We start from the raw sequence: 57,671 nt of genomic DNA, 5'->3' as shown, positions 1-57,671 counted from the left end.
TTTCGGAACTCCTGTATTAAATATATCATTACAACGAACTGACAAATTGATTTTATTTTTCGCAAAACTCCATTTCATCCCAATCGTAAGATCATAACACATTCCAATATCAAATGTTCCTTGTATAACCGGCGTTTGCACATTCCCTATTAATTCAAAAGATAGTTTCCGACTCACTTTGAATGTATTATCCAACACAGCATTAAATACCCACTTCTTTCGATCAAAAGGAATATCAAAAAAATTATCACAACGTTGACGCATTTGCATAGTTGTAAGAGTAAGATGAGAATCCAGCCAATTTCCAGATTCGAATGGAAGTATTACATTCATACCCCATAATCTCATATAATTCCAATTAGTATTTTTGTAAATCAATACAAGACGTTTTGTCGATTGATAAGCTGTTTGTGTAAAATAATCCGAAGAGTGTACGAAAAACATGCCGAATATATATTTTTGTTTCAAAACATAATTTCCATTCAAACTATAAGTCGTCATAGGCTTTAGTCCCGGAGTTCCATGCAATTCGGTATATCCGTTCAAATGGTTAACGGAAGATTGCATATTCCAATAACTCGGATAAGTTTTATTGGTAGATAGGGATAATTGAAACATATGTCTCAAACTTTTAGAATATGAAAATGAAGCTTGAGGGTATATAGCCCATTTATGATAATTACTTATCGTATAATACTCTCCCGTAGCAGAAACAGAAAATGAAGCTCCGGTCTTACTTTTCTTATTCATCGATACATAAAAATTCGTTGTTGTTTCTTTCAAATCAGAGCTCGTATTTTGAGTATAAATATCTCCCACGACCTGATTGTAAATTTGAAAATCCTTATCTCTAACAAATTGAAAAGAAGCACCATAACCAAATTTCCAATCTCTTGCTAACCGATGCTTTTGATCTGCATAAATAGAATACCGATCAACTCCTTGTCCGCTTTTCATGTCAAAGTAACCTCGTTCCCCATTCTGAAAATTCGCTCTCAAATTCTGATTATTGTCAGAATGATAATAAGTATAGTCACCTCCCATATCAAGGCCAAATTCTGATTTATATCGCACCGTCACATTATGCATCCTCGTATTTATATATTTATCTACATTCCCAGTTTGATAATTTCCGGTTGTCAAACTATTATTATGTCGGAAAGGGACATAATTGCCTGTATATGATACACTGACATGACTTTCCTCACTAAAATCATACTCAAACGCAGTTCTTAAATTATGATTCCAATATTTACTACGAAGTTGTTCATTCTGCTCAATATTATATATCTGCCCTAATAAAGTATGCTTAGAATAGAGATCCATATATTCCATACTTTTGTTATTACTCGCACTATACATCACATCTAAAATCGCTTTAGATATAGATAAACGAAAATTTCCATTCATTCCACCGCTATTGAAATATTGATTTTTATAATCACCACAAATTTCTCCCTGAAAAAAATAATCATCAGAACGTTTCATGACTACATTTAACACTGCTCCTTTTACATGATACTCGGGAGGAGCACTATACATTACCTCGACTTTTTTTACACGATTCACCGGAGTATTACGTAAAAAAGTCTCTATCTGCCCAACATCCATTGTTGAGGGTTTTCCATTTAAGATTACAGTCAGTTTTTCAGTTCCGGCCAATGTTAATACACCTCTGCTCTCCTGTATTCCCGGAAGTTTTACTAATGCTTCATAGGCATTATTAGCCATTCTATTCCCCGGAAAAACAGATAAATCATACTCCAAACGTCCATTCTCAACTCTTACAAAAGGACGTCTCGACTTTATTACAATTTCATCTAAAACATAATCTTTCGGAACAAGTCGAATAGTATCCACAATCATCCCTTTATTTAGTGCCCGTTTTGTTTGGTACGAAAAATGCTGTATTACCAAACAATACTCTTTCGCATAATTATTTAAAATAAATACTCCATTTGTATCCGACACCGACGTTCCTATATAAACAGAATCTGCCGTTTGCAAAAGAATAGTCGCCCCCTCTATCGGTTGTTGCGTACCATCATCCACCAATGTTCCAATAATCGACTGTGCTTCAATCACCCTAATAAAAGCAAATACAAATAATAAAAATACAGTTAACCTTCTGACCATTATTTATATCAACATTGCACTTAAATCATAATAAATAAACATGAAAAACAAAGTTATAAGAATGTTTTAAAATTAAAGAGGTATAAAATATATACTACTTAGAAAAAAATTATTATTTTTCTAAGTAAATTTTCAAAATGATAAAAATACGGTATAATTATCAACATTCAGGATATCATCCTTATTTTTTCAATTTCCACAAACATATAAGCAAAATAACTGTTTTAATATATAAACACATAAGAATTATGAAAATATTATATCTAACTATCGCATTATTCCTTGGCGGATTTTCATCTGCTCTCGCCTGTACAGGAATTTCTTTTTTTGCTAAAGACGGTGGATACGTACAAGCTCGAACCATCGAATGGGGTGACAGCTTTCTTCCAAGTGAATATGTAATTATACCCCGTAATCTAAATCAGACATCATATACTCCAACGGGCATAAACGGATTAAAATTTAAATCCAAATATGGCGTAGTCGGACTTGCAATCATTCAAAAGGAATTTATTGCCGAAGGTCTAAATGAAGCCGGTTTATCAGCCGGTCTATTTTATTTTCCTCATTACGGAAAGTATCCAGAATATGACCAGAAACAAAACAGCCGAACATTATCCGATTTACAATTCGTCTCATGGATATTATCCAATTTTTCGACTATCGATGAAGTAAAAAAAGCCATTGAACAAGTACGGATCGTTTCTTTAGATAAAGAGGGAGCATCTTCGACTGTACATTGGCGTATAGGAGAAGCTTCCGGCAGACAAGTCGTGCTTGAATTTGAAAACGGAAAACCTTGTTTTTACGAAAACCAAGTGGGTGTATTGACAAACTCTCCTGATTTCAAATGGCAGGTTACCAATCTGAATAATTACGTCAACCTTTTCCCGGGTAATGCTCCTGTTCAAAAGATCGGAAATGTCACGATATTTCCGTTCGGTGCAGGATCAGGTTTTTTAGGTCTTCCCGGAGACATCACTCCCCCTTCTCGTTTCATCAGAATAGCTTTTTACAAAGCTACAGCTCCCCAGCAAAATACATCAGACGAAACGATACTACAATGTTTTCACATCCTTAATAACTTCGATATCCCTATCGGTGTTGAATTTGCACCAGGAAAAGCTCCGGACATTCCCAGTGCAACACAATGGACTTCCGCTATCGACCTGACACAAAAGAAAGTATATTACAAAACCGCTTACAATAACAATATTCGCTGTATTGATCTTAAAGATATAAATTTCAATACAATATCTTACCAATCGCACCCATTAGATCAAACCCTTAAACAACCCATTGAAAATCTACGATTCAAATAAATCTCAATTATAAAGTAATAAGAAAGCGGATATATTAACAACATATTCGCTTTCTTATTACCCTCTCAACAATTGAACCAGTCCTTTTAAAGGACTATTTTTCCAATAATACTGAAAACCAATTTTTTGAATTTATATGACACAATTATTAGAACAGATTTACATATAATAATTTTTAAATATATCTCGAATTTGGCTATATTTAAAACCTGATTTCAAAAACACCGAATATATCATGGAAGTAAATATAGAAGACAGTTGGAAAAGACGACTACAACCGGAATTCGACAAACCATATTTCTATAATCTGACAAATTTTGTAAAAGAAGAATATTCCAAACATACTATTTATCCCCCGGGAAAATTTATCTTTCACGCATTTAACACCTGCCCTTTCGACAAAGTAAAGGTAGTCATCATCGGCCAAGATCCATATCATGAACCGGGACAATATTACGGGCTCTGTTTTTCCGTACTTGACGGAGTTCCGTTTCCTCCATCTCTTCTTAATATATTCAAAGAAATCGAGAACGATTTAGGCAAACCCATGCCTAAATCTGGACGTTTAGAGCGGTGGGCTAATCAAGGAGTATTACTCATTAATGCGATTCTAACAGTCAGAGCTCATCAGGCCGGATCACACAAAGGAAAAGGCTGGGAAGAATTTACCGATGCAGTCATCAAAACACTAAACGACGAAAAAGAAAATATCGTTTTTATGCTTTGGGGCTCTTACGCACAGAAAAAAGGAGCATTTATCGACCGTAACCGACACTGTGTCCTAACGGCTGCACATCCCTCTCCTTTATCTGCAGATCGAGGATTTTTCGGATGTAAACATTTTAGTAAGGCCAATAAATATTTTAAAAGTAAAGGAATATCTGAAATCGAATGGTAATTTTCCATATCTAACCTTATTAAACAAAAGGATATGGACAAATGTTATTATATCAATAAATTCTATCGATATATGAAAAAAGCTTACAGATTTATCATACCTATTCTGACTTGTTTCCTAATTGGATTCATAGCCGGACGCATTCAGGAAAATTCTATTTTAAATTGGTATCCTTATTTAAATAAACCGAGCCTGACTCCTCCTAATGTAGCCTTTCCGATTGCATGGACTATACTTTATTTATGCATGGGTATCTCCATAGGTCTTATACTCAATTCTGCTCACTCCGGACAAAAATCTTTAATACGACTCTTTATCCTACAATTAATCTTTAATTTTACATGGAGCATTTTTTTCTTCTATATGCAAAATCCTTTACTCGGATTAATAAATATTATTCTACTCGAATTTTTAATAATTGTGTACAGTGTAAAAAGTTACGGAATAAATAAAATCAGCTCTGTTTTATTCATTCCGTATATACTATGGGTAGCTTATGCAACTTATCTGAATCTTTATATCTTGGTGTATAATTAAAACCGGACATTAAAATCCGGTTTTAACTTCATTCTGTAGCTCAGATCCACTCCGAAAATCACGAATATTCTGCAATGTCGTGTTTGCAATATTTGCCATCGCCTCTTGAGTAAAGAAAGCTTGATGAGAAGTCACGATAACATTATTAAATGAAAGTAGTCGGGCAAGCACATCATCATCAATAATATAATCCGAACGATCCATATAGAAATAATTACTCTCTTCTTCATATACATCCAATGCGGCAGAGCCAATAATTTTTTCTTTCAACCCATCTATCAAATCATTCGTATCGATCAAACGACCTCGCCCAGTATTAATAACCATAACTCCCTTTTTCATCTTAGATATGGCATTCTTATCAATCATGTGATCAGTTTCCGGAGTAAGAGGACAATGCAATGAGATTATATCCGAATCAGCATACAGCTCATCCAACGAAGTATAGGTCATTCCTACCTCATCAGCAAACTTTTTGTCCGGATATAAATCATACCCCAAAACATTCATACCGAATCCTCTTAAAATACGGATCAAAATTCTGGCTATTTTTCCTGTACCGATAATCCCGGCAGTCTTATTATACATATCGAAGCCCATTAATCCGTGCAAAGAAAAATTACCGTCACGCGTACGCCATGAAGCCCGATGTATTTTTCGGTTCAAGGTAAGCATCAAAGCCAATGTATATTCAGCTACGGCATGAGGAGAATAGGCCGGAACTCTCACAACCTTCATTCCATATTCCCGAGCAGCTTTCAAATCAACATTATTATATCCGGCACATCGCAAAGCTAACAATTTAGTTCCATTCTCAGATAAAGCTTTGATTACTTCAGCATCAGCATTGTCATTTACAAAAATACAAACGACATCGACACCTTTCGCCAATACCAAATTATCCCGATTAAGGTTTCCTTTATAATATTTAATTTCGAATCCGAAATCTTTATTTGCCGCATCAAATGATGCTATATCATAGGGTTTTGCCCCGAAAAAAACGATTGATGACATAAAATATACTATATAAAAGGTTCATTACAGCTTTCTATTTGTAAAGATAGAAACTATTTCCAAAGCACCTTTTTATATCCTACTAAATTATGCAAACAGATATATTAACTCTTGTCAAGTTGTGTCAGAGCAAATGTATATGCTCCTAATGCAATAGCTTTACTAGTCCCTAAGGATGACACAAGTATCCCTGTTTTCTTAACTTTGCGATATGGAATATATCTATCCGAATCAGGAACTTTTATAAGTTCATCTTCATCCGATAAAAAAGAATCGAATTCTCGCTTGTTCGAAAGATCAAAAATATCCATTTGTAAAACAGGAAAACTATCTCCGGAAAAAGAGAAAAGATTTCCTCGCAACTCCTCCAACAAAGATGGCATAAAATACTTTGCCGCCCCTGTAATTCCTCCTCCCAAAACGACAATTCCGTCCACTATATTCAAAGCTCCGGCAATAGTCATTCCTGCAACTTTGCCAAATTCCTGAAAACTTTTCACTGCGGCATTTTTATTACCACCCATCTTTCCATCCGCTATTTCAAAAATATCTTTTGGAGTCAAATCTGAACTCTCTAATCCGGCAAACCGCTCATACACTCGTTTTACAGCACGAACACTGACACTCTCTTCCGCTATCATATTCGGATAATAACCATTACGAACAAGCCATACATCACCACCGCAACCGTTATCTCCCGGTAACAAGACCTTATCTATCACAACTCCTGCTCCAAACCCCGTACCGAAAGTAATACCTAATAAATTTTTATAACGCCGGTTACTCCCCACAGACTCCAAACAACTATTTACATAAGGCAATGCTCCAGCAAGTGCTTCTCCATATGCAAACAAGTTTCCATCGTTGTTAATATACACCGGTATACAAAACTTTTCTTCAAGAAAAGCTTTTATGGCTACACCACCCCTGAAAGAAGGGAAATTCGGCAAATCTCCGATTACTCCATTTTCATAATCTGCAGGACCGGGAAAAGCAAAACTGATTGCAACCGGATCTTGAGGCAACAAAGAGCATACTTTTCGGAAACCGCCTAACAGACTGTTCAAGCATGACTTCAGGTCATAACTACAAGACGAAACAGAAAAAGGTTCTATTATTTCCTCACCGGCCTGTATCGCCGAAAAAACAAAATTCGTTCCTCCGGCATCCAATGTCATTACTATTCTATTATCATTTACATATCCCATACTGTTTCATTTAAGCATTTAACCGAACAAAAGCTTTTATAGTAGCACAACGTTTTCCCGAAGCTGTACCATAAGGCGTTATCGTGTATGTTCCGACCGAATCCGGGACAATGACCGTTTCTGCATAATGAAGCACAAACGGTTCAAATCGTTCATCAGGACTCTCTATAATAACCTCATCTCCTTCCACCAAATTCAAAACGTTGACACTATTCCTTGTATAATGTGTTACCGTTCTTTCAAACCAATGCCGACGGGTTTCAATAAATTCATTTGGATGCAGTCCGGTCTTTTCCTCTATCCATCCGTCACCCTCCGCAACAACCTCCACACAATTCACCAGATATTTCAAAGCATATTCCGTGTCTCTTTTCCAATTTATTACATGACTACCATGTTCCACATTTATCGGCCGAGGTTTACCATCCAAACCTAACCGTTTCCAATCCCACAGTTTAAAAGTAAATATACTCGGGGTAGAACTTATCTCCAAAACCATTGCTCCAGCTCCGGAACAATGTACTGTCCCTCCCGGTATCAAAAAATGATCGTGTTTGAATGCCGGAAAACAATTGACATAGGGTTGCGGATCAAAAATCGTTTCTCCAGATTGGGCGCTTCTTAAATCAGCTAACATGCTTTCTTTATCGACATTCGTTTTTACTCCTAAAAAAACAGATGCCCCCTCTTCGGCATCAAGCAAATAATAGCTTTCATCCTGAGTATAAGGAATATTAAATCTATCCCGTATATATTGAGTTGTCGGATGCACTTGTAAACTGAGATTCCCCCCACCTATAGTATCTAAGAAATCAAACCGTATCGGAAAATCCTGTCCGAAACGAGCTTCAACCGGTTCTCCAAGCAATTCGGCGGTTTTCAAATAAACTAAATTCACCGAAGGCATTTCAAAATCGACACCATTTACTCGCAACATCAAGCTATTCTCTTCCGGGACACAATCGAAACACCAACCGAAATTATCGGCATTTTTATCTAAATCACAAACATCCTTCATCCACCGACCTCCCCAAGGGGCCGGATCAAAAAACGGAACAACTCTGAAAGGTCCCTCAATCGTCTTGGCAAGTCCCCGCATAAAAGTATCTTTACTTATCATCTTAGGAGTCAGTGGAATATTCATATCCAACCAATAGCAGACTTTCTCATATATACTTTTTTTAAGAGTATCACACACCTGCCAATCACAAAAATACCCACGCTTGTATTGCCGGGCTGGTGATTCGTTTCGGACATCCACACCTAACGCTTTTATTTCATGACGACGAAAACGCTGTTGCAACTCCCAACGTGCAATATCTCCATATACCAACAAATCTGCATCAGGGCAAACCCAAGAAGCTCCACTCCCCAGAATAATTTTTATGCCTTTTTCAGAAGAAATTCGTTTACGGAAAGATGAAACTTTTTCATGATCAAAAAAATCGGAAATATTTAATCTTGTTCTATATCCGAACAATTCGTCATCAGTCACATACGGATAAGTCATATCGCGAACTTCATTTTCCGGTTTCATCAGACATTCCGTATTTATACACAAATCAGGATGCAGATTTACCAAACATTCATACAACTTATCCAAGGAAACTCCGACATAACAATCCACAACTAATATAAAATCTTTTTTTACAATTTCACGCTGCAATTGCGAAATTATATCCTCTATTCCTACCCATATCTCTCCCGTTATATTTGTTACCGGGAATTTATCATAATTTGATTTTCTCATAATAAATAAATTCAGTTCACATTTAATGGCCTTACCTGCAAATTATCAAAACATACTTTATTCCAATCAGATCCTACTCCAAAAAAACCTTTTACATAATTACGATCAGCCGGGATATCGGCCAATATACAATTATTGACTATAGCTCTGACTTCAGAGATTCCACATTCCAAAACAAAATGATTCCATGCAGAAGAATCAATTTCTACAACCCCCTCTTTTATGACTTTTTGATTTATCGATAATTTCCACTCCCCACTATGTGTTATCTCTAACCCAATGCCGTGCGGAGCTGTATTGCTTTCGAACCATGACACTACTCCGAAAATCCGAGCACACCCTTGCTCTCCGATTCTAAAATCGGCAGACACTACATAATTACTACCATTCGACGATCCGGCCTGCGTATAAGGCTCCGGATCGTTCTTTCCCCAAGGATCCCAACAAATCAACGAATCTGTAATCTGTTGTTGCAATACCCGGTTGCCATCCGGCAACTTCACAACCTCAAAAGCTCCTCCCTGATCGGATAACCAGCGCGGAGTAACATAACTTCTCTCATACGATTCAAAATCCTCCGTATAATATGCAGGAAATTCCGACTTTGCAGGAATAGGATGAATTGACTTTCCTTTCTTTTGCCCTACCGTATTTGTCAATGAATAAATAGCATCCGGTGCAAGGTTCAAAATTAAGCGTCCGTCCTTGACAGGGACAGATGTCTGCCGGATAAACTGATCTTTTTCATCGCTTTTCCATAAACAAAATTCTGTTAAACCAATAAGAGAAACATCCAAAACAAGAGTATCCGATCTATTTCCTGTTACAATGATCATGCTATACAACTCTTTTCTCGGATGCTTTAAAGTAACATAGGACAATCCCGTACCAGTTTCACCACAAGCATCATCTAAATAACGCCATCCCGGATCAGCAAACTGCGTCGTATGAGCTATCGCCCAAATAGCCGGACGCACATCATAATAACCGCACCATGGCATACAGGCTTCCATAGCTCCTACTCCATTCCAACTCACATTCGGGAAATATGCATTCACAGGACACCATATCAATGTTTTGACCGCACGACTCCGAATATAGTTTCGATTCGTATTCTGTGCAAAAATATGAGCATCTTCCCAATTTCCCGACAAAATAGATGCTTCACTTTCCCAAACAGGCATATCTAATAATTTCACGTCCTGTGTAGCATCGACATTCAAATAATGATATCCCAGGATATCTATATTTTCTTTCAGAATCGAATCATTCAACAACTCTCTCGCATAACTCCACGGCTCATGATGTTTAGGTGAAGAACAATACATATCATTACCGACTATCTTTACTTTTTCCAACCTATTTTTAACTAAAACCGGACGTAAAATATTTACGGCATAATTACGGGATAAATCAGGTATATGTTTTTCATTCCACAATCCGCAATAAGCTATATCGATATTATGATAACGCTTCATTCCCTTTATATACGACGCCAAATACTCTGCATTATCTTTAGAATAAAAACCTTCGTCAAACCAACCCGGAGCTCCCCACTGCAATATATCGAAAAACATATTTCGGTTTCTTTTCAAAGCCTCTCGTGCCAACCACCATTCATACCCCCTCTCAAAATAAAGTCGAATCGGGTTCATCATCTCCTGTCGAGTACGAGCATGAGAGGGCTCTGTTCCGCAAGTAGAATTTACATCTCCTCCCAACTCAAATTTAAAATGTTGCAATGAAGCTCCGAAATAAGGTTTAAACAAAAAATCCAATATATCAGACCTATACGGTTCGGGATAATCGATAAGCAATCGAGATGAAGCCCCAGCACTTACAGCACCAATACCTTCAAATTTCAATCCGGGACTTCTTCCGTCTATCCGGATTACAGTCCGAGCAGATATTCCGGAAATTCCGATAATGAACAATAACAAAAATAAATATCGCTTCATCTCTCTGTAACCATTCTATAAATTTCAGTACCCGCCAGCAAAAAAGCTCCTGTACCATATACTTCTGTCATATCTGCCGATACTCTTTGAGGATCAGATCCGATGGCTTGTACCCAACCTAATTTCCCATCCGGATGCACCGCCCGCACAAGAGCATTCCACCCTTTTTCCATCACAGGAAGAAATTTCTTTTCAGACAAATATCCACGACGAAGCCCCCAAGCCAAACTATATACAAAAAAAGCCGTAGAACTTGTTTCTGGCATTCGATATGTTTCTGTATCAAGCATACTGGCATGCCAATACCCCTCATCATCTTGTAAACCGGCAACTCGTTTCATAAGTTGTCGGTATAAAGTTATATATTTTAATCGTGTCGGATAATTTTCAGGTAACTGATCTATAATTACAGCTAAAGCTCCTGCCACCCAGCCGTTGCCTCGTCCCCAAAAAACCGGAGCGCCATTCTTTTCCCGCATCGACAAATAGCGAGTATCTCTATAAAAAAGGTTTTCCTCTCGGTCATACAAAAGTTCTACCGTTTTCCAAAACTCCTTTTCCATAAAGTTCCAATACCGCATATCTCCAGTGATCTTTCCCATCCGAGCATACACGGTAGGAGCCATAAACAAAGCATCGCACCAGCACCAGCGATCATGGGAATGAGGTGCTTCATAAATAAGTTCAGCTTCCGAAGGATGATTCATGACCCACTCCAAACGAGCTTCCGTCGGTTGAAGCATCACCGGATCTTTATATTTTTCATACAATTGACAATAAAGCTGCGATACACAAATATCATCGGCAAAATACATACCCTTTGCCGGATGCCACCGTTCTTTTGCGGCAATTTTCTTCAACCATTCAAAATAAGAATCGTCTTTCCACAATGAAGCCCATTCCGCCATTCCGATATACATTACTCCGTTAGTCCACATTACAGGAGTATGTGTCCATTTATCCAAATGACGAGGATAATCCGCTATTTGCCAATCGGCAACACGCTTCATTACACTCATCAATGAATCAGGAGAAATTTCCGTATTTCCGGCTTTCATATACCCTACAAAAAAGATGCAGAATAATAAGCATACATATCTCAGTCTCATAACTCAATTATATTTCATTTCAATATTTTATTTCCTTATAATCCGGATTATATACAGGCATTTTTGCTCCAGATGAACACAACCATTCTCGTAACTCTTTCTGTAAAGACAAAGCTCTCTCCTTTTGTATTTCCGCCAGATTTTCTTTCTCAGAAATATCTCTTTCAAGATTATATAATTCTATATGATTATCCTCATAAAACCATATTAACTTATAATCTCCTTTACGTATAGCTCCTGCCGGAGAATCGCCTTTACCTCCATAATGCGGATAATGAAAATAAATAGCTCCCCGGTCAAAGATCGTATCCCCTTTCAATAAAGGTACAAGACTTACTCCATCTTTATGCTGGTAAGGTTTCAAAGTCGCTCCGGTAAGCTCCAGTATAGTAGGATAAAAATCCGTAGAAGAAACAGGAGTCCTACAAATCCCAGTCGAACCTTTCATATAAGGAGACTTAATAATATAGGGAACTCGTACCCCTCCTTCATACAACCAGCCTTTCCCTCCACGCAACGGGAAATTACAAGTCGGAGAACCTTCAGCAGTAGATAAACCACCATTGTCAGAAACTAAACAAACGACCGTATTATCATATAAGCCCTCTTCTTTTAAATAATCTAACACTTTCCCCACATTTTCATCCATACTCCATATCAATGCAGCATATTCGGCATCACTCTGTATCGTACGTTCTTTCCAATGCCAAGCTCTATATGGAGTATTCTGTATCCAATCTTTATTTGTCGTAAAAGGTGAGATCGTATCCAAACCCATTTCTCGAGCCTTCTTCTCGAAATATTTCGTAACCTCAGGTTTCGCCTCTATCGGAGTATGCACCGCATAAAACGACAAGAAAAGAAAGAAAGGTGATTTTCCTGCCGAATCTATAAGTTTCAAACATTCATCTCCTAAACGATCCGTAAGGTACTCTCCGTCCGGACCGTCCGATAACATCGGATTATGATAGGGAGAGAAATATGCTCCCCGTCCTCCTTTTTTCCGGACATCCCCGTTAGCTTTTCCCATTAACCATCCTCCGATATTCACATCAAAACCTTGATATTGGGGATAGAACAAAGAATCTTCCGCACAATGCCATTTCCCGACATAAAATGTTTTATATCCTTGTTCCTTCAATGCTTCTCCGATAGTAACTTCCTCAAGCGGCATATTCAAGGGCATCTCAGGAGACAACATTTTATATTTGCTCAATTTCTGTTTATCCAGGCCATATTGATAACCCGGAATCCAATCGGTGATCCCCGTTCGTGCGGGATTCTTGCCTGTCATTATACTTATCCTTGCAGGAGAACTTACCGGAGCTGCGGCATATCCGTCCGTAAAAATCACTCCGTCTGCAGCAAGTTTGTCGATATTGGGAGTTTCATAAAAACGGCTTCCATTATACCCGACATCTGCCCATCCATAATCATCTACAACTATGAACACGACATTGGAACGAGTCTGGGCTTGTACCGGAAGCGAGAAAGAAAACAATCCCGCCACCGGAAATAACGTCGAAAAAGTAACCGGATATTTCATAAAACCAGATTTTTAAAGCAAGCTTTTCCAATTCCCGCTACAATAAGCAACAACCAATTTTTGTTGCAAATCTTTATCTCCTATGCGAAGACCGTAATTCATCAAATCTTGAAACAGATAATATTGTAGCCAATATCCGCGATGATATTTTTCCCGCAACGAAAGTGCCTCTATCCACCATGCATACCAAGAGGTATTCAAGCCGTATTTGTGCGCTACACGCACTGCTGTTTGTGCACGGTCCCATATTCCATCCGATATACGTTTCATCATTTTAGTATAATCTCTGTATGTAAACGACGAAACATCGATCAACTTAGCGCTATCATCAATCCCTAAAGCTTCCAAATCAAATACTGTCTCGAACTTTCCATCACCATCCATATCGTATTCTACGTAGTCCAAGAAACCGTTTCCGTCTTTATCCGTATATTTCACTGTTGCAAACTTTTTAGGATTTTTATTGATCCAAAGACGATCCCAACCCTGATAGTATTCAGTATTCTGATCTACACGCCAACACCCCCATTCAGCTCCATATAAATGTAAACGACCATCTAAAGGACTAATATATAAATTACCTTTTCCCGAACAGTCCATATCCCATTCCCCTCGGTCTCCGGCCGCATCAGCCTGTGTATTATGGTCTAATCCTCCATTTCCCGCCCCTACCTTGAAAGGATCACGGGCTTCATAAAACTCAACACGCTCCCAACGATGACAATCATCATCTTCATCATAAACGAAATGAGCGCTTTCCCATTTTCCTCTATTGAAAATCAGATCGAATGCATTTTTATGATCAGGATAAATCAATTCATCCATTTGACGCCAACGCGGATCCATAAAAAATTTATCAGCTTCGGGCAAACCTCTCATATTCTTAAATACATGAACCTGATCCATATAATCAAATCCGCCTCCTCGAAGACCTAAAGTAAAATCGAAATCGAAATCATTTCCCGGAGCATTATCATTATCCAAATCTACAGAAATGGACACCCAATCGATTACTCCTTCCAACTGCATATTTACATAATCATTCCAAGACGCTTTCTCATCCTTAGTACTCGGGGAATCCAACAAACGAACGGCAATCTCCGAAAGGCCATCTTTATCCGGATCATAAAACAAAAAGGGATTCTCCCAATTAAGTCTTAAATCCCCCATATTATAGGTAGCCACATGCATTTTGGTAAATGCAGATTGTCCGCTATAATCCGTATAGAACGCTGCTCGTCCGCTTTTATTCCAGCTTTTTATTTGATAAGTATTCCAATCAATATAATTAAAAATATTGTCTTTATCCGTATCTAACAAAATCATCACATGCCCATTCGGCCATACTTCCGTAGCATGCACGGCCGGATAATCCATCACAATCTGCAGATCGGCTTTTCCATCATTATCGCTATCAACCCAATCGATTACCAAATCTCCGTCACCGCCATATATGCCATCTTTATTTCGGTCTATCAACAAACAGTCATTATCCATATCGCCTTCGATGTCCGTCCATTTCATATCTCGGTCATCATCGATCCAAAGAATAGGAACACTATCACCTGTCATAGAATAGATAGCTTCCGGCTTCCCGTCACCATTCAAATCCTCCAGTTTCGGTTTAAAACCGGGAGGAGGTAACGGCATCCGAAACGATGCTATACAAGACTCTTTCACACTCTTTATTTGAGCATACGACACTCCGTTTATTCCCCCAAAGAACAAACCTATGCTCATTACAATACAAGCACTTAACCTATTCATAACATAAAATACTTATTTCATTTCGGCCACTAAAGTCACTAACGATCGAGCAGGGATAACGACCTTATTTTCAACGTTACCTTTATATGATAAATCACATTCTTCGGAAGTAATATACTGTTTATATTTTACAGAAGCTGCACTCTTATTTTCTTTGAACTGAATATTCACAATATCTTCATCCTGAGCGAAATTGATAAAAACCAAAACCATTTTACCAGAAATCGGATCTTTATAAGCAGACACCATCAACGACCGTACCGATTCTTCATCCGAAACGCCTTGCAAATTCGCAGAAATTCTCTGCATACCGGGACGGATAAATAAACTATAATTTCCTAAAGCCCACATTAGTTTTGACGTTCTATACACCCCGTCATATTTACAAGATTCTATCAATGGATTATCAGACGAATTAGCTCCTTGAGGAGATTTTCCGTCATCGATATAAATCAGACCGTCTTTGTAATCCCATTCCGAAAAAGCAGTCCAAAACTGCCAAGAAGCTGCATTCGCATAAACCAAATCGCTATGAATAACACGCGCTACATATAATGCCGTATTCATCCCTATATCTCGTTTTCCACCACCATACGGATTATCATCATTTTTCTCCATAGGGCAATATTCGGTTTGCCAATAAGCTGTACCGGGTAAATCCGTTTTTATTTTACGATCCAATCGTTTTCTCCAACTGATTAATGAATCCAACGACCATGTTGACCAATAGGAATGTCCCGAAACAATAGGGGCAACATTTTGCAATCCGAATATGCTATATTTTCCGTCAGTAGAAAATATTTCTTCTATTTGATTACTCCTCAACGGATTATCTTTCACCGATTCATATAAATAATTAATACAGCCGGCTTCTCCAAAAACTATGCGAGTATTCTTGTTTATTTTTTTTAATTCCTTATCCAAACACCGGATTAAACGATTGCATTCTTCATTAGTCATTTGCATACCCTCTTGACTTGCATGAATCCAGTTCCATTGAGGTTCATTGATAGGGCTCAGGTAATCGAATCCCAATTTTTCACAAACGACAGCCATAAAATGAGCATAATCGACATACTTATCAGACTTCAGATTAGCATAAGGCGTTGGCTCACTGGCCCGCGCCATCCCGTTTTTCGACATAAATACAGGTGCTGAAATAGAAAAGCCTAATGTATACGGAACTTTTCTTTCTCGGGCAGCTTGTAAAAACCACCTCTGACCTTCCTGTTTCGACCAGTCCCAGTGTCCCAAAGAATCTAAAAAACATTCAGTTCTGCGCCACTCCGATGCGACCCCACCTCTTTCTCCGACTTCATGGCTTCCCGAACCTATATTAAAACGCCAAAGCGTTAATCCTATTCCACGAGGATTTCCCTTTTCGTCAAAATCGGTACTGAACAGGTAATCGGCAATGGCATTTCTTTTTTCCAACGGCCAGTTTTTCCCGATATATTGGGTACGCCAACAGTCGGAAGCTCCGAAACTATGAATCATCTGATGTACTTCATCAGGAAAAACGATAACCGTATTCTCTTTTGAATATACAAACATAAACAAACTGCAAAGAAGAATAAATAACAACGATTTTTTCATACTACCTACATTTTAATACTCCGTAACTAAATACCCTGTCGGTCTGAAAATTTTCACATCGGGACGAGATAAAGGATCTAATCCGTTAATCTCGAAAGTATATTGTTCTCCCGGTTTCAGATCGGGTAACTCCAATTTTTTCACGCCTGTAACGGTCTTCCAACACACTGTATAATTTTTTAAAGTATAAGAAGGCAAATCATCTTTTACCCTTAAAACTACCTGAGCCTCTTCTCCAGAAGCTCGTATATGTAAATTTTCTACATATATAGGGGCAGCCAATCCTTTATATACTTGAAAAGAAGGCTTTTTGTCAAACCACATCGATGACAAACCGTGCACTCGTGACTTATATCGTCCAAAACCGGCTTCACCGACATGTGTACGATAATCGTTCAATGAAAAATAAATCACCCCGATAATAAACCTGTTTTTAGCCCACTGGTCATAATGATAAGCCATTTCTACAACACGACGTGCATCCGCTCCCACAAAACGCGGTTCGCACAATCCATGTTCCGTAATCAACAGAGGACGTCCTTTTAAAGCACGATTGTTAATCAACGCCAATTTATCGGGTGTCTCCTCTCTATTCTTACCATGCCAAGTCCCGGTGTAATCGTTCCATGTAGGAATATCGCCTAAAAGAGACTCGTCATTCTCAAGGCGATCAAATATTTCATTTGAAACTACTGTTACAAACCGTCCTGAATCATACTCTTTAGCATGCCGAATCAATCTCCTGTAAATATCTTTATCCGTATTATAAAATACTTCATTACTTACTCCCCACGAAATGATCGACGGATGATTAAAATCTCTTTCTATCATTTCGTCTATCTGTGACTTCGCCAAATTCTCCAATTCCGGAGTCAGATTCCCCGGAGCCTGCCACCAAGGAATTTCTTCCTGAGCCAATATTCCCTTTTCGTCCAACAAATCGAAATAGCGTTTATCATATTGCCAATGACAACGGGTAAGGACACAATTCAATTCTTTTATTTGTTCCACAGCCTTTTCCATAACCCACAACGGTTCTGCCATACCGAACTCAGGATAACTGCCCGGCATATATTCTATTCCCGGAAGTCGAACAGATTCGTTATTCAAAAGAAGCGTATCTCCCTTAATCTCGACTTTTCGTATTCCGAAACGTGTTGTATATGAATCCGATACTTTACCCTTCTGTACACTTTTTATTTCCAACGTATATAAATGAGGAGTATCGAAGTGCCACAATTTAACATTATCCAATCCGAATTTTAATCGAGATATGCCGTCTTTCATATCGACATCAAACATTTTTTCAAAAATGGTATTCCCCGATTTCCATTCTTTGATAATTACATCATAAGAAAGCTTCTTTATTTCCGGATTCCAACTTCTCACCTCTATATCCATATCTGCGGAACTATTACTAAAATCTATATCATAACGAACAAACGCAGAACGAACTGCCGGTTTTTCCAAAGCTAAAAGTTTTACCGGTCGAATAATCCCCCCATCATTCGGCCAATCGAATTTAGCTTTATAAGGCAGAGCATGTTCAGAAAAAGAATTATCGACAGACACTGTTATTCGATTTTCTTTCCCATATTTTAGTAAACGAGATATGTCAAAAGAAAATTCCGTAAATCCCGATCCCGAATGTGTACCCGCTTGTTTTCCATTAACCCAAACAACAACATCCCGATATACCGCATCAAAACAAAGACGGACATGTTTACCCTTCCAATTCTCCGGGACAATCGTTCGCTTTTCATACCAGGCCTTTCCGAATATACGTTCCGTTTTATCTTCTACATTCCACGTATGAGGAACGGTTACATCTCGCCCGAATTCAAAACCTTCCGTCCAAGAATCATAAGATTTATAATCTCGCTCTAATGCAAATTTCCATACTCCGCAAAGAGACATTTCATCACGAGCAAAAAGACTTCCCGATATAAAAAATAAAAAGCTAAAAAAGACGATACAATATTTTATAATTATATTTTTCATACTTTCTATTTTAAATTCCAAATTGTTTGTATATTCATTTTCTCACCTTTTACTCTGATAATTAAAGGATAGCAAGGTTGTGTCTCTTGTCGTTCAGTGTGTTTTTTCGTTATAACTCCGGGATTAGTGGGGGGTATCCCGGGTGCTACCCCGGTATAAAGTTCTATTTCATCACAGCCAGGCTCGATTCGTATCTCTGCATCAGACGTCTGTATAGTAAATTTTCCTCGGACAATACACCGTTTCATATTCTGGATTTTTTCATATACAGGAGCATCTGTTATGGCTATTTCTTTCCCTACCCAAGGAAGATCCAAAGGTTCTGTAAACAACAATACATAATCATAAACATGAGATCTCGACGACTCGCAAACAAAATTATCCGACAACCGATTTTTTTTAAGAGTCACACAGCGTCTCATCTTTACACCATTATACGCACTATCCACTTCTGCTTCAATTGTACCTCCGGATGAAGACGGTAAAAAACGAATCAATTTCCCTGTAACCGGAGCTTGATCTTTACCGTCGACCGTAACCGTATTATGCGCTAAAGATTTTCGATACCAAGTTGTAAAATCGGGTACACCATAAGCCGACGTTCCCAAATCGGGTAAAATTTCACGTTTCCCGTTGTGAATAGATATGGATAGCTTATCCGGATGCCCGTGCCCACCACCATACGGTCCATATTTTAAAACGACTGTTTTATCCTGATATCTTAAAACACCGACTCCGAGATCTTTAAAATAGGTACTCTTTCCATACTCGGGTTTTCCTTTTTGCACCATCGATACCGGATTGAATAAAGCCTCAGCGGAAGTTCGGCTGACAAAACCATAACAACGTTCCAATATATTGCGGAATAACGGATTATGAGACCTTGCATAAGCCAATTCATACAATTTAGTCTGCGCCAAAAGCGATTCTCCGTACCAACCGTCATTATGCGCCGGAAAAGAAAGATCAGCATACACTCCCCGTGCAGGAGAAGCCAACATATCCAACAACTTACGATCATACAAATTTATATTCCGGCAACGCAATGCTTCGGCAGATAACAACATAGCTCTTAAAGGGTAATAATGGTATGTCGGAGAACCTTCATTCCACCAACCGTCATCGTGCACATGCCTTTCCATTAAGGCATGATATCCGCATTGTTTGTCATTCAGTGCAATATCGACTATTCTATCATCTTCCAAAGCAACTCCTAAAGCAATCAGTCCGCTATTATGCCATACCTGCCAATTTCCTCCACCTCGACGTTTAAGCAACAATTCGGCACAAGGTCTCAAATAGCCGGTTTCTATTTTTTTTACTTCACCGGAAGACATTATCCCCTTTGCAACTGAATAAGCCCGGGCAGCATCGCTCGCCCAAACCGACTCATCAAGACTTTGTCCGAATAACTTACCGCTATTCAAGCCGGTTGCCACACGATTCGTATTATGTTCGAAATAAGTAGGATATTTATATGCATAATCAAGCAACATGTCACGGATATAAGTTGCATAGACCGTATCTTTCGTCGCCAAATACAAATAAGTACAATTCTCCAAATATTGCAGATTCTCCGCATGTACCTTATTTATCCATGCCCAATCATAACGCTTGTTCTCTTTCCAATATTTCTCACATGCAGAACAATAATGCTCATTCGGTTTATCCCATTCGAAACTAAAAGAAAGGTTATGTATCGGACAAAAATAATCATGGAGATGGCCTCCCTCCAACAAAGGAACTTCCATTTTATGGGAACGACGTTCATTTACTTTTTCTTTCATCGATTCTATAATCACACTGCCCCATAAAGTATTTGCCGAATTTCGAATAGCAATCTTATCCGAATCCGAAAAAAAATAGTAACCTTTCTGTGCATACAAAATATATGGGAAAATAAATATTCCGATAATAATGAAAGTTCCCATTTTAACAAGATTCCCTATTCTCATATATTTCTCTTCCTATCGTGAAACGAACCATTTTTCAATCGCTCTCAAAACGACCTTATGCCCTTCTGCATTAGGATGATTCGACTGACTCATGTATTTGTGAAGATCTTCACCTTCTTTAGCCAATTTTATAAACATAGCATAACTATCGACCAACCCCAGATGATATTTCGATGCCAAATCACGTATTTGCCGGGCATGCTTGGCTAATGGAGTATTCTCATCCAAAATATTTTCAGTAAGATCGGGTGTAGGGGTCATTAAAACGACTTTCACATTCTGTTTCAGAGCCTGCTTAATCATTTTCTCCCAAGCTTTTAATGATCGTTCCAATCCTATACTTCTGTCATTCAATGCATAATCGATAAATAACAAATCCGGATGATGATTTAGTACCTCCTTCTTAAATCGTTTTTCTCCCTGCTCAGACTGTTCTCCTCCGATAGAGGTCGTAATTACATTTACTACGGCATAAGGATAATATTTTTTTATTGCATGAAGGACTAAATGCGGATAAGCACTTAAAGTATTCACAACGGGAGTATTGGCATAACCGGACGGAACACTGTGACCATGAAAAACAATATTTATCGTCCGGTTATGCGGCCATGTCTTTACTAACTCATTTCTCAAATTATTAACATAGCTTCCTGTTGCCGATTGGGCATTTACAACACAAACTATACAGACACCAAATATTACCGATACTAATCTTTTGATAAGCATAAAGAGATCTATTTAATTAAACAATACATCGACAGCCTGTTCGGACAGTTCTTCTTCCGGATGAAAATCAGGACTGCTTACATACTTCTTCAAACTATATAAAAATTGCCGTGCCACAGGTCTTTTATCCATGTTACGAATCAAATCTATTGTACAAATCAACAATCTTCCTTTTCCGACTTTAGCCTCAGCTACCAACCCCAGTTTATTATTCTTATTCCAGTCTGGAATCATCTGCAACAACGGCCTATAAGTCGAAGGAGTATGATCTAAATTCATTAATTTAGAAGGAATTACCAAATCCCACCACTGCCAGTTAGAATGAAACTCCGTAGGGAAATATGCATATAACGGGTGTGAAGGATCGCACAAAATACCCAATAGTTCAGGAGGCATACCAGACCAGACCGCATTCCATGAAATCCCGGAGAAACAAGATGAAACCGTAGTATGGACATCTGCAGTATCTGCAAGTAAAAGTACCTTACCTCCCTGTTTCAAATACTCTTTTATTTCGGCATTCCATGAATTTGCAATTTTTATTTCAGAAGGGAGCTTCACTTCTGGTAAAACTGCCGGATATACCCATATATCCCATTGATTCCGATATGAAGTTCCAGCAATACCGAACACAAGTTTCATTTGTTCTGCTTTTTTAATTCCTTTCAGTGGAATTTTTATTTTACCTAAAGAATGCGGACTACCGATCGGTATATCTTTTGCCGGAAGTTTTCCCTGTGCATATATTTTGCCATCAGGGTATTCTAAAGTCCATCTCAACACAGCCTTTTTTATATTAGATTTCCCAAAATTCGCAATACGTGCCTCGCCGGTAAAAACCGAATCATTCGTCCAAACAAATGACGAGGTCAACAATAGCGGAAGACAAGGGGAAACCATACTTTTAAATTCATCTGCAGTAACATACGGTTTCGAATCCCAAAAAACATCTACCACACCCACAGGAGACGTTCCCTGACCGGGAAAATCATTCAACTGCAACAAGTGATACCCGGCCATACCCGGCGTACGATAATAAGATTCAAACTCCTCTTTTTTTTGTATTAAGTGGAACTTACCTGACGCCAGTGTAAACTCCGAAGCCAGATCCAACATGTGATGATCGCGCAACGATTCTCTGAATATCTGATAATTATATGGCTTAAGAACGCCTGTATATTTTTTTATCTCATCATAATTAGGGTAAACACACCATTGTCCTATTTCATGCGTAATCATCGGTATCGGGTACTTTTTCACGTATTCCGAATAATCATATAAAGTATTCAAAGGAGCAACATTAAAACGGCTTTTTAAACCTTCTTTCCACCTGTGAGGACGTGCCCCATATAATACATTATATTGATTTTCCGGGACATAGGGATATGCTGCACTTCCCGTATAAAGATGCCTGGTATCTCGTTTCCAATGAGTTACCAGCTCTGAAAGAAACTCTTTTACTCCCGAACCGCAAAGTTCATTTCCCTCACAGAAAAAGACAAACGAAGGATGATTCCCATATTCTTTGAATATCCGGTCTGCCTCACGACGGAGAAAATCATTAACGGCTTTATCTTCTCCTACCGTAAAGCGCCAATCGGAATTTTCTATTTGCAAATAAATTCCTAAACGATCGGCAACCTTAAATGCAGCTTCAGGAGGACACCATGAATGAAAACGGACACAATTCAATCCGTAATCTTTACAGGTTTTCAAAATCCGAAACCATCCCGATTCATCCATTACCGGATATCCTGTCAACGGAAACTCGGCACTGTTGACTGTTCCCCGTATAAATATTTCACGCCCGTTCATCGTAAAGCGAGTGCCTTTTACACCTACTTCACGCATGCCGAATTCGACCTGTTTCGTATCAGAATAAGATTTTTCTCCGTTTTTAACGTTCAATGAAAGTTCTAATCGATAAAGATTCGGATCAAACTCATCCCAAGTTCTGACCTGATCTCCGAGGAATAAATCCATTTTCAAAATGATAAGCGAATCTTTGCCTACCACAGAAACTTTCTTCTCCGGAATATAAATAAGATTATCCACAGTTCCCCCCTTAATTTCCAGATCACCCTTCAACGATAGCTTGTCGCAATTATTGAAAGTCACTTCCAAACGGACTTTCTTTCCTTTAATATCAGGATATACTTGCACATCCGAAATATATACTTTATCTGTCGCCCTTAGCTCTATTTTTCCGATAATACCGTTCCAGTTAGTTTGCGTTTCGGCACTGATGGCATGGCTATACTCAATATTATAAATCAAGTCATTATTTACACGTAAACGTATCGTGTTTATCTCGCCGGGTCTCAGGAATTTTCCCAACATATAAACATGAGGGACTGACAGACTTTCCTCCCGTCCGACATAAACTCCATTCACCCATAATTTAGTTTCCCAGTGAACTCTTTCAAGAAATAAAGAAATCTCTTTCCCCGCCCAATCTTCCGGAATAAAAACCTTTTTTTCATACCATGCCGGACCTTTATATTCAAACATTCTTGTCAGCCGTATAGAAGAGAGTCCTTGTGTACGAATTCCTTTACCTGCTTCATCGGTAGAACCGGGTAATGTAATTGTTTCGGCAAGAGATGGAAACATCTGCAACCCATTACTTTGGAGACCCATTCCGAGAGGATCTGCTTTAAATGACCATATTCCGTCTAAAGGAATTGTATGATATCCCGGTTGGGCTTGCATCTGAAATGCAAGTCCGACCAGAAAAAAAGGAAGAAAAAAAACTAAACGTTTCATGAGAGTGTATTTTCAAGGTATATTAAATTATCCTTATTAATTATATTCAACGACCGCAACTACAGGAAAATGATCTGACGGATTACGTGCCTGAAATGTATTCTCCACATTCTTTGCCGGAGTCCGATAAGTATCGGTCAATATTCCATACCGATCGACGCGAAAATGTGACGTAAGAAATATATGATCGATACGAGTCGTTGTTTTCCCATTCGGATTGAAAGCATTAAAAGTTCCCGTTACAGCATAACGGATATCGGCACATTCATACGCATCCGACAACATTTTCGAATCCACGATTGTCATATAACATTTACTATTCTGATCTGCATTAAAATCGCCAGTTAGGATAACAGGCAATTTACCTCCGAGTTTTTTGATCTGTCGTAATATTAAAGATGCACTTAGGTTTCTCGATTCTACCCCGACATGATCGGCATGTAAATTAAAAAACATAAATATAAATCCAGTTTCCTTTTCTCGGAACTTTCCCCATGTACACAATCGTACCTGATCGGCATCCCATCCCAAACTGGGGTGATCGGGAGTAGAAGAAAGCCAAAAATTTCCTTGATCTAAGAGATCAAAACGACCCGTCTTATAATAAATGGCCGTAAACTCTCCTCTTTTTATTCCATCATCACGCCCTATTCCGATATAATTATACCCCGGCAACTCAGTTTTAAGTCCTTCTACCTGATGATATTTTCCCTCTTGTGTTCCGAATATATCGAAATCGTGATAACGTACCAAATCGGCAATAATAGGACAACGTTGTCCCCATCCGTTACCATTAATCGAATCATTCCGATTTGCAAATCGGATATTATAAGAGGCAACTTTCATCTGCCGAGCTTCCACAACAAAGCAATAAACGAAAAAACAGATCAGATATAGCACCTTCTTCATAAACAAAATCCTTCTTTATTATTACAAAAATAAAAAGACCTTTTTACAGATAGAATGGAGAATTATCCAAATAGAATAGAGTATTTTATGATTTACTTAATAATCAATTTCTGAATCTCAACTCTTCGTCCTGTATTTAATTTCAATATATAAATACCTTTATACAAGTTATTTAATGACAATACTGAAATTTTAGAATACGGATTTACCGAATAGATTATTTTACCGTTCAAATCAATCACGGATATTTCGTCTAACGGGATCTCCGAACGGATAGTAATTTGATTTTTTGCAGGATTTGGATATACAGAAATTCGAGAATCGATAACAGATTCAATCATTCCAGCATCGGTAAGATCTTTTATTTTTCCGACAAAAGTGACTATCGATGTCGCCGGCATTGTATAATTTTCAGTAGCAGCAATATCTTCTCCCCGTCTCAAGGCATCATCCGGATTATTAGTAGTAATATAAGGAGTGAAGTGCGTAATTCCCATATTTTCTGCTAACCCGGCTACATTTATACGTATCGAACGTGAATTCGTTGACGCGTTTATTGCAACAATAACAAGTTCTTGTTTTTCTTCATTAATATATGCTGAAACCATTTGATTGGCAATTGCATCGACAGCAGACATATTGTCAGAACGTACTACATCTATCCTTTTCATACCCGGACGAATAAACCGAGAAAAATTTCCTAAAGCATAAAGTAACTTTGTGGGACGATACACTCCGTCGGTACGCTGACTGTTTAAAATATAGCGGATCAAAGCAAAACGTTCTTCATTGCCACTACTTGCATCTTTTTCAAATGTTGTCCACCATTGCCAACCAGAACAATCTGCCTCTACCAAATCATTATGAATAATTCGTGCCAAAGATATTCCGCATTCCATCGGGGATAACGTACGAGAAGCTCCTCCGTTATGAACGGCTTTATAACCGTTTCCTAATAAAGAATATTCCGTTTGCCAATATTCTAGTTCCGGATCGGTTTCTTCTATTTGGTCTCTCAATGCATTTCTCTTCTCTACAATATCCGTAGCAGAAGCATCTGTCCAATAACTATGGGAAGAGACATAAGATGAAACCGAAGGAAGATCTTTTATCTTAAGAGCAGACCGATCATTCCAAAAATTATATAACTGATTTGCATAATCTCCGGAACTTTCTTTCAATAAATAATTCATCGAGCCGGCTTCCGTAATAAACAACTTGGTATCGATATTTCTTTTTACAAACTCAGTATCGATTGCTTTAACAACATCCGAAACCTCCTGATTCGTCCAAGGAGAGCCCTCTTGTGATACTACCTCCCCGACAGAGGTTGCATCCCACTCCCATTGGGGCTCATTCAAAGGACTAATATATTTAAAATTAATCCCTTCTTCTTTAAAATGAGAGACTACATCGGCAAGAAATTTTCCAAAATCACCAAAATGTTCCCTTTTCAAAATCGTCGATTTAGCATCTCCATATTCCCGAAAACCCAAACCTTTTACTGTATAATAGACAGGAGGTGAATTTTGCCAACCTATAATATCCGGCACATTATATGTTTTCACAGCTTTTTCTAAAAACCATCGTTGTCCGGCCTGTTTCGTCCAATCATAAGTAGTCATATCCGGATTTAAAAAACATTCAGTACGACGTGTTTCATCTGAAATGCGGCTCTCTTCACCTTGTTCCGAAGTTCCTGCTCCTATATTAAAACGCCATGAAGATAATCCTATTCCTTTCGGAGTTCCATTCGACAAAGTATCACAACTAAACAATAGTTCAGCTAAATGCTCTTTCTTACTATCCGGAAAATATTTCCCTATAAACTGAGTACTCCAGCCATCCGATGCCCCGAAATTACGTATTGTTTGCCTTATTTGATCTGTATAGATTGTAAATTCGGTAAAATCACAAAATTCTGCACTCCAATCCTGAACTTCTGCTAAAGAAAGTGACCGTTGTTCTAAAGTTATCTCATCAAGAAGACCGGTACACGTATTTTCTCCACAGCCGAAATCTATATAGGAAAAAGGGTTCTCTTTTTTTGTATATCCGGCAATTTGTTTTCCTAAAACCCCATTTATATAAATCCGGTAATAAGGACTACCTCCTGCACTAAAAACCTGTACCAAAGATATGCTGTTCCATTTGCCGGAATACAATGGAACAGTTGCCATTTTGCCAGTAGTTCGGGACACCCCGTCTTCTCTAATCTGAAATTCAAACACGGCTTGCCCCGAAGTAATTTGTGAAACAAGCAACAAAGCTTCATCATTATTTTGACCTTGGAAACGGACCAATACCTTACCGGCATCCTCCTCTTTAAACAAATCTTTAAAATATACAAAACTAAAAGATAACTCTTCTTTCATTAAATCGCCAATTTGCAAAGACATTCGACTATCACTTTTAATGTCGGCAACATATCCTCTTACATTATCTTTTGTTCGTTCCACGTTTAAAGACGAACTTTCAATATTTTTCATGTCATCCTCCAATCCTGTTTCAAAAGAAAACCGCGCATAAGCTGTTTCCCCGCCATCAGAAACAGAAGGCTCTGGTAACTCCTTATCTTCAGCAAGTGCTGCAATCTGGTTAACGGCAAGAGCCGTATGATATATTTTTATATTATCGATACGACCGCTCATCGAATAACTTGTCTCGGGATTACATCCTAAAAAACATTTAGAAATATTAAAATCAGAAAGGTTCAACAATGTCTCAAGCTCTCCCGACAACTTTCCATTTACATAATATTTTACTTGAATTCCTTTGAAAACAAGAGCAAAATGATACCACTGGTTATTTTCTAAAGGTTCTCCTGCGATCGAACGATAAGTTGAATAAGGCTTATTATCAATAACGATATAACTATCGTTTCCCCATGATGTTTTAGGAGTTAAATAGATATTGCTTCCGTCATCGGCATACAATGCTAAAAACATCCGCCAATTTGCATTGGGATCGATATCTTCCCTTTTCCCGAAAAACGAAATAGTCATTTCATCCGATAATACATCGCCTTTTAACTGTAAACAACCTTTCGAATCGGCATCAAAATACAAAACTTTTCCTTGCCGCATATCATCCGACACTACAGAAGCTCCGTTTAATGCATCGGCAACAACATTTCCTAAACAATCCGATACCGTACCATCTTCAAAATTTATATCTGCAATCGGCTTTGCCTTATTATCGACAGTTGACCATACGCATACCGGCAAAAGGTAAGATAAACATATAAATAAAATCGTTCTTTTCATGGTTCTCTTTTTTAATATTCAAGATCAAACAATAATGTCTTCGAGCCTCTATTAAAGGAACATCGAAGACATCATTTTAATAACATCATTAATGCAAAACGGAAACAGTTACCAAAGCCTGTTGGGTCAGTTTAGGATTATTATTCCCCATAAAATTATAATCTATCGTATAAGTAACGTCTCCTTGTGAAAAATCTACCGAAGTTACACCCGATATTTGCTCCACTCCGTCAATCGTCACACGACAATTTGTTCCATCCAACAGGTTCGGATCATTGTTCATCGTCTCAAAGACCGGAATTACATTACTTAAATCACTGCCATCTGCCAATTGCAATGTAATATTATACCGGTTATAATATGCAATATCACGCGTTATAGTACCAGCCACACCATTAATAGAAAATTTTGTCATCTTCGGAATCATAACCGGAGCTACATAATAATTAGAAACGACTCCGGATGCCGTAATAACTCTGAAATTTTGTATTTTCAATTTACCATCCTGAACAAATTCGACAATTCGAGAGGCTGTAGAACCTGATACTATTTTCTTTTCTTCTCCATTCGGATTGATCCAATACATTTCTGCAAGATTCGATGATAACTCAAAATTGACCAATTGTTTTGCCTTAATCGAATTAAATGTCGCATCTCGCCACGCATCAAATAATATCGGGCAAAGTAACGAATCTGAAGAAATAAATTCACCATAAGAACTATAATAAACAGTTCCTGCATATTCAGACATTCGATATAGATTATTGATTTTCAAATTATCTAAACCTCCGTCCAATGCTACCACTTTAATAGTCACAGAATCGACAGTAAACTCCCGTTCTCCATTCCCATTTATAGAAGAAGCCACCCATACGGCATTGAATGTTCCGGGCTCTTGATAAGAATAAGAAAATGTTCCGTCAGAAGCCGTTGCAAAACCGGTATCTCCTTCTTTTCCATATACATGATTAGCATCTCCCGGATAAACGACATAATACTGTCCCGAACCTTTATTGACAAAACGAACCGATTCGAAAGCATCATAAGTATCTTTTTCTACCTCAAAAGCAGCTTCAGGAGCAACATATAAATCCCGGAGGTAACCATTTTCATCGCATGAAGCAAATATCAGAACAGTCAACAGGCAATATATAACTTTTATCGTCTTCATAATATCTTTCTCCATTTTATTAATATCCAAAATTCTGTTCTATCACCCCATTGGAAATAGTTATTTCTTCCTGAGGAATAGGAAATATTTCATTCACTCCTTTTCTGAAATATTTTCCCCGCTCTCTGATTTTTCCAGACGGTTGTTCTACCGGAGCATTTTTATACACAGATGCCATTCTCTCACTTAAAATACCTAAACGTGCAATTTCAAACCAGCGATCAAATTCTCCCGCCATCTCTATTCGTTTTTCTTTTAAGATAGCATCCCGCGTAACATCATAAGGAGCATAAGCTACATCTTGAAAATTAGCAGAAGGGATCGATATATATTGAGAATTAGGATTATTCGGATCTAACAATTTACGGGCACGTTGACGAATCTTATTTACGTAATCAACCGCTTTCCGAGATTCTCCGGTTTCATTCAATGCTTCGGCAAACAGAAGCAACACTTCCGGATAGCGCATTACTCGATAATTCCGCCCATTTGTAGAGCCCTCGCTACGGAATATATAGTATTTGACAAAAATCATTCCATTACCATAATTAAACCAACCGATTTGAGGAGAGGTTTCCTCTTGTTTATAATATTCACTGATCGTACGCCCTGTAATGGTAAATAATCTCCGAGGATCATTCTGAAATTGATTATCCAAATCTGACGTCGGTGTAATAGCTATCGTCGAAGCAGTCCCTCCTAACGAATTTATCAAAGATCCTCCACACGGCCAACTTTCATTTGTTGAAATTCCCGAGCCAGAATAATCATAATGATTTATTTCAATTAGTGATTCAGGCGAAAATTCACCTTCAAGTCGAAATATTTTATCGAACTCATCCAATTGGTGAATACTCACGACATCCTGTCCGGCAAAAACAGTCTCCTTGGTTGCCGCAGGATCTAACACCAAACGTTTTGCCAAAGACTCCCATGATTCATCCGGATAATTTTCATCAAATTTCAATATCTGATTATAAGTCAGATTTTTACCCTCAATAAAAAATTCCCCTATTTCACGAGCTTCCTGCCATTTCTCTTCTTTATCTACCGATGATAATTTCACTCCGGGTGATGCTTCATACACCAAAACCTTCATCAATAATCCCAAACCTCCCCCGACACCTATCTGACCGGCTTCTGTTAACTGATAACGGCTTCTACGCAAAATCAAGGCTGCCTCACGCAAATCTTTCTCGATATAAGCATACACTTCATCTAAAGAAGATCTTGGCACTACCATATTTCCTAAATCCACATCTTCAGGCTGTATAGATACTCCACCGAAAGTCTTCACCAAATTAAAATAAAAGAGAGCTCTTAACAATTTAGCCTGTCCCAATACCTCACGTATCTCTTTCTCGCTTGTACCATTAGCCCGATAATCAACATAAGGAGCAGATCTGATCACTTGATTTGCCTTATTAATACCCTGATAATTTACCTGATAGCGTTGCAAAATATAAGGATTCTCAGTATTAAACTGGAAATTAACCAACTGACTCATATCATTGACCTCAACATCCTGCTTATTCCATGAATTATCACTCATAGCCTCACCGAAAATAATCTCGCTCAACTGATATTGTTGTGACTGCATTAAATCATAAATAGAATTTAATCCGATACGTAAATTATTCAGATCTTTATAAAAAACATCACCTTCTATCAACCCGGTCTGTTCAGGCTCGAAATAGTCTTCACATGACGAAAAATACAACGGGCATACTGCTAAAAGAATATATATCAACTTTTTCATATCCGAATATTTAAAAATCAATTATTACGCCAAACATATAGGAACGCGCCTGAGGATATACTCCTTGATCGATACCCAAATAAAGATTATTACTTTCTTGTCCCGATGTTTTACCCACTTCCGGATCTAAACCATCATAACCGGTAATTGTAAAAAGGTTCGTAGCGGATGCATAAACTCTCAAATTACTTACAGACAACTTGTTAACCCATTTTTTAGGGAAAGTATATCCTAATTGAATATTTTTTAATCGCAAGTACGAACCATCTTGTATATAAAAATCGGAATTTCTAAAATTCATCTCGTTCTTACTTCCATCAGAACTGGGCAACGGTACTGTACCATTCAAATTAGCTCCCCAATGATCCCGGTAAGCAGGATTAGCAGGGTCGGGAACAGGTCTCCAAACCTTGTCAAAATAATCTTTCGCCACATTGGAATAGCTCAAATAGTTCAGATTTTCCCATCCTCCGCTATAAGATACATTGGAATAACGGAAATACCGTGTCACATCATAAATCTCGTTGCCGGCAACGCCTTGAAAAAACATAGATAAATCAAATCCTTTATATTCCATATTGATATTAAATCCGTAATAAAAGTCAGGATTAGGATTCCCGATGAACGTGCGGTCACTATCGTCAATCACACCATCTCCATTTACATCTACAAATTTCATATCTCCGGGAGTATAAGTCGATCCTGAAGAAAATACAGGTACTTTAGGCGAACCATCGCCATTAAAATCAGCTTCCGTCATAATTCCTGCAGTTTTCCATCCATAAAAACAGGCAATAGGAGCTCCTACAACAGTCTTATTTACATAACCGAGATTATTCGGACTACCTAAATCTCCACCATAAATGGCATCGTTATTTCCTCCTAAAGAAGTTACCTCATTTTTTACTTTCGTGAAATTCCCAGATACTTCAAAATTAAAATTTCCTATACGGTCTTTATAAGAAAGTTGAACTTCCCAACCTTTATTTCTTACACTCCCGGCATTCTGCATTGGAGTAGAAGTATATCCTGATGAATAAACGATAGGAACGGCAACAAGCATATCGTGTGTATCTTTTATAAAATAATCGACCGATGTAGAAATACGGTTGTCCAGAACATTAAAATCAAGTCCGACACTGGTCGATTGAGTCCGTTCCCATAGAATATCGGAATTGCCATATGAAGATATACTCATACCCGGCTGTATTGTAGGCATCCCTACCCCATATATATAAGTAGCTGATTGCTGTCCGACATAAGTTCCGTAAGCATTGTTTCCAATACGATTATTACCTAATTGTCCCCAACCGGCACGCAATTTCAATAAACTGATCCAATCTACATTCTGCATAAATGATTCAGAATTAATCTTCCAACCGGCAGATACGCTCGGGAAATATCCCCACCGATTTTTCTTTGAAAACCGAGAAGATGCATCGGCACGGAAATTCGCTTGTAATAAATAACGATCTTTGTAATTATAACTAATACGTCCCAAAAGCCCTAAAGCTGTCCAAGATGTCGTATATCCCGATGTCGATTGTGAAAATTGCGCAAAGTTCAACGCATTTAATTCATCATCATATCCTCCATAGCCCGTACCTTGAGCCCATGTACGTTTCATCGTCGAAGTCTCCATTGTCTGCCCGATCATTACCGAAAAATCATGGTCTCCCCATTTCGCCGCATAGTTCAAAATATTATCCCAACTAATATTATCGGTAGTAGTCGGATAACGTTTCACATCATATTTTATAGTACCTACAATTTCGGGATTTACGTTATAACGGTTAAACTGTTCCTGATCGGAGGCATAATTCGAATAACTGGCACGAGTAGAATATTTCAATCCTTTTACAATATCCCAATCCAATGTTATCTGACCGATAAATGTGTTGATATACGTGTCATAAGTCGTACGACGAAGATTCTCAACCGGAGTAGTCCAGTTATAACTCTCATTTTGGTCATAAATAGGTGTAAGCGGATTATAATTTATAGCCGTTTTAATAACTCCCCACGTTCCTTCTCCGACAACTCTACGATCTTCTCGTGCATAAGTAAGATTCGTCCCAAACGTCAAATTCTTCAATAATTTAGCGTTCATCTTTCCGTTAAAAGACTTACGTTCGTAATTCGATTCTTTTACAATACCATCCGTATTCTGAAAATTACCACTGACATAATAATTCAATTTATCATTACCCCCATATAATGCAATATTATATTTTTGCATTAATGCGCTACGAGATAATTCGTCCCACCAATTAACACCTTTGTCTATCAACTCCTGAGTTTCGGGTTTCACTTTCATTTGTCCTGTAACTTCATCATAATCCGTAACAATATTCAGATTATTTACAAAGTCGGAATAATAAGCAAAATCTTGTTTATCCATTAATCCGGGATCTTTCCAAGATTCCTGCCATCCCAAATAAGCATTGAAATTCACATTCAATATTTTCTGGCTGTTTTTTCCCGATTTAGTAACAACGAGTACAACGCCATTTGCCGCACGAGAACCGTAAATAGCCGCAGAAGATGCATCTTTTAAAATTTCGATAGATTCTATATCATCTGCTGACAAATAATCGATATTATCCATAGGTATTCCGTCAACCACATACAAAGGATCGGAATTATTGATCGTACCCATTCCCCGAATACGAACAGTAGAACTAGCACCCGGAGCTCCGGAATTCTGCACAATTTCAACTCCCGCAGCTTTTCCCTGAATCGCATGCATAACGTTCGTTGCCGGCAATTTAGCTATCTCATCTGCCTTTACCGAAGCAATAGCTCCGGTCAAATCGCTTTTTTTCTGGACTCCATACCCTATAACCACGACTTGATCCAACTCCTGCGTCGATTCCTGTAAAAAGATAGTAATGGAAGTTTTTCCGTCTAAAGGTTGCATGACGGTTTTATATCCTACATACGAAACCTGTAAAGATGCATTTTTATCTTTCACGGTAATTTTAAATTGACCGTCCAGATCACTCATTGTTCCGGTGTTCGTCCCCTTTACTTGTATCGAAGCACCGATAATAGGTTCTTTGCTGCCTGCATCTACCACTTTACCCGTTATCACCTGAGAATAGACAGGCATAACAAGCATAATCATGAATAATAACAACAAAGCCTTTATTTTTCTATGGCTTAGCATGGTTAAAACTATTTATGTTATAAAATAAAAATGGACCGGAGAAAATCTATTGTTTCAAGATTCACATTGCATTAAAATATTTATTATCAATGCCTTTTATTAATCTTTTTAAATAATACGGGACTGTGTAAAATCAACAGTCCCATATCAACTCAATTTATCTAATTACAATTTTTTCAACAACCTGATGTCCGTCGGCCAACACAACTTTCACAAAATAGATACCATTAAGAGCGGTAACATCGATACTGTCTGCTGCCGTTTCCAATACTTGAGCACCGGAAAGATCATAAATTTGTACCGTTTTTATATCCTGATGTGTTGTGATGAAAATTCTTTCGGTTGCCGGATTCGGATAAACCGTTACTTTAGCCGCTACGACTGCAGGGTCCTCTATCGCACTCGTTCCCCCCAAATCATATTTGTAAAGAGCTTTTGTCGATGTAGATCCGAAATAAAGATTATTATTGATATTATAGAATCCCGTAGGAGAACCGTTGTCCGGTAAATCAACCACTTTAACAGGAGCATTTTCAATACCATCGATCATCCATAACTCATTATTATTATTTTCATCTTGAGCCTTAAAGAATAATTTCCCATTTATCTCCCTAAAATTAGCACAATTATCAGCTAAACTCCCGGCAGCAATCTCCGTACCCCAAAATTGACGTTGATAAATACATGTGTCCAAAGTTGAGGTCGGCGCTAACCACAGACTATAACCTGAAGCATATTGGGTAGCATCATCCGGCATATAATATCCCCCATTGGCCTGAATCATCAAATATCCTTGATATACAAAGAAATCAGCATTCGATCCCCAAGAGTCTAATGATACATTTCCACCCCAATGATTAATATCATAAATCATACGAGGATTTACGCCATCTTCTATAGGCTTAGTCAAATCCCAAAAACAAGGCTCACAACCATGAATGCCGTCCTTTGCCCGAAAATAAATCGTATCGCCAATTGCTATCGGATAAGCAAATTCTGTCGCAGAAGGTAATCCCCCTGTTTCTCCTTTAGCAAAATCAAAGCCTAACCATTTTGTCCCCTCCGGAGTTCCGTCGCTATACCAAATCTCACTTCCATAATCCTGACCGACTTGTTCTGCTACTGTCTCGGCACGAAAAACCACCATCTCATCATTTATATTACGTAATGCTCCTATCCCAGCCGGACCGGTTCCAAACGTACCATCATCACTCGGTCTATTATTAATATCTTTCAATAGCATTGTCCCTTCCGGAGTTCCGTCGGTAATCCACAACTCCTCGTTATGCTCAAGATCGACTCCTGCAAAAAAAGCTTTATCACCTACTACCTCAAAATAACTTTTCATCGGAATACTGGCTATACGAATTGTACCCTCTTCAGTACCATCGGATATCCAAATCCAACTTTCTGGAGTTTCAGGATCGACAACAGGCATCATCTCACTTTCCTCATCTCTTGCCGTAAAAAGGACTTTGTCTCCAAGTATAACCATATTCCCCGGTTGAGAACCAATATTTCCGGGATAAATATCCTTTACCATTTTCGTACCTTCTACCGTTCCATCCGAAACCCAAAGTTCTCGACCATACTCAGCAGTTTCTGCTGTAAAAAAAAGTTTTCCATTCACCCATTTCAAGCTACTCGGTTCTGAACTTTCAGTTCCCGGAATAATATCCATAAATAATTTCGTTCCTTCCGGAGTCAGGTCTGTGTACCATAATTCACTTCCATGATCTGCATCCTTTCCGGCAAAAAATAGAAAATTCTCAGTTCTTACGGCATGTTCTTTAGGACCTAACGGATTAGCAACAGACATAACACTCCCTAACTCCAACCCTTCTGGAGTCAGACGAGTCATTCCTTCTGGTAAAACTTGTGCCGTTACAGACGAAGTAATTGCCAAAGCACAAACACACCCTGCAAAAAATTTCAAATTACGTTTTAGATAATGATGTTTCATGGCTTAAAATTTTTAATTATAAAATTTATCTGATAAAACCGACAGTAATTATTTAAGATAAATAATTGTCGATCTTAGATTTACATTACGAAAATACAGTTATAAAAAGTATAAAGAAATGGATAATTTCACAAAGCACATGGACAAATTTTCGATTTGTTTATTCATTTACCTTTTACTCTAAATATTATCAATATATAGATGTAGCGTTACTTGTTTTAACTTCATTTATTTTACTATCTACCAATTTGTTAAGATCGATTTTAGATAGTTCTGAACAGGGATTGAACGCATCTGAATTCATATAGTTCAAAAGACTATAAAGCAGTTGGCGAACTTCCGGGTAACACTGACTCTTTTCCGAAAGAATATCCATTGAAGAAAATAATAACTTACCCCCATTACAAGCAGCTTCAAAAATAGAAACCAATCGTCTGTTATTTGCAAAATTATCGACATGCTCTATTATCGCTGATATCGGGGCTATAGAATCGACTACTAACGTCTTTGAATTCTTCAGCAAATGCCACCATTGCCAGTTTGTATGACTTTCGGTCGGAAAATCCGACAAAGCCAAATGTTCGGAATCACATAAAATACCCATACTTCCCGCTTGTTTCGGGAAATGAATCGGACTCCAAAAAACCGGAACAAATTTGCCTTCGATTCCCTTTAACGCACCGACAGGTGGAGAAAATAATACCTTTTTACCTTCAGACAATTCCGAAAGAGCTTCATCCAAATCATCGGTTACAAAAACTTTTCCTGTATCTATGACTATATTTTCAGGATATACCCATATCGGCCAATTGTTTTTATAAGCAGTTCCGGTTACAGCAACCTCTAAAGTAAGACATGTCGCATTCGCAATCTGGCCTAAAGATGCTGAAATATTTCCTACGACAGAATTTTTACCCTTTTCAATTTGTTCTACATCAAAATATCCCGATGCAACCGACTCTCCACCTGAATAAAGTAAATTCCATGAGATTTTTCTATTTTTAATATCTGAGGCTGAATAGTTAGCAATCTCAACCGTTGCTTCAAATAATTCATTGTTTGTATAAACAGCCTTAGGAAAACGAGTTAAAGGTACGACCGGAGAACAAAAATTCCGAAAATTTTCTGCAGAGATAATACCTTTAGAGTCCCAAAATGCATCCAACAAACCGACCAAAGCTGTTCCTTGTCCGGGAAAATCGTGCAAATCAAGTAATTGGAAACCTGAGAATCCGGGAGTCTTCAACGCCCGTTCAATCTCTTCTTTATACAATATAGCAGCTAATTTCCCTGAAGCATTTAAGTAGCCATCGGCTTTAGCCAACAATCCTTTTTCTCGCAAGTCAGCCTTTACCGACTTAAAATTCAAAGGATCAAGTACCCCTTTATATTTTTCAATCTCTTTCAAATTAGGGTACACAGCATATTGACCTATCTCATGAGAAATAAGTGGAACAGATATTCCATCAACTGCCGAAGTATAATCCTTATCAAAACAAGGAGCTTCATCGTTAAAAATCCCTTGTCCGCGAACCCAACCTTTTTTTGTCCATTGAGTTACAAAAAAATCGTCTCCAATCTCAGGCCAGTCTCCATGCCCCTTTTCAAAAGTAAATGTAGTAGCCATATACAAATGACGGTTATCTTTTGACTTCATATAAGAACGTAAATCGTTCAAAAAGTCAAAATCAGGTTGTAACTCATTGCCGACACTCATCAAACAAAACGATGGATGATTGCCATACTCTTTTAATATTCTGTCGGCTTCTTCATAAAGGAATCTGTTTGTTGCAGTATCTTTTCCAACTGTCAATGACCACAAAGGCAATTCTACTTGTAAATAAAAACCCATGTCATCAGCCACTTCGAATGCCGCCCGAGGAGGACACCACGAATGAAACCGTAAATGATTTAAACCGTATGATTTCGCAACAGAAAAAACTTTATTCCAACCTTCTCTATCGGTAGGAGGTATCCCTGTCAAAGGGAAAACACAACATTCCAAAGTTCCTCTTAAATAAATACGATCTCCATTATTCATCAATACAGATCCGGACGTCGACAAATTACGCATTCCGAAACGGGTTGAAAAATCAGAAGATTTTTTTCCTTGTACTAAAGTAACATCCATTTGGTAACAAACCGGAGAAAACTCATTCCACAAAACAGCATCCTCATCCATAACATAATCATACGTTATGATATTTCTACCGGGATGAAAAGACGCCGTTAACAAACGTGAAGACAGTTTCTTCTCTTCAACCAACATTTTCGGGCAGAACGAAAGAGTTGCCTTTCGGTCTCGCTTGCCTGCATTTTGTACCGTTACGACACAATGTACTTTTTTCCGGGCAACATCAGGATATAGTTGAACATCTTCTATAAAAACAGGATTGTCTGCACGAAGTTCCAAACGCCCCAATACTCCATTCCACATAATCTGAGTGTCATTGGTATAAGCATGTGCCAAATCTTTAACAGAAATATCATACTGTTTACGGTTATCTATCCGGATTGTTAACCGATGCTTTCCGGCACGAATATCCGATGGTAAATCGAAACGATGAGGAGTAGTCAAACTTTCCTGTACTCCCTCCAAAGCAACACTATCTATCCAAACTTTAGATTGCCACATAACACGTTCTAAAAAGAGAGAAACTTTCCGCCCTCTCCACGATGCAGGAATCTCAATCTCTCGACTATACCATGCCGGACCTACATAAGAGTGACGACGGGTCAAATGTAACATTTGAGGTTTTTCTAAAGCCGGAGACAATTCATTCGGAATACCTTTCCCAGCCAAATCGATCGTTCCGGGCAACTGAATAACATCTTCTAAAGACTTGTCGAACCAACATTCCTGTTCTCCGACATCTTTATCGTCCATAGCAAATTGCCATACTCCGCTCAAATCCAGCACATATTCCTGAGAAAAACTCTCCGGGATAAGTCCGAATAGCACTAAAATCCAAACGATATATTTCTTTTTCATAAAATAAGCCTAAAATGTCTGTAAATCCAGTATTTATAAATATATTATACTTTATTATAAAAACACGCCATCTATTAGATACTTAAATTAAAATTGAATTTCTGCAAACAAAGAAGAATATTTGAGAGGAAAAATAAACAAAAAAAGATAATATCAATCTTTATGTCTCCATTTTTAACACAAGCATCTAATTTTATCAAACGGTCTTTTTATTTATCGCACATATTTAAATGTATTTGTCCCCCTTGATGATTTACATCTAATTTCCGAACTTCCTCCAAAAATAATTTTGCTTTTATCAGGTTTCCCAAACCCAAATGTCCTAACCCCATTACATAGTTACAATGAAGGCGATTTCGTTTATTCAGATCTTCTTCCCAAATTGCCAGATCAGGTAATGAAACAGCAAAATAATCTATTTTACAATCATCGAAAAGATGTTTTTCTCCATGCTTAATCAACTTATTAAAACGACTCCGGGCTTTTTTCTCATCCCCTAAAGCTCTCCAAGCCAATCCCTGGTAAAATATCTTATCAGGTTGCTGATCATTATAAAAGAACGCTTGTGCAGGCTCTGAAGATCCGATTGTCGCTTTATGGAAACAACTCAAAGCTTCGTTCTCTTTACCAAGTCCACGATAGCACAGCCCTTTATAATAATAAATATCATTTTCCTCTGCACCGGCAAGTTTCCCTTCTCCCAAATTATGAGGATACGATTCTGTTTTACTTAACAAATTCAAAGCCTCTTCAAATTGCTGCGCTGAGATCGCTTTTTTCGCTAATTCAACATGACATAACACGTATTGTCCTGTTACTTTCCCTTCACCGCCTTCCCACGGATGGAATTTACGGGCTGCGATCAGCGCCTTTGCTTCTGAATAACGACCTAACTGATTATATAAAGTGATACGTTCCAAAGCCAAATCATCACGGGATTCGACTAAAACTATATGTTTCTCGAGGAAAGCCAACCGTTCGGCATACGGACGTCCCAATTTTTTATAAAGCTGATCGAGTTCCATCAATATACGGGCATCCGTACTATCTAAAGAAAAAGCTCTCTCCAATGCGGCAACCGCCTTTTCTCGATTATTACATTTATTATAATACGCCAATGAAAGATTCCGCCATACCGTCGGAAATTCAGGATCGATTGTCGCAGACTGTTCCCAACAAGATACGGCATTCTCATAACGACGAGAAGCATACCAAAAATTTCCTAAATAATAAAGAGCCTTTGCATCTGAAGGATTCCGGCTGATGGCTTCTTGTAAAATCAAGACTTCTTCTATTCTGTTAGGGAAACAATATGCCGGATCACATTTTTCCGCTTTAACAAAATACTCTTGTGCCAAAGTGTTATTATTTTGTTTTGAATATATATAACCTAATAAGTAATAAATTATAGGATATACTTTTTCAGTATCCTGAAGATATAAACCGAGCAAGCTTGCAGCTTCCTCATATAACCCTCCTGCAACAAAATCCAAAGCATATTCAATGTATCCGTGAGACCAATTACGCATCAACTCTTTCAATTTTTCCAAATCAGAATTTTCTCCGGATGCCAAGTAACGTTCATAACGACACCCCATATTGAAAGAATCGATTTCCAAAGAAGCGTCAGCAAAAGTCATTGCTTTTTCATTGAGTCTCATTTTACGGAGAAGCGAACATTTTAATTGACGGGCTTTGTGATGATGCCAATTTCGTATCAACGATTTTTCCACAGACTCGATAGCTTTCTCATATTCTCCCCGAATGGTTTCTATCCGGGCTATTTCAAAATAAGAAGCATCCTGCCATGCGGCATTCCATGCAGCTTTATAAAACGCATCGTAAGCTTCGTCTATTTTCCCCTGCATGCGACAACTCCAACCTAAATTAAAATAGGGCTCTCCATCATACGGATTAGGATTACGCTGAGTAAGAGTTTTGATTGCTGTACGAAAATATGTTTCAGCTTTAGCAAATTCTCCTTTTCTCATCCATAAAAGTCCCATAGCATTATTACAGCGAACATCTCCCGGCTCTCGACTTAACGCTTCTTCATAATAATCCATCGGATTATAAGTAGCATGACGGTACTGTTCTAAATGTAACCCGGTCAAGAAAAGTTGCTCGATAGAAGCTATTTCTTTAGGGTCTTTTGCCGCCTCTGCCGGATTCGGCAATGGCTTTATTTCTTCCTTATCGGCTTTATAGGTAAGCAACAATTTCCCATCCTGTCCATATATATCCGTAATCATATTTTCTGCAAGCACCCCGTTTGACGGAAACTCAACACGGAAAGGCTCTGCCGGAGAAACATTTACAGTATTGTCAAACAATATTCTATCATTTATATCTCTTACTAAAACACGCACCTTCGGCTGTTTTCCCGTAGCATATAATATCAATGCCGTATTATCTTTCCGTACATCAACGTTCAAAATCAGATCTTTTGTCGCATTCTTGACATATCCGACCTCAGCATAAGGCATAAAATACTGAACCCAAGATTTTTCTTCATACGGTTGCAACCATGTAAAATCGGGTTGATTATCGGTATATACGCCCGTCATCAATTCAATATAAGGACCATCCTCATCTGTGAGATTACGATCCCATGCAACGCCGAAATCTCCATTCCCCCATGTCCATTGTTTTTTCCCAGGAGAAACATGATGATCGGCAACGTGCAACAAACCGCCCTTTTTATCTTCTTCATATCCACCGACAAAATCAAACTTAGAACGAATCGCCATATACGAAGTCGGAACGGGTATATTTTTATATTTCGAAATATCTACACCAGAAGAATAATCTTGTTTATAATATACTCCGGTAGCAATAGGGAAACTCGAAACAGCTCTCTTTCCATGATCGAAAACAGCATTTACATCAGGCGGAAAAACCGAATGATAGTGTTCATTCACCACAACTGCCGGATTAGCCCACCAAAGAAATGTTTGAGGAAAAGACGTCCGATTATAAACTTTTGCTTTTATCTCAATATACGCCTTTCCGGGATAAAGAGTAAACCCATGCATTCCTTTCGTACGAAACATTCGTTCTACTTCATTGCACCAAACCGTCTTACTTCCGTCGGGATGCTCCTCAATAGAATAATCAGTAGGCAAAAAAGTAGAAGGACGGTGATGTTGCGGCCAATTAAACTCTATACCTCCCGAAATCCAAGGACCCGTAAGTCCGACAAGAGCAGGCTTTATAACTTGATTATAATATACAAAATGACGTTTCTTTATTTTATCATAAGCCATTTGCACACGACCGCCGAGTTCCGGCAAAATCATCATCTTGATATATTCATTTTCAAGGAATAACGCCTTATATTTTTTCTCAGACTTTACATCCTCTATTTTCTCAACTACAGGATATGGATACACAGACCCACAACTTCCTTGATATACTCTTTTTTCTAAAAAAATAGGATTTTTTTCTTCTTTTCCTATGCCGTACGTAGGGAGCATAATATCTTCTTCCCAAGCACGTACCTGTCCTTCCCCAACCTCACAACGAGTCAGGTATTCTGTAATTTTTTCCATACTTTATAGTGTTATTCTTTAATCAATTCTCGTTCTATATCCTCTAAACTTTTACCTTTCGTTTCAGGCAGTTTTATCGTAACAAAAATTCCTCCGGCCAAACAAATCAAACCATAAAACCAAAATGTCCCATAAGCACCCAAACTATGATTCAAAATAGGGAATGTATAAGTAAGAATAAAGCATGCCGCCCACAAAGCGAATGTGGCAACCGACATTGCAACACCTCTCACTCTGTTCGGGAATATTTCAGAAATAATAACCCACATAACCGGAGCTAATGTCATTGCATAACATGCAATTGCAAATACGACGATAATCAACAACGGAAGTCCGGATACATGAAAATAGTAAGCCGCACCCATAAATGCATAAATCACCGTCAATGCAAATGCTCCCAGCATCATCAGCTTTTTCCGTCCCCATTTATCAACTACAAACATGGCCAAAACGGTAAAAACGACATTTGTTATTCCTGTTATTACGATATTCATCAGTACGTCAGAAACTCCATATCCTGCAGCCATAAATATCTCTTGTGCATAATTAAATATCACATTTATACCGCACCATTGTTGAAATACGGCCAATACAATGCCTATCACCAACACATTACGTAAAGATGGAGACAACAATTTTTTAAATCCTCCTTGTGGTTCAGCCGGTACAGTATGTTCTATTTCACGCATCTCCGCAAGAGCATATTCTCGCCCTCCAATCCTATCAAACACCTGTAAAGCCGCATCTCTACGTCCCATCGTAGCCAACCAACGAGGACTTTCCGGCAAAAAGAAACCGACTATAAAAAACAAAGCTGCGGGGACAATCATAGCTAAAAACATCCAACGCCATCCCCATTGGCCGTTCCATGACATTCGAATCATCTCTCCCGTAGCATCTTGCGGAACAGGTTCGGCAATCAACCAATTCACAATTTGAGAGGCTAATATACCCAATACTATCGTCAACTGATTTATCGACACAAAACGTCCCCGCACATCAGACGGGGAAATCTCCGCTATATACATAGGAGAAAGGCTGGAAGCAATTCCTATAGCAAAACCGCCGATAAGCCTAAATACATTAAACATAGCAAAACTATTACACAACCCTGTACCTAAAGAAGTACAAATAAAAAGAGCTGCTGCTAAAATCAAAATCGGTTTACGCCCGAAACGGTCACTAAATTTCCCCGCTATCAAAGCTCCGACAAGACAGCCTATCAGAGCACTACTCATCGCCCATCCCTGCATATACGGATTACCGGCAATCTCAAAAAACTGTTCATAAAAAGGTTTAGCACCTCCGATAACAACCCAGTCATATCCGAACAGAAATCCTCCCATTGCGGAAGCTAAGGCTATAAAAAACAGAAAAAATTTACTGTGTGCATTCATTGGTTTTCAGAATTAAATTTCAACAATACAAAGAGAACCGTTTTTTTTTATTTACGACATAGAGAAAAATGTTATTTACATGGATAATTTTATTCTGTTTATCAATTTTATATGAATATACACTATATAACATTACAGCTCTTAAAAGAATGAATACATGCTTGTTACAAATTAAAATTATCAATATATTTGCGAAAGTGTATCTTAAATCACATAACTTATGGCTAAAATAAAAAGCGGATTCAAAGGAGAAAGAGCTATAGTCCTACCTTCCGCAGTCATCAATAGCATCGCTCAAGACGTTTTAGGGAAAGAGCTGCATATTACCGACATAGGTTATTATCCGCAAGCTTCATACCACTACCGTGAACGCACAAAAGAGGAAGCGGAACAATTCATATTGATTTATTGTGTCGAAGGTCACGGATGGTTCAATATTCATGAAAACAAATATTCCGTACAATCGAACCAGTTTTTCATCTTACCTAAAAACACGGCACATTCATACGGAAGCGACCTTAAAGATCCATGGACTATCTACTGGATTCACTTCAACGGAGAAAAAGCCTCATTTTTTGCAAACGGATTTGATAAGCCGACAAACATCACACCAAATTCCGACTCTCGTATCGAAGAGCGTCTCCGTCTTTTCGAAGAAATATTTTATACTCTAAGTAGAGGATATAGCAAAAACAACTTTTATTATGCAATTACAAGCTTATTCTATTTTCTCGGATCTATGAAATTTTTGGGAGAATACAGGGAAAGTGCACAGCCTAAAAACAAACAAATGGATATTACTGAAGATATTATTCACTACATGAGAGAAAATATCGAAAAAAAAATTACATTGTCCGACTTAGCAGTACATGCCGGATTATCATCTTCCCATCTATCGTCTATATTTCAGAAAAAGACCGGATACTCTCCTCTCCGCTATTTTACACACTTGCGTATTCAGGAGGCTTGCCACTATCTCGACTTCACTGATATGAAAATAAATCAAATATGTCATAAATTCGGTTTCGAGGATGCTTTCTATTTTACTCGGATTTTTACACAAGTTATGGGAATGTCGCCAAGCAAATATAGGGAACAGAAAAAAGGATAGATATCAATTAATAAAGAAAAAAGACCGGATAATAATCCGATCTTTTTTATAAGGGTTATTGACCAATCAATTCTGTCAACTTCTCAGGACTAAAGTTTTTGGCTATAATTACTCCGTTTTGATCCAGAAGATAATTTCCAAAACCTTTTTTAAGACGGAAAGCCTTATAAATATCCGAAGCCTCTCCATCCTTGTCATAGAATTGCGTATTTCTATCCAACTCGTCCAATTTTACGGTTTCTTCAAAAATGACTCTACTCGGGTCATACGAAACTGAAACAAACGAAAGATTCTGATGATCCAATTTTTCGATCTCCTGCCGCATTCTCACATTAGAAATGCGTGACGGAGCATCATAGCTAGCCCAAAAATTAAGCACAACATATTTGCCTTTCAAATCTCTCAAATCGAAAGTCCCGGCGGTGGAATCAGTCATTTGAAAGTTCGGAGCTTTTTCTCCGATAAACAATCCGGTTTTGGGAAACCGATTATTACTAGCTGAAAACATCAAAAACAATACAAATAACGCAAAGATTGACTTTACTTTCTTCATACTGAAGTTTTATGATTCATACTAAACTTGCAGTTGCGACATCGCGTCAGAATGCTACAAGCCCCACTGATTTTCAGCGGTAAATCTACTGTCTCGAAAACGCCTTTTCCCTGACAGAGATTCAGAAAACGATTGCAAAGATGCATTTTTTCTGAAAAACAGCCCAAAATTATTCATTTTTTTTAACAATACAGCCAGAACAAAACAGTATCATAACACTGTTTTATTCTCTTCATTACCGAAATATACATATCTTTTTAAACGGCAAAATAATACGTAACCGTATTTTAATTATCTTTGCAACCCATATTTTTATGATATACATTTTATGAGCCAAAAAACAGAGATCATATTGATCAATATCTCCGGAGGAGATAAACCGGGGGTAACATCAGCCCTGACACGAATATTAGCACGTTATAATGCTACAATACTCGACATCGGACAAGCAGATATTCACCACACTCTATCTTTGGGTATTCTCTTTAAAACGACCGATGACAATTCAGGTGAAATAATGAAAGATCTGTTATTCAAGGCTTATGAATTGGAAATAAATATCAAATTTTCTCCGATTAGTGAAAGTGAATATAACAGTTGGGTAAGCCTTCAAGGAAAAAACCGATATATCATTACGATCCTAAGTCGACAAATTACTGCCCGACAAATCGGAGAAGTAACTCGTGTCGTCGCAGAACAGGGATTGAACATCGATGCCATTCAACGGCTTACCGGAAGAATTCCTCTGGACGAGTCAGCCCGTAAGCCCAAATCATGCATAGAACTTTCGGTCAGAGGAACTCCGAAAGATAAATCCTCCATGCAATCGAATTTTATGCAATTATCTTCGGAATTGGGTATGGATATATCTTTTCAACAAGACGATATGTTTCGCCGTTGCCGCCGCCTTATATGTTTTGATATGGATTCTACCCTCATTGAAACAGAAGTAATTGACGAATTGGCAATACGTGCCGGAGTAGGCGATGAAGTAAAAGCAATTACCGAATCTGCCATGCGTGGAGAAATCGATTTTTCCGAAAGTTTCGAACGAAGAGTAGCTTTATTAAAGGGACTCGATGTTTCTGTAATGGAAGATATTGCCCAAAATCTTCCTATAACGGAAGGCGTAGATCGTATGATGCAGGTTCTTAAAACAGCAGGATTCAAAATCGCTATTCTTTCGGGAGGATTCACCTATTTCGGAAATTACCTGAAAAAGAAATATGGGATAGATTATGTATATGCAAACGAACTGGAAATAGAGAACGGCAAGTTGACAGGAAAACACATCGGCGATATTGTCGACGGGAAACGTAAAGCTGAATTATTACGCCTCATCGCCCAAGTAGAAAACGTGGATATTGCACAGACCATTGCTGTCGGAGATGGTGCAAATGACCTGCCTATGCTCAATATAGCAGGTTTGGGAATAGCTTATCATGCCAAACCAAAAGTAAAAGAAAATGCATCCCAGTCTATTTCGACAATAGGTCTCGACGGTGTACTCTATTTCTTAGGTTTCAAAGATTCTTATATCGGAGACAATAAGATCTAAACTAAAAGAACCTAAGATCTTGTCTAAAATCAAGAGACTGTTTAAATTTTCCGACAAAAAAATATTATCAGGTCATCGTTGCGTTTTCTCTCGTCAGATAGTCTGCTATCATCTTCATAAAAACGATAAAATATCCTCGAAAGAAACTATCAAAACTGACTCGAGTAAAATTAAGACAGGCTCTTAGATATATATTTTCAAAGTTACTTTGAAAATATATATCTAAACCTAAAAGAAATATTTTTATTTCTTCAATTTTCCATAAACTTCATCTATTTACCTTCAACATATTATTCATTGTTTTCATTTTTGAATAACAGCTTTTTATATTAGCAAAATATTATTTATATTTGCCTCATTATCTATAATACTTGAAAAAACAGTAATACTTATGAAAAACAACAATTGGTATCCTTGGGTGGTAGTCGGTTTACTATGGGTCGTTGCTTTGCTCAATTATATGGACCGCCAAATGCTCTCCACCATGCAAGATGCAATGAAAATCGACATTTCAGAACTAAATAAAGCTGAGGCTTTCGGTGCATTAATGGCCGTTTTTTTATGGATTTACGGCTTTATGAGTCCCATTTCAGGGATGATTGCCGATCGGCTGAACCGAAAATGGTTGATAGTCGGGAGCTTGTTTGTTTGGTCAACAGTCACCTATTTAATGGGATATGCAGACAGTTTTCAAGAACTATACTGGTTAAGAGCTTTAATGGGAGTAAGCGAAGCTCTTTATATTCCATCGGCTCTATCGCTTATCGCAGACTGGCATCAAGGAAAATCCAGATCATTGGCCATAGGTATCCACATGACGGGACTATATGTAGGGCAAGCAGTCGGGGGATTCGGAGCTACGATCGCAGCCACATTTTCATGGCATTCCACTTTTTACTGGTTCGGAATTATAGGTATCGCCTACTCTTTGATTCTCGTGTTCGCCTTACGAGAAAATCCTGCTCATAATACTAAAAAGATCGGTACAAAAATAAATATAGAAAAGAAAGTTTCTCTATTCAGCGGGTTATCCGTCCTTTTCTCGACATGGGCTTTTTGGATTATTCTTTTCTATTTTGCAGCACCCAGCCTTCCCGGATGGGCAACCAAAAACTGGTTGCCTACACTATTTTCCGAGACACTGAATATTCCCATGTCCGAAGCTGGTCCTATATCTACCATTACCATTGCCGTATCTTCATTTATAGGAGTTATTGTCGGCGGTATTTTATCGGATCGCTGGGTACAAAAAAATATTCGCGGAAGGGTTTATACAGGAGCTATCGGTTTAGGGATGACAATTCCGGCTTTAATGTTGCTCGGCTTCGGAGAAAGTCTCATGGCTGTTGTCGGTGCAGGACTGCTTTTCGGAATAGGTTTCGGTATTTTCGATGCCAATAATATGCCTATTTTATGTCAATTTATATCAGCTAAATATCGCGGAACTGCTTACGGTATCATGAATATGACCGGTGTATTTGCAGGCGCAGCCGTAACAGAACAATTAGGTAAATGGACTGACGGAGGAAATTTAGGTATGGGCTTTGCCTTACTCAGTATCGTCGTCCTTGTAGCGTTACTTTTACAAGTCTATTTTCTCCGTCCCACGACAGACAATATGGAATAAATCATACATAAAAATATAATTGCTATGGAAAAAATTACAGGTCTTATAGATGCTCCGTTTACTCCATTCTATGAAAATGGAGAGGTAAACTACGAACCGATCGATGTATATGCAAAAATGCTCAAAAAAAACGGATTACAAGGAGTATTTATCAACGGTTCTTCCGGAGAAGGCTATATGCTGACGGAAGATGAACGAATGAAACTGGCCGAACATTGGATGGCTGCAGCTCCGGACGGGTTTAAGGTCATAGTTCATGTAGGTAGCTGTTGCGTAAAATCGAGTCGCATTTTAGCTGAACACGCGCAGAAAATAGGTGCATGGGGTATCGGAGCAATGGCTCCTCCTTTCCCTAAAATCGGACGCGTCGAAGAATTGGTGAAATATATCGAAGAGATTGCAATAGGAGCTCCGAAATTGCCATTCTATTATTATCATATTCCGGCTTTTAACGGGGCATTTCTGCCTATGGTAAAATTATTGGAAACTGTCGATGGACGTATTCCTAATTTTGCAGGTATTAAATATACATTTGAAAGTATGTATGAATACAATCAATGCCGGCTTTACAAAGGAGGGAAATATGACATGCTACACGGACAAGATGAGACGATATTGCCTTGCCTGGCTATGGGAGGTGCACGTGGAGGTATCGGTGGAACAACCAATTATAACGGTCGTGAGCTGGTTGGAATCATTGATGCTTGGGAAAAAGGAGATATCGAATTGGCTCGTGAACGCCAGAATTTCTCTCAAGAAGTGATAAATGTTATATGCCGCTATCGGGGCAATATCGTAGGGGGAAAACGCATTATGAAACTTATCGGTCTGGATTTAGGCAAAAACCGAACACCTTTTCAAAATATGACTGAAGAAGAAGAAATTCAAATGAAAGCTGAACTTGAAGCTATCAACTTTTTTGATCGCTGCAACAAATTTTAGACAAAGATGGATATAACAAAATATTTAGATACATGGGCTGCTGCTTATCGAAATGATCTCATAGAGAACATAATGCCCTTTTGGATGAAATTCGGTCTCGACCGTAAACATGGCGGAATATACACCTGCCTCGACCGAGACGGTAAATTAATGGACTCCACAAAATCGGTATGGTTTCAAGGACGTTTCGGTTTTATCGCATCTTATGCCTACAATCACATAGAAAAAAAACAAGAATGGTTAGCTGCGTCCAAAAGTTGTATCGATTTCATAGAGACACATTGTACCGATACTGACGGACATCTGTTTTTCGAAGTAACAGAAGAGGGATTACCTTTGCGGAAAAGACGCTATGTTTTTTCCGAATGCTTTGCCGCTATCGCCATGTCGGAATATGCCATAGCTTCCGGAGATAAAAGCTACGCAACAAAGGCATTAGAGATGTTCAAGAGGATTCTCAGGTTTCTCTCTACACCCGGTTTTTTAGAACCGAAGTATTTACCGACACTGCAATCTCGCGGACATTCGATCACGATGATCCTTATCAATACGGCATCCCGAATACGGGAAGCAATTGAAGATCCTGTACTCGACCGACAGATAAATGAATCTCTGACCTCCATTCGTCGATACTTCATGCATCCCGAATTTAAAGCTTTGCTCGAAATGGTCGGTCCTGACGGAGAACTCATAGATACTTGTAACGGCCGCACCATTAATCCGGGACATTGCATTGAAACCTCATGGTTTATCATGGAAGAAGCCCGACACAGAAATTGGGATAAAGATTTAGTACAACTGGCTCTCCAAATTCTCGATTGGTCTTGGGAATGGGGTTGGGATAAAGAATACGGAGGCATTATCAACTTCCGCGACTGCAAAAATTTTCCACCTCAAGACTATTCTCAAGATATGAAATTCTGGTGGCCGCAAACAGAAGCTATCATCGCTACACTATATGCTTATCGAGCTACGCATGACGATAAATATCTTGTTATGCATAAACAGATCAGCGATTGGACTTATTCTCATTTTCCGGATAAAGAATTCGGTGAGTGGTACGGCTATCTGCATCGTGATGGAACAGTAGCCCAACCTGCCAAAGGAAATTTATTCAAAGGACCGTTTCACATTCCGAGAATGATGATATGCAGTTACATGCTTTGCAAAGAAATGACTTGAATATAAAGCAAGACTCATTTATAAGACAATAAATAAATGATAAAAAAAATCGCATCTTTTATATATATTTTTTTATTCTTTCTGCCAAGTTTTGCTGGAGGAAAGCTATATCTATGTACGAACATACATTCAATAGAAAAAGCTTTTAAATCCCCAAAAACCGATTACAAAGTCGTACATGATTCAGAATGCTATATACCTGCATCTTTTTTCCGAACAGGAACTCCGAAATTTCCGGTTAAACTCGACCGCATTTGTCAGATAAAAGGATTTCCTAAAAAAGAAAAAGATTTTACAAAAGGTATTTCCGCCTGTTTTGCCGGTATCTTCAACGGACATAGTACACTGATGATAGGAGGAGGATGCAATTTCCCCGATATTCCGGCGGCAGACGGAGGAAATAAAAAATATTACCGAAGTATATATGCCGCCGAAGTTACCGGAGACTCGCTTTTCACATGGGAAAAAATCGGGGAATTTCCACAAGATGTTGCCTATGGCGTTACCATATCTACTCCCGACGGTATTCTCTGCATCGGGGGCATGAATGCACAAGAAAGTCTGACTCAAGTATATAGAGTTACATTAAAAAATAAAAATGCAAAGGCTGCATTGGAAACATTGCCGGCTCTACCTTGTGCTTTAGACAACATGACAGGTTCTTTGCTCGGTAACATAGTATATATAGCCGGAGGTAATAAAAACGGTATTCCTTGCAACGATTTTTATTGTTTGGATTTAAACGATCTCACAAAGGGCTGGCATAAACTTCCGAGTTTCCCGGGATCTCCACGCATACAAGCCGTCAGTGCAGCACAAGTCAACCCACACGGAGAACAAATATTCTGTTTATGGGGAGGCTTCTCTACTTCTGACGGAAACCGACAGGCAACTTTATCGACAGACGGCTATACTTATTCTCCGAGTACAAAAAAATGGACTCCATTACCCGATCCTACAAACAACGAAGGGGATACAGTTTCTTTAGGAGGCGGCAGCATCGTTGCCTTATCCGACAGTTTGATATTATGTACAGGAGGAGTAAATAAAGACATATTTTTACAAGCCCTTAAACACACTACACCCGACTACCTGTTACATCCCATAGAGTGGTATCGTTTCAATAATCGTTTACTGGTATATAACTCTCGTCAAAAAAGATGGAAAGAAATCGCAAAAGTACCTGAAACCGCCAGAGCCGGAGCATCTCTCATTTTCGACGGCTACGGTTATTTACTTATCAACGGGGAATTAAAACCCGGCATTCGTACTCCGGATATAACAAGAATTCTGCTAAAAACAGAAACAAATCCAAAACCAATAAACCCAATTATCTCTAATCAAAATGAATATTAAAAATAAAGGAACTGATCTTTTAGTATCTTCATTCGGAGATGTAGTAAAGAAAAAATATGATCTGGTCATATTGCCATGGGGTGCTACCGAACCGCATAATTTACATTTACCTTATTTGACCGATTGCATTTTATCGCACAGTATTGCTGTTGATGCTGCAAAAATAGCAAAAGATCATTTCGGAGTAAACTGTATGGTTATGCCTCCGATTACTTTAGGTGCTCAAAACCCGGGTCAACGAGAATTAAGTTTCTGCATACATGCCCGTTATGAAACTCAAAAAGCAATTCTGACAGATATTGTTTCGTCTCTCCATATACAAAGAATCAATAAGTTAGTCATCATTAACGGTCATGGTGGAAATTGTTTTAAAAATATGATTCGAGACCTGTCGATAGATTATCCGGATTTTCTAATTGCCACAAGCGAATGGTACACAGTACTCCCGGCAAAAAAATATTTCGACACTCCGGGAGATCATGCAGATGAAGTAGAAACTTCGGTCATGATGCATTATTATCCAGAATTAGTCAATCTCAAAAACGCCGGTGAAGGAAAATATAAATCATTCGCTTTAGAATCTCTAAAAGAAAAAGTTGCTTGGATACCTCGCAACTGGCAAAAGGTATCTGAAGATACCGGTATCGGCAATCCGGCTCTTGCCACAGCAGAAAAAGGGAAATGCTTTGCCAATGCCATAGCCGATAAATATGCACTGCTATTTGCTGAACTCAGCCGAATAGATAGAACAGGTCTTTATGAAAAAGAAAGTGAAGAATAATAACCAATAGATCTACACACATAATCCTGACAAAACAAAATCCAGTGTTTTTCTAACCGTCATAAATTATCAACTAACACACAACGAAACTACTATTCCTAAAAAAATAAGAGTATAATTTTTTGCATTTATCTTTATCAATGCCGACCTATTCTGATAAAAAGTAAGATTATAAATAAATAACCAAAAGAAAATATTTCATAAAACAAAGAACAAGCAAAAAAGGAATTTTGTTAAACAGATAACCATTCGCTTGCAATTTAAGCATATCAATTAAAAAAAATGTATAGTATCTCAAAATCATTTTATCCTTAAAGAATTGTTCTAAAAAAATCTGTACATTTGAATGATTATTCTTTTTGACTGAAACTATATATGAAAAGATTCTTGCTCATATTCGCCGTACTTCTGACATTTTCATCCGTTTCTTTTTCCCAAACAGTCGGATTAGTACTTAGCGGAGGCGGTGCGAAAGGAATCGCTCATATCGGAATTATCCAAGCTCTTGAAGAGAATAACGTTCCTATCGACTACATTGCAGGAACTTCAATGGGCGCAATCGTAGGAGCTTTATATGCAATGGGATATACTCCTGCTGAAATGATCGAACTGATAAAGTCCGATGACTTTGCATCTTGGTCAACAGGAAAAATGGAAGAAAAATATATCTACTATTTTAAAAAGCCTGATCAAACTCCCGAATTTGCCTCTTTTAAAATAGGATTGAAAGATTCCAGCAAAATAACACCGCATTTTTTGCCTAAAAGTTTAATAAATCCCCTCCCGATGAATTTGGCTTTCATGCGTATCTTTGCACCTTATACAGCACAATCAGGAGGAAATTTCAACAATTTGTTCGTACCGTTCCGGGCTGTAGCTTCAGATGTTTACCACAAACGTCCGGTTATATTCGAAAAAGGAGATTTAGGTGATGCCGTACGCGCCTCTATGAGTTTCCCATTCGTATTTAAACCTATCGAAATAGATAGCGTATTGTTATATGATGGAGGTATCTATAATAATTTTCCCATAGATGTCATGAAAGAAGACTTCAACCCGGATATTATTATCGGAAGCAACGTTTCTTCAAATCCTGAAAAACCTAAGGAAGATAATCTCATGGCACAAATCGAAAATATGGTCATGCAAAAGACAGATTATAAGATTAAAGAAGAAGACGGTATTCTAATCGATTTCAATTTAAAAGAGTATAATCTCCTCGATTTCCCGAAAGCAGACCAGATTTTCAAAATCGGATATGATAAAGCCGTATCGATGATGGATTCTATAAAATCAAGAATACCCAGAGAACTGCCATCTGAAACACGGAAACTCCAAAGAATGGTATTCAAAAGCAAAACTCCGGAACTTTTATTCGAAGATATATCTATTAAAGGAGGCAATCACTCTCAACAAAATTATATTCGTAAACAGTTTCAATTAGACGAAAATAAACTTCTCGATCAAGAAGATGTCAAACAATCTTACTACAAACTACTTTCCGATTCGAAAATCTCCGATCTTATTCCGCATGCTGTATATGATGAAGAATCCGGGAACTTCAAACTTTTATTGAATGCAAAGCTCGAGGATAATATAGCCATAGGATTAGGAGGATATATCTCTTCAGGAAATACCAATCAGATCTATTTAGGAGCAAAATACAGAACTTTAAGCCTCTATTCTTTGGATTTCGACTTAAACGGACAATTCGGAAGGTCGTATAATACAGGATTGGCCTCCGCTCGTTTCGAACTGCCGGGTACAATACCTATGTACCTGAAATTTATCGGAGTAGTATCCAAAAAGAAATATTACGAAAGTGAAAAACTTTTTCAAATCGAAGAATCTCCGACATTTATCACTCAAAGCGAAAATTACGTAAAACTCCGTATGGGTCTTCCGTTCCTTACAAACGCAAAAACCGAAGTAACGTTAGGATACGGATATTTATATGACAAATATTACCAATCAAATACGGTTGACTATTCACAAACTCAAGCAGATAGAAGCTCTTACCGGTTAGCAATGGGATCACTACGCTTTGAAAAAAATACTCTGAACAGTTTTATGTTTCCGGTAACAGGAAATCGAATTTCCGTAATCGGGGAGGCTGTTTACGGACGAGAAATGTTCAGGCCCTCCGACCCCAATCTACATACTGAAAAAGCCACTCATTCATGGCTGCAACTTTCTGGAATTTATGATCAATATTTCAATACCGCTCCCAAATTCACGCTTGGAGTACGCAGTGAAATAGTCGTTTCCAGCAAGAACTTTTTCAGTAATTATACTGCTACTATCATTCAAGCTCCGGCATTTACACCTACCCCGCACAGCAAAACGGTCTTTAATGAGGCTTTTAGAGCAAACCAATATATTGCTGCCGGGATTCTTCCTATTTGGAAAATCATCAGCAATCTACAGTTACGTACAGAGCTATATGGATTTGTACCCTTTTTTGAAATTAAACAAGGTAAAAACAACCAGCCCTACTACGGACGCTTCATGAACTCTTTTAAATATATGGGAGAAATTGCTTTAGTGTACGATCTGCCTTTTGCCTCAATCAGCATTTATACTAATCATTATAGCTACCCCAAAAAGAACTGGAATTTCGGTATCGGGTTAGGACTACTATTATATAATCCTAAATTCTTAGAATAAGAAATTGTTTAAATTTAGCCCGGACATTTCAAGCGTTATCCTCTCTTGATTTGCATAATCTATTCTCTGCAGAAAAAAGATTCCGATTTATTATTTGCAAAACAAAAATTATTTATATCTTTGCATTCGAAAAATGGCTCCGTGGCTCAACTGAATAGAGCATCTGACTACGGATCAGAAGGTTACAGGTTTGAATCCTGTCGGAGTCACGAAAATCCTTTAAGCAAAATTGCTTAAAGGATTTTTCATTTAAATCTATTTTGTCTTGTAAAAATTATTGTATTTTAGAAGCATCCCGCAACTTACCCAAACAAATGTCTATATCAAACGACACTATATATTATAATAAACTAAGGACATTAGCAACAATTGCCGTAGTTACCATACATGCATCAAGCACATTATTTTACCATAGACCTATAGGAAGCGAGTCATGGTGGATCGCCACATTTTTCGACACAATAGCAAGATTCGGAGTTCCGATATTTTTAATGATTTCAGGAGCTTTACTACTGCCTAAAAAAGAGGATATGAAAAGCTTTTACTCAAAGAGGTTGCACCGCATACTCATTCCTTTTTTATTATGGCTGACAATATACTATTTCTATAATCTCCCCGTAAACATATCTCTATCCGAAAAATTTCATCGGTTATTGAATGGAATATGTTCCGGAAGCAGTTATCACCTCTGGTATATTTACATGCTTGTCGGAATATATCTGGCTATTCCTTTAGTACGTATATGGATACAGAATATATCTACCAAAAGTATTCGAACTATTTTGTTGTTCTGGGGAATATTGCTTCTACTAAGGTTGACCGATGAAACCGGTAAATTGGTAAAAAGTCTCAATATCGAATTTTTTTACTACTTAGGATATCCTATTGCCGGTTATTATTTATCGGTACTTAAATTTCATAAATCTCATCAAATAATACGCAGATTTTCAATTACTGCTATTATCATCGGAATGCTTTTAACTCTATCCGGGACTTACCTCCTCTCCACATATAAAGGAAAAACCGACGAGCTATTTTTCAATTGCCTCTCTCCGACTGTTGTGCTCATGTCTTTCGGAATTTTTCTATTATTCAAACATATCGAATTCAAAAAAGAAAAAATTCCCGGAAAATGGATATGCACTTACAGTTACGGAATTTATTTATGCCATGTATATGTATTAGAACAATTAAAATCTGTATATTGGATTAAATATACCTATTATATACATCCGGCAATAGGCATTCCGACATTAGTAATTTCTTGTCTGTTTCTATCTCTTTTATTGATAATGACAATTCACAAAATACCCAGAATCGGAAAATATATTTCGGGATAAAACAAAAGAGGTCAGATAAACCTGACCTCTTATTTAATTTAGAGAAGGGTGAAAGATGGGGCTCGAACCCACGACCCTTGGAACCACA

At 38.0% G+C, this 57,671-nt stretch carries 35 protein-coding genes and 1 tRNA gene (1 of these 36 running past the window's edge); 13 read left to right on the top strand and 23 right to left on the bottom strand.

Annotation, left to right across the window (positions count from 1 at the left end):
• Nucleotides 1-2,136, bottom strand: the 5' portion of a protein-coding gene (locus Q0093_RS12455; protein ID WP_297930963.1) for an outer membrane beta-barrel family protein. Its footprint begins 144 nt before the window's first position; only the first 2,136 of its 2,280 coding nucleotides appear in the window; its start codon is at nucleotides 2,134-2,136; its stop codon lies off the left edge, out of view.
• Nucleotides 2,137-2,384: 248 nt separating this feature from the next.
• On the opposite strand from Q0093_RS12455, the gene Q0093_RS12450 reads away from it, so the two are divergent.
• From Q0093_RS12450 to Q0093_RS12440, 3 genes are all read left to right on the top strand, one after another.
• A complete protein-coding gene (locus Q0093_RS12450; RefSeq protein WP_297930961.1) occupies nucleotides 2,385-3,458 on the top strand; it encodes a choloylglycine hydrolase family protein in 1,074 nt (357 codons plus the stop codon).
• A 235-nt stretch (nucleotides 3,459-3,693) separates the two neighbouring features.
• Nucleotides 3,694-4,356 carry a uracil-DNA glycosylase gene (gene ung / locus Q0093_RS12445; protein WP_297930959.1) on the top strand — a complete coding sequence of 221 codons (663 nt, stop codon included), beginning with the start codon at nucleotides 3,694-3,696 and terminating at the stop codon, nucleotides 4,354-4,356.
• 72 nt (nucleotides 4,357-4,428) lie between these two features.
• Nucleotides 4,429-4,893: a TspO/MBR family protein gene (locus tag Q0093_RS12440; protein WP_297930956.1), complete on the top strand. Its 465-nt coding sequence runs from the start codon at nucleotides 4,429-4,431 to the stop codon at nucleotides 4,891-4,893.
• A gap of 9 nt (nucleotides 4,894-4,902) precedes the next feature.
• On the opposite strand, the gene Q0093_RS12435 is transcribed toward Q0093_RS12440, so the two are convergent.
• From Q0093_RS12435 to Q0093_RS12335, 21 genes are all read right to left on the bottom strand, one after another.
• Nucleotides 4,903-5,907 carry a 2-hydroxyacid dehydrogenase gene (locus tag Q0093_RS12435; protein ID WP_297930953.1) on the bottom strand — a complete coding sequence of 335 codons (1,005 nt, stop codon included), beginning with the start codon at nucleotides 5,905-5,907 and terminating at the stop codon, nucleotides 4,903-4,905.
• A gap of 104 nt (nucleotides 5,908-6,011) precedes the next feature.
• Nucleotides 6,012-7,115: an ROK family protein gene (locus tag Q0093_RS12430; RefSeq protein WP_297930951.1), complete on the bottom strand. Its 1,104-nt coding sequence runs from the start codon at nucleotides 7,113-7,115 to the stop codon at nucleotides 6,012-6,014.
• Between the two features lie 10 nt (nucleotides 7,116-7,125).
• The gene (locus Q0093_RS12425; protein WP_297930948.1) at nucleotides 7,126-8,865 is read right to left on the bottom strand and encodes a class I mannose-6-phosphate isomerase; all 1,740 of its coding nucleotides are present in this window, start codon (nucleotides 8,863-8,865) and stop codon (nucleotides 7,126-7,128) included.
• An 11-nt stretch (nucleotides 8,866-8,876) separates the two neighbouring features.
• Nucleotides 8,877-10,823, bottom strand: coding sequence for a hypothetical protein (locus Q0093_RS12420; RefSeq protein ID WP_297930945.1), 1,947 nt, complete (start codon nucleotides 10,821-10,823; stop codon nucleotides 8,877-8,879).
• Complete coding sequence (locus tag Q0093_RS12415) at nucleotides 10,820-11,932, bottom strand: glycoside hydrolase family 88 protein (RefSeq protein WP_297930943.1); 1,113 nt, start codon at nucleotides 11,930-11,932, stop codon at nucleotides 10,820-10,822. The genes Q0093_RS12420 and Q0093_RS12415 overlap by 4 nt, the downstream gene beginning before the upstream one ends.
• 19 nt (nucleotides 11,933-11,951) lie before the next feature.
• On the bottom strand, nucleotides 11,952-13,478 hold the full coding sequence (locus Q0093_RS12410; RefSeq protein ID WP_297930941.1) for a sulfatase: 1,527 nt from the start codon (nucleotides 13,476-13,478) through the stop codon (nucleotides 11,952-11,954).
• Between the two features lie 12 nt (nucleotides 13,479-13,490).
• Nucleotides 13,491-15,245, bottom strand: a complete 1,755-nt coding sequence (locus Q0093_RS12405) for a hypothetical protein (protein ID WP_297930939.1) — start codon at nucleotides 15,243-15,245, stop codon at nucleotides 13,491-13,493.
• 12 nt (nucleotides 15,246-15,257) lie between these two features.
• Complete coding sequence (locus Q0093_RS12400; protein WP_297930936.1) at nucleotides 15,258-16,841, bottom strand: glycoside hydrolase; 1,584 nt, start codon at nucleotides 16,839-16,841, stop codon at nucleotides 15,258-15,260.
• Nucleotides 16,842-16,853: 12 nt separating this feature from the next.
• Nucleotides 16,854-18,842, bottom strand: coding sequence for a glycoside hydrolase family 2 protein (locus tag Q0093_RS12395; protein ID WP_297930934.1), 1,989 nt, complete (start codon nucleotides 18,840-18,842; stop codon nucleotides 16,854-16,856).
• Between the two features lie 5 nt (nucleotides 18,843-18,847).
• A complete protein-coding gene (locus Q0093_RS12390) occupies nucleotides 18,848-20,797 on the bottom strand; it encodes a heparinase II/III family protein (RefSeq protein ID WP_297930932.1) in 1,950 nt (649 codons plus the stop codon).
• Nucleotides 20,798-20,809: 12 nt separating this feature from the next.
• Entirely contained in the window at nucleotides 20,810-21,523 is a 714-nt protein-coding gene (locus Q0093_RS12385; RefSeq protein ID WP_297930929.1) for an SGNH/GDSL hydrolase family protein, read from the bottom strand.
• Between the two features lie 12 nt (nucleotides 21,524-21,535).
• On the bottom strand, nucleotides 21,536-24,289 hold the full coding sequence (locus tag Q0093_RS12380; protein WP_297930926.1) for a sugar-binding domain-containing protein: 2,754 nt from the start codon (nucleotides 24,287-24,289) through the stop codon (nucleotides 21,536-21,538).
• Between the two features lie 36 nt (nucleotides 24,290-24,325).
• The gene (locus Q0093_RS12375) at nucleotides 24,326-25,198 is read right to left on the bottom strand and encodes an endonuclease/exonuclease/phosphatase family protein (RefSeq protein WP_297930923.1); all 873 of its coding nucleotides are present in this window, start codon (nucleotides 25,196-25,198) and stop codon (nucleotides 24,326-24,328) included.
• Between the two features lie 92 nt (nucleotides 25,199-25,290).
• Nucleotides 25,291-28,464: a glycoside hydrolase gene (locus tag Q0093_RS12370; RefSeq protein WP_297930921.1), complete on the bottom strand. Its 3,174-nt coding sequence runs from the start codon at nucleotides 28,462-28,464 to the stop codon at nucleotides 25,291-25,293.
• 88 nt (nucleotides 28,465-28,552) lie between these two features.
• On the bottom strand, nucleotides 28,553-29,635 hold the full coding sequence (locus tag Q0093_RS12365) for a hypothetical protein (RefSeq protein WP_297930918.1): 1,083 nt from the start codon (nucleotides 29,633-29,635) through the stop codon (nucleotides 28,553-28,555).
• Nucleotides 29,636-29,654: 19 nt separating this feature from the next.
• Nucleotides 29,655-31,394, bottom strand: coding sequence for a RagB/SusD family nutrient uptake outer membrane protein (locus tag Q0093_RS12360; protein ID WP_297305089.1), 1,740 nt, complete (start codon nucleotides 31,392-31,394; stop codon nucleotides 29,655-29,657).
• 10 nt (nucleotides 31,395-31,404) lie between these two features.
• Nucleotides 31,405-34,563: a TonB-dependent receptor gene (locus tag Q0093_RS12355; RefSeq protein ID WP_297930916.1), complete on the bottom strand. Its 3,159-nt coding sequence runs from the start codon at nucleotides 34,561-34,563 to the stop codon at nucleotides 31,405-31,407.
• 157 nt (nucleotides 34,564-34,720) lie between these two features.
• Nucleotides 34,721-36,526, bottom strand: a complete 1,806-nt coding sequence (locus Q0093_RS12350) for an ELWxxDGT repeat protein (RefSeq protein WP_297930913.1) — start codon at nucleotides 36,524-36,526, stop codon at nucleotides 34,721-34,723.
• A gap of 190 nt (nucleotides 36,527-36,716) precedes the next feature.
• On the bottom strand, nucleotides 36,717-39,518 hold the full coding sequence (locus tag Q0093_RS12345; RefSeq protein WP_297930911.1) for a sugar-binding domain-containing protein: 2,802 nt from the start codon (nucleotides 39,516-39,518) through the stop codon (nucleotides 36,717-36,719).
• A gap of 209 nt (nucleotides 39,519-39,727) precedes the next feature.
• Nucleotides 39,728-43,069, bottom strand: a complete 3,342-nt coding sequence (locus tag Q0093_RS12340) for a DUF5107 domain-containing protein (protein ID WP_297930908.1) — start codon at nucleotides 43,067-43,069, stop codon at nucleotides 39,728-39,730.
• 11 nt (nucleotides 43,070-43,080) lie between these two features.
• Nucleotides 43,081-44,466: a sugar porter family MFS transporter gene (locus Q0093_RS12335; protein ID WP_297930905.1), complete on the bottom strand. Its 1,386-nt coding sequence runs from the start codon at nucleotides 44,464-44,466 to the stop codon at nucleotides 43,081-43,083.
• Between the two features lie 220 nt (nucleotides 44,467-44,686).
• Here Q0093_RS12335 and Q0093_RS12330 point away from each other — a divergent pair, with 220 nt between their 5' ends.
• Nucleotides 44,687-45,577 (top strand): AraC family transcriptional regulator, encoded by an 891-nt coding sequence (locus Q0093_RS12330; protein ID WP_297930903.1) that lies wholly within the window; start codon nucleotides 44,687-44,689, stop codon nucleotides 45,575-45,577.
• Nucleotides 45,578-45,632: 55 nt separating this feature from the next.
• On the opposite strand, the gene Q0093_RS12325 is transcribed toward Q0093_RS12330, so the two are convergent.
• Nucleotides 45,633-46,130: a redoxin domain-containing protein gene (locus Q0093_RS12325; RefSeq protein WP_297305410.1), complete on the bottom strand. Its 498-nt coding sequence runs from the start codon at nucleotides 46,128-46,130 to the stop codon at nucleotides 45,633-45,635.
• A 328-nt stretch (nucleotides 46,131-46,458) separates the two neighbouring features.
• Between Q0093_RS12325 and serB the strand changes: the two genes are divergently transcribed.
• From serB to Q0093_RS12280, 9 genes are all read left to right on the top strand, one after another.
• Nucleotides 46,459-47,688, top strand: a complete 1,230-nt coding sequence (serB, locus tag Q0093_RS12320; protein WP_122303825.1) for a phosphoserine phosphatase SerB — start codon at nucleotides 46,459-46,461, stop codon at nucleotides 47,686-47,688.
• 391 nt (nucleotides 47,689-48,079) lie between these two features.
• A complete protein-coding gene (locus Q0093_RS12315) occupies nucleotides 48,080-49,315 on the top strand; it encodes an MFS transporter (RefSeq protein ID WP_297930899.1) in 1,236 nt (411 codons plus the stop codon).
• A 24-nt stretch (nucleotides 49,316-49,339) separates the two neighbouring features.
• On the top strand, nucleotides 49,340-50,257 hold the full coding sequence (locus Q0093_RS12310) for a dihydrodipicolinate synthase family protein (RefSeq protein ID WP_297930897.1): 918 nt from the start codon (nucleotides 49,340-49,342) through the stop codon (nucleotides 50,255-50,257).
• Nucleotides 50,258-50,263: 6 nt separating this feature from the next.
• A complete protein-coding gene (locus tag Q0093_RS12305; RefSeq protein WP_297930895.1) occupies nucleotides 50,264-51,439 on the top strand; it encodes an AGE family epimerase/isomerase in 1,176 nt (391 codons plus the stop codon).
• A gap of 36 nt (nucleotides 51,440-51,475) precedes the next feature.
• Entirely contained in the window at nucleotides 51,476-52,795 is a 1,320-nt protein-coding gene (locus tag Q0093_RS12300) for a cyclically-permuted mutarotase family protein (RefSeq protein WP_297930892.1), read from the top strand.
• The gene (locus Q0093_RS12295) at nucleotides 52,785-53,576 is read left to right on the top strand and encodes a creatininase family protein (RefSeq protein WP_297930889.1); all 792 of its coding nucleotides are present in this window, start codon (nucleotides 52,785-52,787) and stop codon (nucleotides 53,574-53,576) included. The genes Q0093_RS12300 and Q0093_RS12295 overlap by 11 nt, the downstream gene beginning before the upstream one ends.
• Before the next feature lie 375 nt (nucleotides 53,577-53,951).
• Nucleotides 53,952-56,243 carry a patatin-like phospholipase family protein gene (locus tag Q0093_RS12290; RefSeq protein WP_297930886.1) on the top strand — a complete coding sequence of 764 codons (2,292 nt, stop codon included), beginning with the start codon at nucleotides 53,952-53,954 and terminating at the stop codon, nucleotides 56,241-56,243.
• Between the two features lie 135 nt (nucleotides 56,244-56,378).
• Nucleotides 56,379-56,452 (top strand) — tRNA-Arg (locus tag Q0093_RS12285).
• Between the two features lie 105 nt (nucleotides 56,453-56,557).
• Complete coding sequence (locus Q0093_RS12280; RefSeq protein ID WP_297930883.1) at nucleotides 56,558-57,583, top strand: acyltransferase family protein; 1,026 nt, start codon at nucleotides 56,558-56,560, stop codon at nucleotides 57,581-57,583.
• Nucleotides 57,584-57,671 lie beyond the last annotated feature (88 nt).

The organism is uncultured Coprobacter sp. (assembly GCF_947855755.1).
Lineage (GTDB): Bacteria > Bacteroidota > Bacteroidia > Bacteroidales > Coprobacteraceae > Coprobacter.
The sequence above is the reverse complement of the archived record's forward strand: the minus strand, read 5'-3'. Positions and strand labels throughout refer to the sequence as shown.

Coding starts and splice junctions, on each gene's coding strand:
- serB (WP_122303825.1), top strand. CDS start 46,459: ATGAGCCAAAAAACAGAGATCATATTGATCAATATCTCCGGAGGAGAT.
- Q0093_RS12385 (WP_297930929.1), bottom strand. CDS start 21,523: ATGCTTATCAAAAGATTAGTATCGGTAATATTTGGTGTCTGTATAGTT.
- Q0093_RS12315 (WP_297930899.1), top strand. CDS start 48,080: ATGAAAAACAACAATTGGTATCCTTGGGTGGTAGTCGGTTTACTATGG.
- Q0093_RS12355 (WP_297930916.1), bottom strand. CDS start 34,563: ATGCTAAGCCATAGAAAAATAAAGGCTTTGTTGTTATTATTCATGATT.
- Q0093_RS12335 (WP_297930905.1), bottom strand. CDS start 44,466: ATGAATGCACACAGTAAATTTTTTCTGTTTTTTATAGCCTTAGCTTCC.
- Q0093_RS12340 (WP_297930908.1), bottom strand. CDS start 43,069: ATGGAAAAAATTACAGAATACCTGACTCGTTGTGAGGTTGGGGAAGGA.
- Q0093_RS12380 (WP_297930926.1), bottom strand. CDS start 24,289: ATGAAACGTTTAGTTTTTTTTCTTCCTTTTTTTCTGGTCGGACTTGCA.
- Q0093_RS12435 (WP_297930953.1), bottom strand. CDS start 5,907: ATGTCATCAATCGTTTTTTTCGGGGCAAAACCCTATGATATAGCATCA.
- Q0093_RS12425 (WP_297930948.1), bottom strand. CDS start 8,865: ATGAGAAAATCAAATTATGATAAATTCCCGGTAACAAATATAACGGGA.
- Q0093_RS12370 (WP_297930921.1), bottom strand. CDS start 28,464: ATGAAAAGAACGATTTTATTTATATGTTTATCTTACCTTTTGCCGGTA.
- Q0093_RS12305 (WP_297930895.1), top strand. CDS start 50,264: ATGGATATAACAAAATATTTAGATACATGGGCTGCTGCTTATCGAAAT.
- Q0093_RS12440 (WP_297930956.1), top strand. CDS start 4,429: ATGAAAAAAGCTTACAGATTTATCATACCTATTCTGACTTGTTTCCTA.
- Q0093_RS12420 (WP_297930945.1), bottom strand. CDS start 10,823: ATGAAGCGATATTTATTTTTGTTATTGTTCATTATCGGAATTTCCGGA.
- Q0093_RS12410 (WP_297930941.1), bottom strand. CDS start 13,478: ATGAAATATCCGGTTACTTTTTCGACGTTATTTCCGGTGGCGGGATTG.
- Q0093_RS12295 (WP_297930889.1), top strand. CDS start 52,785: ATGAATATTAAAAATAAAGGAACTGATCTTTTAGTATCTTCATTCGGA.
- Q0093_RS12360 (WP_297305089.1), bottom strand. CDS start 31,394: ATGAAAAAGTTGATATATATTCTTTTAGCAGTATGCCCGTTGTATTTT.
- Q0093_RS12450 (WP_297930961.1), top strand. CDS start 2,385: ATGAAAATATTATATCTAACTATCGCATTATTCCTTGGCGGATTTTCA.
- Q0093_RS12430 (WP_297930951.1), bottom strand. CDS start 7,115: ATGGGATATGTAAATGATAATAGAATAGTAATGACATTGGATGCCGGA.
- Q0093_RS12390 (WP_297930932.1), bottom strand. CDS start 20,797: ATGAGAATAGGGAATCTTGTTAAAATGGGAACTTTCATTATTATCGGA.
- Q0093_RS12395 (WP_297930934.1), bottom strand. CDS start 18,842: ATGAAAAATATAATTATAAAATATTGTATCGTCTTTTTTAGCTTTTTA.
- Q0093_RS12345 (WP_297930911.1), bottom strand. CDS start 39,518: ATGAAAAAGAAATATATCGTTTGGATTTTAGTGCTATTCGGACTTATC.
- Q0093_RS12310 (WP_297930897.1), top strand. CDS start 49,340: ATGGAAAAAATTACAGGTCTTATAGATGCTCCGTTTACTCCATTCTAT.
- Q0093_RS12400 (WP_297930936.1), bottom strand. CDS start 16,841: ATGAAAAAATCGTTGTTATTTATTCTTCTTTGCAGTTTGTTTATGTTT.
- Q0093_RS12375 (WP_297930923.1), bottom strand. CDS start 25,198: ATGAAGAAGGTGCTATATCTGATCTGTTTTTTCGTTTATTGCTTTGTT.
- Q0093_RS12415 (WP_297930943.1), bottom strand. CDS start 11,932: ATGAGACTGAGATATGTATGCTTATTATTCTGCATCTTTTTTGTAGGG.
- Q0093_RS12325 (WP_297305410.1), bottom strand. CDS start 46,130: ATGAAGAAAGTAAAGTCAATCTTTGCGTTATTTGTATTGTTTTTGATG.
- Q0093_RS12300 (WP_297930892.1), top strand. CDS start 51,476: ATGATAAAAAAAATCGCATCTTTTATATATATTTTTTTATTCTTTCTG.
- Q0093_RS12365 (WP_297930918.1), bottom strand. CDS start 29,635: ATGAAGACGATAAAAGTTATATATTGCCTGTTGACTGTTCTGATATTT.
- Q0093_RS12405 (WP_297930939.1), bottom strand. CDS start 15,245: ATGAATAGGTTAAGTGCTTGTATTGTAATGAGCATAGGTTTGTTCTTT.
- Q0093_RS12290 (WP_297930886.1), top strand. CDS start 53,952: ATGAAAAGATTCTTGCTCATATTCGCCGTACTTCTGACATTTTCATCC.
- Q0093_RS12330 (WP_297930903.1), top strand. CDS start 44,687: ATGGCTAAAATAAAAAGCGGATTCAAAGGAGAAAGAGCTATAGTCCTA.
- Q0093_RS12280 (WP_297930883.1), top strand. CDS start 56,558: ATGTCTATATCAAACGACACTATATATTATAATAAACTAAGGACATTA.
- ung (WP_297930959.1), top strand. CDS start 3,694: ATGGAAGTAAATATAGAAGACAGTTGGAAAAGACGACTACAACCGGAA.
- Q0093_RS12350 (WP_297930913.1), bottom strand. CDS start 36,526: ATGAAACATCATTATCTAAAACGTAATTTGAAATTTTTTGCAGGGTGT.